At 52.9% G+C, this 57,671-nt stretch carries 47 protein-coding genes and 1 tRNA gene (1 of these 48 cut by a window edge); 30 read left to right on the top strand and 18 right to left on the bottom strand.

Annotation, left to right across the window (positions count from 1 at the left end; translation table 11 throughout):
• Positions 1 to 193, bottom strand: partial view of a serine/threonine-protein kinase gene (locus CA13_RS29260; protein WP_146402698.1) — the 5' portion only. 1,967 nt of this gene lie to the left of the window's left edge; the window shows 193 of its 2,160 coding nt (coding positions 1–193); its start codon is at positions 191 to 193; its stop codon lies off the left edge, out of view.
• Between the two features lie 269 nt (positions 194 to 462).
• On the opposite strand from CA13_RS29260, the gene CA13_RS29255 reads away from it, so the two are divergent.
• The gene (locus CA13_RS29255) at positions 463 to 1,773 is read left to right on the top strand and encodes a BBP7 family outer membrane beta-barrel protein (protein ID WP_146402696.1); all 1,311 of its coding nucleotides are present in this window, start codon (positions 463 to 465) and stop codon (positions 1,771 to 1,773) included.
• A 10-nt stretch (positions 1,774 to 1,783) separates the two neighbouring features.
• Here CA13_RS29255 and dcd read toward each other — a convergent pair whose 3' ends face one another.
• On the bottom strand, positions 1,784 to 2,365 hold the full coding sequence (gene dcd, locus CA13_RS29250; RefSeq protein ID WP_146403964.1) for a dCTP deaminase: 582 nt from the start codon (positions 2,363 to 2,365) through the stop codon (positions 1,784 to 1,786).
• Between the two features lie 272 nt (positions 2,366 to 2,637).
• Here dcd and CA13_RS29245 point away from each other — a divergent pair, with 272 nt between their 5' ends.
• From CA13_RS29245 to moaD, 5 genes are all read left to right on the top strand, one after another.
• Entirely contained in the window at positions 2,638 to 3,366 is a 729-nt protein-coding gene (locus tag CA13_RS29245) for a Bax inhibitor-1/YccA family protein (RefSeq protein ID WP_146402694.1), read from the top strand.
• Positions 3,367 to 3,415: 49 nt separating this feature from the next.
• A complete protein-coding gene (locus tag CA13_RS29240) occupies positions 3,416 to 4,156 on the top strand; it encodes an LON peptidase substrate-binding domain-containing protein (protein WP_146402692.1) in 741 nt (246 codons plus the stop codon).
• 160 nt (positions 4,157 to 4,316) lie between these two features.
• Positions 4,317 to 4,958, top strand: coding sequence for a GTP cyclohydrolase I FolE (gene folE, locus CA13_RS29235; protein ID WP_473087517.1), 642 nt, complete (start codon positions 4,317 to 4,319; stop codon positions 4,956 to 4,958).
• Positions 4,959 to 5,075: 117 nt separating this feature from the next.
• Complete coding sequence (locus tag CA13_RS29230; protein WP_146402690.1) at positions 5,076 to 8,039, top strand: anaerobic glycerol-3-phosphate dehydrogenase subunit C; 2,964 nt, start codon at positions 5,076 to 5,078, stop codon at positions 8,037 to 8,039.
• Complete coding sequence (gene moaD / locus CA13_RS29225; protein ID WP_419194977.1) at positions 8,039 to 8,284, top strand: molybdopterin converting factor subunit 1; 246 nt, start codon at positions 8,039 to 8,041, stop codon at positions 8,282 to 8,284. The genes CA13_RS29230 and moaD overlap by 1 nt, the downstream gene beginning before the upstream one ends.
• Before the next feature lie 88 nt (positions 8,285 to 8,372).
• Here the strand turns inward: moaD and CA13_RS29220 are convergent, their stop codons facing one another.
• Entirely contained in the window at positions 8,373 to 8,963 is a 591-nt protein-coding gene (locus CA13_RS29220; protein ID WP_146402686.1) for a hypothetical protein, read from the bottom strand.
• 608 nt (positions 8,964 to 9,571) lie between these two features.
• Between CA13_RS29220 and CA13_RS29215 the strand changes: the two genes are divergently transcribed.
• The 3 genes from CA13_RS29215 (at position 9,572) to carA (ending at position 13,472) form a co-directional block, all read left to right on the top strand.
• The gene (locus CA13_RS29215) at positions 9,572 to 10,039 is read left to right on the top strand and encodes a hypothetical protein (protein ID WP_146402684.1); all 468 of its coding nucleotides are present in this window, start codon (positions 9,572 to 9,574) and stop codon (positions 10,037 to 10,039) included.
• 211 nt (positions 10,040 to 10,250) lie between these two features.
• Positions 10,251 to 12,032 carry a tetratricopeptide repeat protein gene (locus CA13_RS29210; protein WP_419194976.1) on the top strand — a complete coding sequence of 594 codons (1,782 nt, stop codon included), beginning with the start codon at positions 10,251 to 10,253 and terminating at the stop codon, positions 12,030 to 12,032.
• A gap of 318 nt (positions 12,033 to 12,350) precedes the next feature.
• Entirely contained in the window at positions 12,351 to 13,472 is a 1,122-nt protein-coding gene (carA, locus tag CA13_RS29205; RefSeq protein WP_146402681.1) for a glutamine-hydrolyzing carbamoyl-phosphate synthase small subunit, read from the top strand.
• Positions 13,473 to 13,515: 43 nt separating this feature from the next.
• On the opposite strand, the gene CA13_RS29200 is transcribed toward carA, so the two are convergent.
• Positions 13,516 to 15,222 (bottom strand): alpha-keto acid decarboxylase family protein, encoded by a 1,707-nt coding sequence (locus CA13_RS29200; RefSeq protein WP_146402679.1) that lies wholly within the window; start codon positions 15,220 to 15,222, stop codon positions 13,516 to 13,518.
• A gap of 231 nt (positions 15,223 to 15,453) precedes the next feature.
• On the opposite strand from CA13_RS29200, the gene CA13_RS29195 reads away from it, so the two are divergent.
• The 6 genes from CA13_RS29195 (at position 15,454) to CA13_RS29170 (ending at position 23,318) form a co-directional block, all read left to right on the top strand.
• Positions 15,454 to 17,283: a proteasome accessory factor PafA2 family protein gene (locus CA13_RS29195; protein ID WP_146402678.1), complete on the top strand. Its 1,830-nt coding sequence runs from the start codon at positions 15,454 to 15,456 to the stop codon at positions 17,281 to 17,283.
• Positions 17,284 to 17,424: 141 nt separating this feature from the next.
• Positions 17,425 to 17,509 (top strand) — tRNA-Leu (locus tag CA13_RS29190).
• A 138-nt stretch (positions 17,510 to 17,647) separates the two neighbouring features.
• The gene (locus CA13_RS29185) at positions 17,648 to 18,874 is read left to right on the top strand and encodes a tyrosine-type recombinase/integrase (protein WP_419194975.1); all 1,227 of its coding nucleotides are present in this window, start codon (positions 17,648 to 17,650) and stop codon (positions 18,872 to 18,874) included.
• Positions 18,875 to 19,301: 427 nt separating this feature from the next.
• Positions 19,302 to 20,018: a leucine-rich repeat domain-containing protein gene (locus tag CA13_RS29180; RefSeq protein WP_419194974.1), complete on the top strand. Its 717-nt coding sequence runs from the start codon at positions 19,302 to 19,304 to the stop codon at positions 20,016 to 20,018.
• A 514-nt stretch (positions 20,019 to 20,532) separates the two neighbouring features.
• A complete protein-coding gene (locus CA13_RS29175) occupies positions 20,533 to 21,648 on the top strand; it encodes a hypothetical protein (RefSeq protein WP_146402673.1) in 1,116 nt (371 codons plus the stop codon).
• A complete protein-coding gene (locus tag CA13_RS29170; RefSeq protein ID WP_419194973.1) occupies positions 21,645 to 23,318 on the top strand; it encodes a WD40 repeat domain-containing protein in 1,674 nt (557 codons plus the stop codon). The genes CA13_RS29175 and CA13_RS29170 overlap by 4 nt, the downstream gene beginning before the upstream one ends.
• A gap of 2 nt (positions 23,319 to 23,320) precedes the next feature.
• Here CA13_RS29170 and CA13_RS29165 read toward each other — a convergent pair whose 3' ends face one another.
• The 3 genes from CA13_RS29165 to CA13_RS29155 form a co-directional block, all read right to left on the bottom strand.
• Positions 23,321 to 24,301 carry a hypothetical protein gene (locus CA13_RS29165; RefSeq protein ID WP_146402671.1) on the bottom strand — a complete coding sequence of 327 codons (981 nt, stop codon included), beginning with the start codon at positions 24,299 to 24,301 and terminating at the stop codon, positions 23,321 to 23,323.
• Positions 24,302 to 24,568: 267 nt separating this feature from the next.
• Positions 24,569 to 25,624, bottom strand: a complete 1,056-nt coding sequence (locus CA13_RS29160; RefSeq protein WP_146402669.1) for a hypothetical protein — start codon at positions 25,622 to 25,624, stop codon at positions 24,569 to 24,571.
• Positions 25,625 to 26,020: 396 nt separating this feature from the next.
• The gene (locus CA13_RS29155; RefSeq protein WP_146402667.1) at positions 26,021 to 26,263 is read right to left on the bottom strand and encodes a hypothetical protein; all 243 of its coding nucleotides are present in this window, start codon (positions 26,261 to 26,263) and stop codon (positions 26,021 to 26,023) included.
• 258 nt (positions 26,264 to 26,521) lie between these two features.
• Here CA13_RS29155 and CA13_RS29150 point away from each other — a divergent pair, with 258 nt between their 5' ends.
• From CA13_RS29150 to CA13_RS29140, 3 genes are all read left to right on the top strand, one after another.
• Positions 26,522 to 27,091, top strand: a complete 570-nt coding sequence (locus CA13_RS29150) for a hypothetical protein (RefSeq protein ID WP_146402665.1) — start codon at positions 26,522 to 26,524, stop codon at positions 27,089 to 27,091.
• Positions 27,092 to 27,723: 632 nt separating this feature from the next.
• Positions 27,724 to 27,993 (top strand): PIN domain-containing protein, encoded by a 270-nt coding sequence (locus CA13_RS29145; RefSeq protein ID WP_146402664.1) that lies wholly within the window; start codon positions 27,724 to 27,726, stop codon positions 27,991 to 27,993.
• A 251-nt stretch (positions 27,994 to 28,244) separates the two neighbouring features.
• Positions 28,245 to 28,424: a hypothetical protein gene (locus tag CA13_RS29140; RefSeq protein WP_146402662.1), complete on the top strand. Its 180-nt coding sequence runs from the start codon at positions 28,245 to 28,247 to the stop codon at positions 28,422 to 28,424.
• 337 nt (positions 28,425 to 28,761) lie between these two features.
• On the opposite strand, the gene CA13_RS29135 is transcribed toward CA13_RS29140, so the two are convergent.
• Entirely contained in the window at positions 28,762 to 30,024 is a 1,263-nt protein-coding gene (locus tag CA13_RS29135) for an IS110 family RNA-guided transposase (RefSeq protein ID WP_146402660.1), read from the bottom strand.
• 140 nt (positions 30,025 to 30,164) lie between these two features.
• On the opposite strand from CA13_RS29135, the gene CA13_RS29130 reads away from it, so the two are divergent.
• On the top strand, positions 30,165 to 30,365 hold the full coding sequence (locus CA13_RS29130) for a hypothetical protein (RefSeq protein ID WP_146402658.1): 201 nt from the start codon (positions 30,165 to 30,167) through the stop codon (positions 30,363 to 30,365).
• Positions 30,366 to 30,478: 113 nt separating this feature from the next.
• A complete protein-coding gene (locus CA13_RS29125) occupies positions 30,479 to 32,512 on the top strand; it encodes a type IV secretory system conjugative DNA transfer family protein (RefSeq protein WP_146402656.1) in 2,034 nt (677 codons plus the stop codon).
• On the opposite strand, the gene CA13_RS29120 is transcribed toward CA13_RS29125, so the two are convergent.
• Positions 32,456 to 32,881 carry a hypothetical protein gene (locus CA13_RS29120; RefSeq protein WP_146402654.1) on the bottom strand — a complete coding sequence of 142 codons (426 nt, stop codon included), beginning with the start codon at positions 32,879 to 32,881 and terminating at the stop codon, positions 32,456 to 32,458. The genes CA13_RS29125 and CA13_RS29120 overlap by 57 nt on opposite strands.
• Positions 32,882 to 33,159: 278 nt before the next feature.
• Between CA13_RS29120 and CA13_RS35835 the strand changes: the two genes are divergently transcribed.
• Both CA13_RS35835 and CA13_RS29115 read left to right on the top strand, forming a co-directional pair.
• Positions 33,160 to 33,438 (top strand): hypothetical protein, encoded by a 279-nt coding sequence (locus tag CA13_RS35835; RefSeq protein WP_419194972.1) that lies wholly within the window; start codon positions 33,160 to 33,162, stop codon positions 33,436 to 33,438.
• On the top strand, positions 33,419 to 34,246 hold the full coding sequence (locus CA13_RS29115; RefSeq protein ID WP_419194971.1) for a hypothetical protein: 828 nt from the start codon (positions 33,419 to 33,421) through the stop codon (positions 34,244 to 34,246). The genes CA13_RS35835 and CA13_RS29115 overlap by 20 nt, the downstream gene beginning before the upstream one ends.
• 230 nt (positions 34,247 to 34,476) lie before the next feature.
• Here the strand turns inward: CA13_RS29115 and CA13_RS29110 are convergent, their stop codons facing one another.
• Positions 34,477 to 34,677: a hypothetical protein gene (locus tag CA13_RS29110; protein WP_146402651.1), complete on the bottom strand. Its 201-nt coding sequence runs from the start codon at positions 34,675 to 34,677 to the stop codon at positions 34,477 to 34,479.
• Positions 34,678 to 34,789: 112 nt separating this feature from the next.
• On the opposite strand from CA13_RS29110, the gene CA13_RS29105 reads away from it, so the two are divergent.
• On the top strand, positions 34,790 to 35,776 hold the full coding sequence (locus CA13_RS29105) for an SGNH/GDSL hydrolase family protein (RefSeq protein WP_146402649.1): 987 nt from the start codon (positions 34,790 to 34,792) through the stop codon (positions 35,774 to 35,776).
• A 55-nt stretch (positions 35,777 to 35,831) separates the two neighbouring features.
• Here CA13_RS29105 and CA13_RS29100 read toward each other — a convergent pair whose 3' ends face one another.
• Entirely contained in the window at positions 35,832 to 36,797 is a 966-nt protein-coding gene (locus tag CA13_RS29100; RefSeq protein ID WP_419194970.1) for a M90 family metallopeptidase, read from the bottom strand.
• Positions 36,798 to 37,081: 284 nt separating this feature from the next.
• Here CA13_RS29100 and CA13_RS29095 point away from each other — a divergent pair, with 284 nt between their 5' ends.
• Positions 37,082 to 37,849, top strand: a complete 768-nt coding sequence (locus CA13_RS29095; RefSeq protein ID WP_146402645.1) for a platelet-activating factor acetylhydrolase IB subunit — start codon at positions 37,082 to 37,084, stop codon at positions 37,847 to 37,849.
• Between the two features lie 722 nt (positions 37,850 to 38,571).
• On the opposite strand, the gene CA13_RS29090 is transcribed toward CA13_RS29095, so the two are convergent.
• The 3 genes from CA13_RS29090 to CA13_RS29080 all read right to left on the bottom strand — a co-directional run bounded on the left by CA13_RS29090 (position 38,572) and on the right by CA13_RS29080 (position 44,846).
• On the bottom strand, positions 38,572 to 42,009 hold the full coding sequence (locus tag CA13_RS29090) for a caspase family protein (RefSeq protein ID WP_419194969.1): 3,438 nt from the start codon (positions 42,007 to 42,009) through the stop codon (positions 38,572 to 38,574).
• A 165-nt stretch (positions 42,010 to 42,174) separates the two neighbouring features.
• On the bottom strand, positions 42,175 to 44,268 hold the full coding sequence (locus CA13_RS29085) for a serine/threonine protein kinase (RefSeq protein WP_146402641.1): 2,094 nt from the start codon (positions 44,266 to 44,268) through the stop codon (positions 42,175 to 42,177).
• Positions 44,265 to 44,846 carry an RNA polymerase sigma factor gene (locus CA13_RS29080; RefSeq protein ID WP_146402639.1) on the bottom strand — a complete coding sequence of 194 codons (582 nt, stop codon included), beginning with the start codon at positions 44,844 to 44,846 and terminating at the stop codon, positions 44,265 to 44,267. The genes CA13_RS29085 and CA13_RS29080 overlap by 4 nt, the downstream gene beginning before the upstream one ends.
• Positions 44,847 to 45,424: 578 nt before the next feature.
• On the opposite strand from CA13_RS29080, the gene CA13_RS29075 reads away from it, so the two are divergent.
• The 6 genes from CA13_RS29075 to CA13_RS29045 all read left to right on the top strand — a co-directional run bounded on the left by CA13_RS29075 (position 45,425) and on the right by CA13_RS29045 (position 55,542).
• Positions 45,425 to 46,534, top strand: coding sequence for a hypothetical protein (locus CA13_RS29075; protein WP_146402638.1), 1,110 nt, complete (start codon positions 45,425 to 45,427; stop codon positions 46,532 to 46,534).
• 113 nt (positions 46,535 to 46,647) lie between these two features.
• A complete protein-coding gene (locus tag CA13_RS35830; RefSeq protein ID WP_419194968.1) occupies positions 46,648 to 47,808 on the top strand; it encodes a hypothetical protein in 1,161 nt (386 codons plus the stop codon).
• A 420-nt stretch (positions 47,809 to 48,228) separates the two neighbouring features.
• Complete coding sequence (locus CA13_RS29060) at positions 48,229 to 48,618, top strand: hypothetical protein (protein WP_146402634.1); 390 nt, start codon at positions 48,229 to 48,231, stop codon at positions 48,616 to 48,618.
• A gap of 257 nt (positions 48,619 to 48,875) precedes the next feature.
• Complete coding sequence (locus CA13_RS29055) at positions 48,876 to 49,742, top strand: hypothetical protein (RefSeq protein WP_146402632.1); 867 nt, start codon at positions 48,876 to 48,878, stop codon at positions 49,740 to 49,742.
• A 321-nt stretch (positions 49,743 to 50,063) separates the two neighbouring features.
• Entirely contained in the window at positions 50,064 to 53,270 is a 3,207-nt protein-coding gene (locus CA13_RS29050; protein WP_146402630.1) for a CHAT domain-containing protein, read from the top strand.
• Positions 53,271 to 53,307: 37 nt separating this feature from the next.
• The gene (locus CA13_RS29045; RefSeq protein ID WP_146402628.1) at positions 53,308 to 55,542 is read left to right on the top strand and encodes a caspase family protein; all 2,235 of its coding nucleotides are present in this window, start codon (positions 53,308 to 53,310) and stop codon (positions 55,540 to 55,542) included.
• Between the two features lie 480 nt (positions 55,543 to 56,022).
• Here the strand turns inward: CA13_RS29045 and CA13_RS29040 are convergent, their stop codons facing one another.
• The 4 genes from CA13_RS29040 to CA13_RS35825 form a co-directional block, all read right to left on the bottom strand.
• On the bottom strand, positions 56,023 to 56,415 hold the full coding sequence (locus CA13_RS29040; RefSeq protein WP_146402626.1) for a hypothetical protein: 393 nt from the start codon (positions 56,413 to 56,415) through the stop codon (positions 56,023 to 56,025).
• A gap of 93 nt (positions 56,416 to 56,508) precedes the next feature.
• Positions 56,509 to 56,868, bottom strand: coding sequence for a winged helix-turn-helix domain-containing protein (locus CA13_RS29035; protein WP_146402624.1), 360 nt, complete (start codon positions 56,866 to 56,868; stop codon positions 56,509 to 56,511).
• A 309-nt stretch (positions 56,869 to 57,177) separates the two neighbouring features.
• A complete protein-coding gene (locus tag CA13_RS29030; protein ID WP_146402622.1) occupies positions 57,178 to 57,504 on the bottom strand; it encodes a hypothetical protein in 327 nt (108 codons plus the stop codon).
• A 34-nt stretch (positions 57,505 to 57,538) separates the two neighbouring features.
• Positions 57,539 to 57,671, bottom strand: a 133-nt coding sequence (locus tag CA13_RS35825; protein WP_419195173.1) for a DUF4357 domain-containing protein, incomplete at its 5' end; no start/stop codon positions are given.

Genomic DNA, 57,671 nt, shown 5'->3' with positions numbered 1-57,671 from the left:
TTGAATTCAAAATCGACCGCACCGATTGCCGCGTTAGATGGTGCATCGACGAACGAAACGAAGACAGCAGCCCCAACAATGCCACCGCAATCAAGATGCTCACAAGTACCGTTCCGATCAGTACGCGGCGAGCGGATCGACCACGCAACCAGTCAAGTATCGTTTGCAAGCGAGATCGAGTCGAGTTGGGCAAGGGAGCGAAAGTCCTAATCAAATTCGGGCACTATTTGTCTTTGCCCCTAATCTAGTTTCTCATCGAGGGTAAGACGAGACTGGCGGTATCGTTTCCTGCTCGTCTTTTGCGTTGAAAATGCCTTGCACAACAGTCCTTTCGCAGCATGAAAGCAAAGAATTGAATGAATCTGACTTGACACATGGTGAAAAAAAACGCGAATGTCGTCACAACCGCCAGTGAAACTTTAGGAAAACGTGGCGGATTTTTACATCTAGGAGTCTACGTCCGTGTTTCTTCGGCTTTCCATCATCGCGGTGAATGTCATTGTGGCGATTGCCATTTCGTCGCTTGATCACGTTGCGGCCCAGACCGCGTATCCGCCGGGGAATCCGACGATCGTCTACAACGGTGCCGGTGGGCCGCCCATAGGTGACCCGTATGCGATGAACAACTACAACGCACAAGCGAATTGGTTGTCTGCGTTCCCCAATATGGGGATTTCGATCCCTAGCGTTTCCGATCGATTGTACGTACGAGCGGAATATTTGGCGTGGTGGGCCGCCGGAATGGACACACCACCACTGCTCACGACTAGCCCCGCTGGAACGCCACAAAATCAAGCCGGTATTCTCGGAATGCCTGGAACCAGCGTCCTATTTGGCGGTGGGGAATTGAACACGGATATTGCCAATGGGTTCCGCGCTCGAGCGGGATTTCTTCTCAATCAACAAGGGACTTGGGGGATCGAGGGCGAGTACTTCCTGCTCTCGGGTGACAGCGACAACTATACGGGCTCTGGAAATGGTGCCCCGATCATTGCACGTCCTTTTTTCGACACGACCAATGACCGCGAAACCGCTCAATTAGTTTCGTACCCTGGATTGGTCAATGGAACCACTGCGATCACTTCCGAATCGGATCTGAAGTCCGCGTTGGTTAACGCACGTGTTTCGTTACTTCCAACCTATCCTACGATTTGTCCGCAGGACTGCGAGCGTGACCGTGTCGATTGGCTCGTTGGTTACCGCTACCTCAAGTTATCCGACCGGTTGGGCTTTGTTGAAGATTTAGAGTCGCAAGTCCCTAGCGCCCCGGGCACCATCCACTTATCAGATGCGTTTGAAACCGAGAACCAGTTCAACGGACTGCAATTAGGAGTGGTTTACCACGCAAACTTGAACCGGGTATGGCTTGAGTCAATGTTGCGAGTCGCAATAGGCGAAAACAAACAGCGGGTTCGCATAACCGGTTCGACTGAGATCACGGAACTAGGCGTGACCGACAACTACGCGGGTGGATTGTTAGCCCAAACGAGTAACATTGGATCGTATGACAATAAAGACTTCGCAATGATTCCCGAGATTGGTTTGACGCTAGGTTTCCGAATCACCAGCAATCTACATGCAACGGTCGGCTATTCGTTGATGTACTTTCCAAATGTTGTCCGCGCGGGAGACCAAATCAGTACGGATATAAACCCCAACTTGATCCCCGCTCCAAATCTACCAATCACGGGATCACAACGCCCAGCATTTTCGTTTGTTGAAACAGACTACTGGGCTCAAGGCTTAAGTGTCGGTGGTGAGTTGAGGTTCTAGCGTTGGTGAGTCAGCGAGTGTTTCCGTGCAGGAGCTCGCCGAAGTTAAGTTCGAGTTGATCGTCTCGTTCGTCACCCCCGAGTTCTCGGTAGATCAAGCTCGGTTGAATGTCGCGGCTATTTTGGTACTTGTCGCTACAATAATCTTGAACTTGGCCCTGGAGTGTCATGTAATAGATTTGGCAGATTTTCATCTTCGGATAAATCCGCACGGGTTGGACACAATGCATCCCCAGCGTCCACGTTCCACAGTAGCCAACGTCGCCGAGACTTCCGCCGGGGTTGATGTAGAGTCCAAGGCGATCGAACGAGCTACGGCCTTGGATCATCGGAACAAAGCCACGCGTCTCGGTATATTCGGCCGTTCGGCCTAAATAGAGTTGGCCGGGTTGTAGCGTGAAGCCCTCCGAAGGTATCTCTAACCTTCGGTAGCGATTCGGCGTCGCTGCGTCGATGACGACTTCTTCGTAAACCAACAACTCATCGTGCAACGATAAATCGTAGCTGTTTGGGTTTATCTGCTCTGGATCGAAAGGGTCGATGACTAGTTTGTCACCAAGTTGGCGTATTATTTCGTCACCCGAAAGAAGCATTGGCGATCTTAGTGGTTTGAATGAAAGCGGGCGTTTGACCGAACCAACATCGAGAAAGTCAAACGCGTTCTCGCCACGGTGGTTAGAATGAATTGTCTGCCAATCAACAGCCGGAGTCAATGATTCGATTCTGCACAACTCGGGTTCGTTAGGATATATTTGTTGGAAGTGCCGGATTGAGACACTTTGACACATAGCTAATCTTTACGGCCGACTTCCGACCAATCAGGCCGGAAACTTTCATCCAAATCGCTTTCACAGGTTGCTCGAAAATGAGCCAATACAGTCCCTACGCCCCCGCCAGCGACATTTCGATCGCTCAATATGCGAATGAATCGGCGCGAGCGACATTCATTCGCCGCACTTATGCCCATGTTGGCGGCGCGGTGATGGCGATGATCGCCATTGAAGTCGCCTTGTTTTCGATTGTTCCTGCCGCCACGATGCAAAATGTCGTAGGCATGATGCTCGGCGGCTATGGATGGCTAATCGTGCTTGGAGCGTTTATGGGGGTGAGCTGGATGGCAAGGAGTTGGGCCAGCAGTGGTTCATCGGTCGGCCTGCAATACGCTGGACTGGGGCTGTACACCTTCGCCGAAGCGATCCTGTTTTTGCCGCTTCTCTATATTGCGATGCGGTTGGATCCAAAATTGCCGATGATGGCTGGATTGGTGACCGGAATCGTGTTCGCCGGTCTGACTGCGTTTGTGTTTACCACACGAGTCGACTTAGCGCCGTGGGGTAAATATTTGGCAATTGCGGGATTGGTAGCACTTGGAGCGATCGTCGCTGGGATCGTTTTCGGTTTCTCACTTGGGATTTTTTTCAGTGCTGCGATGGTCGCATTAGCATCAGGGTATATTCTCTATGACACGTCGAATATTTTACATCATTATCGTACCGATCAATATGTTGCTGCGTCGTTAGCGTTATTCGCTTCGGTGGCACTACTGTTTTGGTACATCCTTCGGATCATGATGATGTTTTCGAGTCGCGATTGAATTCGATGTTGGATTGACAATGATTTTAGGTTAGTTGAGAGAACAATCGATGGGTGATTTGGACGATGCGATGCAATTGCCGGAGGACTTTGATGGTCGTGTGCGTCTGTTTCCCTTGCCTGAGTTGGTGTTGTTCCCTCATGCGATGCAGCCGCTGCACATCTTCGAATCTCGCTACTGTGAGATGCTTATGGAATCGTTAGCTTCGGATCGGTTAATCGCGATGGCAACGTTAACCGGTGGTATCGCAACAACCTCCGCCGTTTCGTCGCCGATTGCATCTACGGTTTGCATTGGGCGAATCATTTCGCATACTGAGCTAGAAAACGATCGGCATAACATCTTGTTAGTGGGTACCAAGCGAGCGACGATTATTCGCGAACTTGACACCAGCCGACCGTTTCGAATTGCCGAGGTGGACGTCCATCCCGATATTTACCCGCCTACGGGTGCCGAGTCACGTCGACAGTTGAAAAAGGAATTACTCGATGCGTTTGCAACCGTGATCCCCCCAAGCGAACAAGCCACCCAAAGTTTGACCGAATTGATGGCCGGACAAATGGGGCTCGGTCCGATTACCGATATCATTGGTTACACGTTACCATTCGATCCCCAAGCAAAATTGAAGTTGTTGGATATCGCCGACGTCGATGCTCGAGCGGTCGAGTTGATAAATCTGCTTCATAGCGGTGTCATCCAACTCAATTCAGTATCGAAAGAAGAGGAACAATCGGGCGGTTGCGGTTCCTCGGATTTGGGCAATTTCCCGCCTCCGTTCAGTGCGAATTGATTTGCCCCCTAGCCTGCCTGCTATCATAATCCCGAGGAAATAACCTAACATTGGCATTCCAAGCCTTGAATGCACGCCTCTCAAACAACCTGACTCTCGAATAAAGCAGTAGTAAGTGGAAATTAGTTCGACAAACGAAGCATACACCAACACCGATGAAGTGGATTGCGTATCAGGCCGCAATGGCTCAAGCCCGGAACCGCCACTATTTATTGATCGAAACGAACCGCGTGCTGAGGGAATTGACTTCAAGCGAATCGAAGCCGCAGTTCGAGTCATCCTCGACGCCGTGGGCGAAGACCCCGATCGAGAGGGACTGCTAGAAACCCCGGCACGGGTTGCCCGAATGTACGCCGAGATGTTCGCCGGGCTGCATAGCGACCCAGGCCGCCATTTGGCAAAGGTCTTTACCGAAGACTATGACGAAATCGTGTTGGTGCGGGATATTAGTTTCTGCAGCATGTGCGAACACCATTTATTGCCCTTCAGTGGGCGTGCTCACATTGCTTACCTACCAAGCGGCAAAGTGGTCGGATTGAGCAAATTGGCACGCGTGGTTGAGGAAGTTGCACGTCGACCGCAGGTTCAAGAGCGAATGACTCAAACGATCGCTGACTTAGTGGAAGATCGCTTGTTGGCGCAAGGGGTCGCGGTCGTGGTCGAAGCGACGCATAGCTGCATGACGATGCGAGGTGTCCGCAAGCCTGGTAGTCTTTGTTTGACCAGTGCGATGCGAGGCGCATTCCGTGACGATCCGAAATCAAGGGCTGAAATTCTTGGGCTGATCAACCGCGAAGCATGATTGCCAGCCGGATTAGTTTGCCTGGGATGGCGAATCCACATCATTTGCAGGGAAGTTACCGTTTTTTTTGCTGCACTAGCTTGACGACGTGGGGTCCCTTGAGTCGAAATAGCGTTCATGGATAGTGAACGTCAACGCGTGCAAGACGATTTGCGCGGTGTCGTCAGAGGCGAAGTCTTCTGCGACCCGTTGTTTTGCCAATTGTATGCCTCGGACGCAAGCATCTATCAACGGGTGCCGATCGGAGTGGTCCGACCGCGAACGGCGGCCGACGTCATCGCGACCGTCCAATACGCGGCCGAATTCAATTTGGCCATCCAACCACGGGGGGCCGGAAGCGGCGTGGCGGGCGAATCGCTCGGTGATGGACTCTGCCTTGACTTCTCTCGCTTTATGCGTCGTATCCGAGCCGAACGTAACGGCACTTTCGTCAACGTTCAAAGTGGCGCTGTTTTGGCCGAAGTCAACCGATCACTCGCGTCCTATGGCCGGTGGTTTGGTCCCGACCCAGCGACCCGAAGCATTACGTCGATGGGCAGCGTTTTGGCAATCAATGCCTCGGGCAGCCATTACCTGCGCAGCGGAACCGTTCGCGATAACATCGAATCGGTGCGCATTGTTACCGCAAATGGCGAGCTGCTGAATCTTTCCAAACATAGTCCCACCCCACCAACGACTGTAGGCCGATTAGCACGCGGCATCGTGGAGATCGAAAAGCAATTTCACGATCAAATTCAAACCAGTTTCTCGGCGCCCGATTCCCGAGGTGGCTATCGTTTTGATGGTGTCATTGATACCGATGGCAATGTTGATTTAGCGAAATTCATGGTTGGCACCCAAGGCACCCTTGGAATCGTCATCGACGCCACCTTGCAAACCGAAGCGATTCCGACTCATCGCGGAGTGGCTTTGTTGTTTTTCCACCGACTTGACTCGGCTGCGCGATGTGCCGTGCGAGCAACCAAACATGGACTCGTCGCATGCGACTTGATGGACCGTCGGTTATTGCAAATCGCCCGCGAAACCGATGATCGCTTTGCCGAGATTTTGCCCCGTGAAGCCGAAGCAATGCTGCTGATTGAAATCCAGGGGGAATCTCTCGGCGAATTGTATGACCGCTTGGCGATTATCCAGCAAGATTTAAGGCAGGGCGTCGATTGTGCATTCGCCTCGATCGACACCGTCCATCAAAGCGAACGGGATCTGTTTTGGGCGCTTTCGCGACGCGTGATTCCCAGATTACATCGTGTCAAAGGGAGTGATGCGCCGTTGCCGTTTGTCGAAGACATTGCCGTCTCACCCGATCAATTGCCGGCAACGTTAGTTGATATTCAAGCAAAGATGCAGAAGCATCAGACCACCGCGACCGTCTTTGCGCACGCCGGTCATGGTCAGTTGCACATTCGGCCGTTCGTTGATTTGGGCAGCCAATCCGATCGCAAAAAACTGCTAGACCTTTCCAACGAGATTGCCGAAGTGGTCTGGAAGCACGGGGGACAAGTCGGCGTCGAGCACGCCTCGGGACTGAGTCGTTCCTACTTGTTGCCAAAGCAATTTGGTGCTCTATGGCAGGCAATGGGACAAGTCAAGCGTTTGTTTGATGCTACCCACCGGCTTAATCCGGGGAAATACTTCGGTGCGGAGCTGCAAAAGCCTAACGAGAATTTGCGACCGGCCGACCAAACGATCGAGGTGAGTCGGAATCATCGCGTTCTAATCCCTGCAGACGAAGCGTTTACCAACGAAGCAATACGAATCGGAAAATCGTTGCCACAATTGGAAGTCCTACAAAACTGGGCTCCCGATGCGAATGTTTCTCAGGTGGCAAGAAGCTGCAACGGCTGTGGGCGTTGTAGAACCACATCGCCAACCGAGCGGCAATGCCCGATGTTTCGTACGCTGCATAGCGAAGAGGCATCACCGCGAGCAAAAGCCAATTTGCTCCGGGGCGTATTGAGTGGTCAATTGAAGGTGGAAGAATTGGCCAGCGACCGGGCAAAAGAGATCGCCGACCTCTGTTTCAATTGTCATCAATGTCGAATCGAATGTCCTGCATCGGTCGACATTCCGAAGATCGTCGGCGAATTAAAAGCTCAATACGTGGCGACAAACGGTTTGCCTTTGTCCGATTTATTGTTGGGCCGAATCGATACGATTGCGGCAATTGGTTCGCGAATGCCGTCGGTTGCCAATCTTATGATTCGAGGCCGATTTACGCGATGGCTTTGTGAACGGTTGTTTGGCCTGTCAGCCGCGCGAGAATTGCCGTCGGTACATAGCGAGACGTTTCTGCGCTATTCCGCAAAGCGTCGGTGGACAAAATCGAGTTCGCATGGTGGATTAAAAATCGCCTATTTTGTTGACCACTATGCCAACTACCATGATCCCGATATCGGACGTGCTTTGGCCGAAATCTTGCAACAAAATGGAATCGGCCTGTACGTTCCAAGCGGGCAAAAGGCGAGCGGTTTGGCGAGGATTTCGGCCGGCGATGTCAAAGGAGCTCGCCGTGTTGCCCGACGGAATCTGAGAATTCTAGCGGAGGCGGTTCGACAAGGTTTCACTGTTTTAGTGACCGAACCAGCCGCGGCGCTATGTCTAAAACACGAATACGTTAACTTGCTTGACGACCAAGACGCACATCTGGTTGCCGAGAATGCATTCGAAGCTTGCGACTACTTATGGAAACTGCATCAGGACAATCGGTTGTCGCTCGACTTCAATAAGGTGGAACTCGATGTGTCCTACCATCAACCATGTCATTTGCGAGTGCTGTCGACGGACCAGGCCGGACCACGATTAATGGATTTGATTCCCGGCGTGAATGTCAACTCAATCGAAGCCGGGTGTACCGGGATGGCAGGTACGTGGGGGCTACAGAAAAAGAACTACCGAAACAGCCTTCGAGTCGGTTGGCCGTTGATTTCCGCGATGCGGTCGGCGGGGCAAACGACTGCCGCGACCGAGTGCAGCGCGTGTAAGATGCAAATTGAGCATGGTGCGGGTCGTACCACAATCCATCCGCTCAAATTGTTGGCCTACGCTTATGGCCGCATGCCTAAATTTGAAAAGGAATGGTGATGCAGGTTAACGTGCTTCTTTTCGCGGCACTGCGCGAGGCGGCTGATTGCGACACAATCACGATCGAGGTGGCCCCGACAGCGACTGCCGGCGACGTGCTCCGATCTGTTGCCGAGGCAATTCCGACCGTCGCAGGGCTGATTCCGTCCTGCCGCGTCGCTCTCGATTCGCGCTACGTGACTTCCACAGAGCCGATCCAAAATGCAAATGAGATCGCAATTATTCCGCCCGTCAGTGGAGGATAAGCGTCCGTTGTTGGCAACCTTAGGCCATTGATACGCTCCAAGCATCGAGAACTTGCTCGATCGCATTCGGTTGTGGCGCAGTCAACAATCAGTTGACCGACGGCAAACGCCGCGGCTTCTCCCTTGACGCATGGCGAACCGGGACCGTCACATCGCCTCCCTGTGGTTTGGGCGTAGGCGGCAATGCCATCGGCAGTCTCGTGGGACGCTTCACTGGTACTGGCGATTGCAGTTTGACAACGACGGGGGACCGCGGAATTTCGGAAAGATGAATCTGCGGTCGAGGAATCGTAATGCTCAGTTCGCCGTTAAGGGGAGCGGACAAACGCGTCTCAAGTACGCTTGGCATTTCCTCCGCCTCTTCCGGTTCATCGTCTGTCGACGGTTCTGTGTTAGCTGCTTCGATGTCAGCCTCTTCAGCGGATTCATCGGTGTCCGTATCGGCAGCCGCTTGTTTATCTTCGTCCGACGATTCGTCTACTTCCTTCGATTCCTCTTCCTTCGATTCCCCTTCCTTCGATTCCTCATTTTCCGCCAAGCTTGGCTCTAACGCTGGCGATGGTTGCAGTCGCTGTGGTGCGATGGGGCTCATCAATGGCGGTGGCATCGGCGGCATCATCCAATTCGATAGCGGAACCATGCCCCGGTCCATTGCCGAGTAAAAGTTGTTTGGTCGCATGTACGCCTGATCGCAACCACCCTCCGCACAACCGACATGATCGCATCCATTACCGCTACAAGACTCACAACCGCCATTTCGTTCGGCAAACGACCGTGGTGGCAAATCGGCAAGGTACCGAATCCCCGAGTTCTGGCAGCTATGGTATCCATCCCCCCAACACCACCCGGACCAACGCCCGAATTGCTGCCATTTGCTATTAATGTCAGCATGCGCGACATTTCCACCAACAGAACACGTTGTCAGAGCGGACGCCATCAAGATGAGAAGCGGAACCCGAAAGAATGGTAGACGGAGCGTTTTGCTGTGCATTAGGGGCGGCCGTTGTGAGTGGTTTCGCATTTCTGGGGTCACTCGTTTTGACACGAGATTGGTGTTTCAATCGGTTTTTTCCCTACGAGCCCACGCAAAACGCTTTACCCGGCAGGGACTTTTATAGGACCTTGGCGTCGGTATTAACGATCAAGCCGACCTTGTGCCCTAATAATGCAAAAGGTGTCGGAAAACCACTCGGCGAAGGTGCATGAATGTTCGTCCACATCACAGTCCCGACCTAGAGTTTGCTAATTGAGTATTTCAACGAATTCCGTAGCCCCCAAATACCAGTCATGTCAAAACGTACCCGTATCCTAGTCGATCCCGCAGTGCAATGGTCCATCGCAGGACGTGTCCTGATTCACTGGACCCTGTTCTTGCTTTGTTTAGTCGCGATCAACGTTGCCGTTCGCGTCTTTGCATCGGTTGTCAGTCAGCCGATGTCCGAAGCATTTGCGTCTGCACTGCTCGCTCAAGCTCCTATCGTGATCGTGATGCTTGTCATGTTACCGATCTTCTTGCGTGATACGCTTGCCTTGAGCAATCGATTTGCTGGCCCGATGTACCGACTTCGCACTGCTTTTTCTGCAGTTGCGCGTGGGGAACAGATAAAGCACATCAAATTCCGCACAGGCGACTTTTGGCTTGAAGCCGCAGACGATTTTAATGTCGTGCTAGACGAACTCAATTCGCTAAAAGAAGAAAACAAAGCGTTGAAGGCAGAAAACGAACGAATTCAAGAAGAAACAGTCGCTGTCTAGGCAGTTCAGCGAAACCGGTGCGGCTCGATCCGGTGCGGCTCGATCCGAGCTAGGTTAAGGAGAAACCGCACGCAGCAGCGTAAATTGCGACTTTCCGAATCTTTTCGGACTCTTTTCTTCGGTTGCCCGCCTAGGACGACTTCGCGGATCGGTTGATTGCCGTCATAATGTGACAAAGGATTCTTTGCCTCACCTGTGACGAGCTATGACCATGAAAACCCGCTTGATAAATCTGCCCCGCGTTGGACGCACTGCAGTCTTCCTTGGATCAACCACGATTTGCTTCTTTGTGATTTGCCTATCGGGATCCGCACAAGAAGTCCCGGTTGTTGGACACCCTGCAAACCAACCCACCGAAGCGACCGAGACCCCTCCGCCGGTCGATACCAACGAACCGGCAAAAGTCTTCACGCCCGATCCAGGCCAAGCCGATTTTGACGAAGCCGTTTTGGCTCGGATCGATGCCGAAACTAACGAGGAACTCGAATCCGTTGCCGTCCTACTTGAATCGGCACTGGCGAAGGGACTGAGCGACGAGAATACCTCGTTCGCCAAAAAGATTCTTGGCAGTGTTCAACTTCAGCGTAGCCAGCAAATGGCTGCCATGATGGCTCGCGTCCGCGGGCGACGCCAACTCCAACTTCGGGACGAAGCGTTGGATACCCTGAAAAAGGCGGTCGGGAATGATCCGACCTTGGTCGAAGCCCATCTGTTAATTGCACGTTTGAACCTGATCCTCGACGGCGATCGTGACCAAGTTTCCGAGTCAACCACGAAAGCGATCGAACTGCTTGATGACGATCCGAAACAACAAAGTCAAGCCTACTTGCTTCGCGCGGTCACCCAAGAATCCGACGACGACAAGTTGGAGGATTTATCATCGGCTATCGAAGTCGACCCGACCAATGTCGAAGCTCTCCAAGCCCGCGCGGCGCTGAGGATGACAAAAGACGATGTGGACGGCGCCATCGCTGACCTCGAGCAAATTCTGATTGAACAACCCGGCAACCAACAACTCGCTTCGGCGGCCGTGCAAGCATTGGTGGACCGCGAACGACTCGACGATGCATTGGCGCTAGTCACGAAATCACTTGAAGCCAAGCCAAGTGAAGGCATGTACCGGATCCGCGCGATTCTATATCGAATGAAGGGCAGAGAAGACGAAGCATTGTCGGACTTAAACAAAGCACTCGCGATGCAACCGAAAGATCCAATATCGCTGTTGCAACGCGCCGAGATCGCGTTAGCACGCAATGACATCAAGGGCGCCAAGCAGGATTTGCGTGCCGCAATTCGGTTGGCACCTCAAGTCGAAAATGCCGATCAAACGATCTTCGTTCGCTGCTTAATCGCCGTCGAAGAAGGCCGGATGGCGGATGCGATCAACGACATGAAGATCTTGGCCGCACGTGATCCGTCAAACACGGACCGACAGTTGCAATTGGCAACCCTTTATTTACGTGATGAGCGGCCTCGCAAAGCAGTCGAGGTTTTGTCTTCTATCCTGGACCGCGATCCGAAGAACGCGTTGGTGTATCGGTCGCGTGGGGACGCGTTGCTGAATGTCGGTGACCATGCCGATGCAATCGCAGACTACGAAAATGCAATCAAGTATGCCGACGATAATAGCGCAGAGTTGTCAAGCATTCTAAACAATTTGGCTTGGGTGTTGGCGACTTCGCCAATCGACGAAATCCGAAACGGCACGCGAGCGATTGAGTTGGGGGAACGGGCCGCGAAATTGTCCGAGTTCAAGGAGGCGCACATCCTCAGCACCCTAGCAGCCGCATACGCCGAAGCAGGTAACTTTGAAAAAGCGATCGAGTGGAGTACGAAAGCCGTTGAATTAGGCGAAGCCGAAGACAACCTTCAATTGGATCAATTGAAGCTTGAGCTCGAAAGCTACCGCAAGAGCGAACCTTGGCGAGAAAAACAAGAGGTCGAAGAAAACGCGGTTCCTATTTTGGCCCCCGAAGATCTAATCGACACCTAGGCGATCATCGCGCTGGTTCGTCATGCGGACCCGGTGTAAAAGTCAATCTCCAAGCTTTAGCCGCCAAAGGCGTCGGGCGTTAGTATTCAAGCACCAGCCGCCCAAAGGCGTCGGGCGTTGGTGTCCAGGCTGTAGCCGCCCAAAGCCGTCGGTCCATCCGGCAACAATCAAAAAATTCCCTTGCTCCAACAGCCGTTTTGGAATCGTCGCACACAAAACGGCAACCCCCGATGGTGCCTCGTCAAATCGACGATCAATGCTATAATTCGGACCACGGAAAAAACGAAAGCGATTTTTTTACCCCCGCATGATCCTATAATGCCCAATCCCGCAAAACTTGCTCTTGAAGATGGCACCGTTTACGAAGGCTACTCGATCGGTTCCGATGGCGAAGTCACTGGCGAAGTGGTTTTCAACACCGCGATGACGGGCTACCAAGAGATCTTAACGGACCCGAGTTATCGGGGGCAAATCGTCACGATGACGTACCCTGAAATTGGCAACTACGGCGTCAATTCCATCGATATCGAACACGAATCCCCGTCCCTTGCTGGCTTCATTGTCCGAGAAGATTCTCGGATTTATAGTAACTACCGGGCCGACGGCGATCTACACGATTATCTTACAGAACACAACCTCGTCGGTATCGCTGGGATCGACACTCGAGCGCTCGTACGCCGCATTCGCACCGAAGGTGCCATGCGAGGAGTACTGTCGACGACGGACCTTAGTGATGAAAACCTGGTTCGGAAAGCAAAAGATTCACCCGGTTTGGTCGGTCGCGACTTGGTTCGCGAGGTGATGCCAAGTCAATCAAGTACTTGGGACGGAAAGCTCGACGAATGGACTGCAAAAGAAATTGGCGGTACGAATCGTTCAGCCGACGGAACGCATATCGTTTGCATGGACTTTGGGATGAAGTGGAATATTCCTCGACATTTCGCCTCGCGTGGTAACCGCGTGACCATCGTTCCCGGCGACACATCCGCAGCCGACATCATGAAGCTCAATCCCAGTGGAGTCTTTTTGTCTAACGGACCGGGCGATCCCGAACCGCTTGACTACGCACATCGTTCGATCCGTGAACTGCTAGGCGATGTTCCGATCTTTGGAATTTGTCTTGGTCACCAACTTTTGGCGTTAGCGTGTGGCGCCAAAACATTCAAGCTGAAATTTGGTCACCGCGGTGTGAATCAACCTGTCTTTGACTTAACCACTGGCAAAGTCGAGATCACGACGCAAAATCACGGCTTCGCTGTCGAAGAAGAATCGCTGCCTGATTGCTTGGAAATCACCCACCGAAACCTGAACGACGACACGGTCGCGGGAGTGCGGCATCGCGAGCAAAATGCGTTCGGAGTTCAATATCACCCCGAAGCCGCCTCGGGGCCACACGACAGCCATTACTTGTTTGCACGCTTCCAAGAGCAGCTTCAGTAACCCGATTATCGCCGCCTGCTCAGCGAATAGCGACGATCATCATTCACACCATCTCGCCCATCCGCTCTGCTAGCTTCCGGAGCGTATCACTAGCGTCGTTTTCCTCAAGAGTGACGTGAATCAAATGCGTTTGATCGCGTTGACTCCATGCGGTGTCGATGGCCGTAATAAATTCGGACTTCGTGCCAACTCGGTGAGGCACACCGCTGCGATAAACGCGAAGCAATTGGCCATAGTCCCACGTCGCCACATCGTTGTACTTCCAATTTCCCTTGTGCAAATAACGCTCGGTTCCGTATCCGTGATTATCTAGCAAGATCACGACGGGGTGATGTCCTTCGCGGATCAATGTACTGAGTTCCTGTCCGGTCATTTGAAACGCTCCATCCCCTACCAAAACAACGATCCGATGGTCCGGCCGCGCCGTCGCCGCTCCGAGCGCCGCTGGGATACTGAATCCCATCGACGTATAATAGGCCGGGCTCAAAAACTCAGTCCTTTCGTGAATCGTTAATTCGGTCGCAGCGAACAAGGAATCGCCCACATCAGCGATCACGATGGTGTCGGCATCAAGCCGCTCGTTCAACTTCGCAATCAACCAACTCGTCCTTAGCGACTCCGTTTCCGGCTCATCGTCGCTATCCTTCTTTTCGTGCGGTTCCTCTACAGATCGATTGGGAATCTCGCGCCAAGGCAACCGGCTGGTTTCCCCGTTAAGCCCAACCAAAAATTGCTTCAAATCAACTTGATGATAATGATGATGCGAAATTCTCAGCGATTCGCTCGTCACGTAAACGCACCGGTTCGGTTCTAATTTGGCCGTGTAGATTCCAAGATTGATGTCACTTAGAAATGCCCCCAACAGCAGCACACAATCGCTTTGCTCGACGACTCGAGTGACTTCGCTATCACCGATTGCACCTTCATACAGTCCAATGAATAACGGATGGCGTTCACTGACCACGCTCTTTCCTAACATGGTGGTCGCAATCGGAATGTTTGCCGATTCCGCCAGCTGTAACATTTCATCCTGCAAGCGGAAACGATGAATTTCAACACCGGCCAAGATGACGGGCTTTTTCGCTGCAGCTAATCGTTCAATGGTTTCTCGGATCGCCTCGTTGGTCGCCTCCGAATTAGCCTCGCGCAACACGCCACGGTAACCGTGAGGCGAAGGTGGAATCACATGCACCATGTCGCGCGGCAATTCAATGTAGACCGGGCGTTTAAAATGATCGCAAGCGTCAAGGACACGGTCAATTTCAGACATCGCTGTGAGCGGATCGGTCAATTCGGCAGAGGCAATCGTAAACTTCTCAAATACATCTGCTTGCGTGCGGAAGTCGCGAACCATGTGGTGAAGCAACGCACCGGTACTGCGTTCTTTCAAGCCAGGAGCACCGGAGATTACCACGACAGGCGATTTTTCAGCGTAGGCACCCGCAATGGAATTACAGACGCTTAGCCCCCCCACGCAATAGGTCACACACAAAGCGCCCATACCACGAATCCGTGCGTACGCGTCCGCGGCAAACCCAGCACAATCTTCGCGTGTACACCCAATAACATTGAGTGGACTTTTTTCCAGTTCGCTATAGAACGACAAAACATAGTCGCCTGGAATCCCAAACAAGTCTTCCACCCCGTAATCGCCAAGCCGCCGAATCAAGTAGTCCCCGATGGATATTGGCTCGAATAGGCTTGGAGAGGCCAAACTATCGCGATTACGATCTGAAGTCGGAGTGCTCATCGAAGAATCCTTCGTAAGGAAAAGAGCCGATAAGATTCGAAAAAGGTGCGGAAATCACGAGTCGATGTCAATTATCTCGTCTAGAATACGCCAACCCGCAACTTGCCTCGCTAAACTTCATTATACGACCATAGCTAGGCTTTCGGTGACTTTGCCCCATAAATACAATACGCTGAAGCTGTTCCCAAGTCGCCCACGGCGGCCTCTCTTGACCCTTTGCGACTCTTTTCCTTGAAACGTGATTCTTCTGCCGACGATTTCTTTGGTGATCCCAGCCTGCCTCCCCGGCGGCTGCCTCTGCGCCGTCGCCGAAGCAGCCCTCTTGTTTCCCGGTTGATGGGACTCGAGACCGAGTATGCGACCATCGTGATTGACCCACAAAGTCTTGAGCATCAAGACCTGCCAGCGTCCATTTTTGTGTACGAACAAATTTGCGAAGCGATACGTCGTGACCAACCCACGGTCAAAGGACTCTTTGACACCGAACAGATGTTCTTAGCCAGTGGCGGTGCCGTCTCGTTCGAGTCACATCCGCTTATGCACGACGAACCGGGTGGGTTAATTGAACTTGCGACGCCCGAAGTCCGCAGCCCCGAGGAACTTTTGGCATGTCAACGGTCGATCGATCAATTGGTCGCGGATGCCACGACCGACAGCGAAACCAGTTTTGACCTACGAGTGCTGAAGAACAGCTCCGACGCACTTGGACACGTCTACGGATGCCAAGAAAACTACGAGGCCGAGGTTGCTCGCGGCTTTTGGCTTTTTCTGTATCGCATCATGATGGCGCTGCTGTGGTGCATGCAAGTGATTAGTTTGGCGACCTCGTTGCCGTTGCTGTGGTGCATGCTGACGATCGGTTTTGTCATGAAATGGCGAAAGGAAAAGAGAACTTCGTCAACTCCATTGCCAACTGAAATCGAAGTGGAAGGCTCATGGGATGATGACGAACCGCATGATGTGCCGATCGGACGTCATGACATTGAAGCCACGTTTGCTTCCGTACCATCATGGCTTACCAACGGTTTTGTTGGTTCGCTTCGGTTGATTCATTTTCCAACGGTATTGGTGTTACGATTTGTCGCCCGTCATGTCGCATTTCGGTCTCAGCGGAAATACCTAACCGCGATGTTGGCGTCACGCGTCGCAATCTGTGGCGCGGGGAACCTAGACTATGAAGGACGGTTTCGGCTAAGTGCCAAAGCGATGGCAATCGACGCAGTTGCCGACATGGGCGGGTTTCGCGGTGAAAAACCCGTCTTTGTTTTCGGTCATTGGTTGAGCCAATTTTGCGCAAAATCGTTTCTGTCGCTTTCCTCGACACGTCAAATGTTTTCACGACGACAACGATTGCAAATCGGATTGTCGGATTCAAACATGTCCGACCAAGCCGAATACGTTAAGTTTGCATCGGTGTCGTTGTTGTTGGATATGATCGAAGCAGGCGATGTGGCTGATTTGCCTGTGCTTCGGCAAACGGTCAGCTCAATCCATCGAATTGCGTCAGATTGGAATTTGATCTACCGTGTGCCCACAAGTCGTGGTGAGTTATCGGCTTTGGAGATCCAGCGGATTTATCTCACCGCCGCCAAACGCTTTGTCAGTGAGACGCCGGCGACCTGGGCTGGCGAATCGCCAACGGTCATCCAACGCTGGGAATCGCTAATTGAAGCCGCCACCGTGTTTCGCCACAGTAACCAAAAGCAAAGAAACCCAGAGTCCGATGAAGCGATTGGGCGAATTGATTGGGTCACCAAGCACTGGATGATTAGCGAGTTAGGTCCTGACGCGCAGTGGAGTGATAAAAAGAAAGTTGATTTGCGGTATCATGAATTGTCGCCCGATGGATATTACAGCCAACTGCTTCACGTTCGGCCAGAAGTGATTTTGGTAGATCAAGAGCAAGTAAATCTGCGCCGACGTTGCCCTCCCGCAGCATCCCCCGCTGCGATGCGAGGATGGATGATCCGTGAATTCGCCGGCTCGGAAGAGATCATTCATGCCGAATGGACTCATGCGTTGATTGGGCGAGGCCGCAACCGAAAACGGGTTACGTTTTAACGGAACACGATAACCGGATTCGCCTGAGCGTGGTTCCGGAACGAGTATCTACAAAAAACGTTTTGGGGGCGTTGACGAAACGCTTCTTTGCGGCAAAACTTTGCCCTCACAGCAAAATTGCCAAAAACAGAACCACAGCAAGCGGCCGTGGCGGAACTGGCAGACGCGCTAGGTTGAGGGCCTAGTGGGAGTTAATCCCGTGGAGGTTCGAGTCCTCTCGGCCGCACTTAAAATGACCTGCAAATTATTGCCTTTTAAAGGGCTCGCCGTATTATTCGGTGAGCCCTTTTTTCGTGGGCTTGCTGGAAACGCGACCAAAACGCCACCAGCATTTCAACTGAATGGCAATTGCAGGGGAACGCTCATGGCTGGAATCGAGCTTCGCAATGGACGCTACAACATCATCCTCCGCTTCGGCGGAAAACGCTTCATCCGGTCGCTCAAAACGAGCGATCACGATGACGCTCTTGGTCGCAAGCTGCGGGTTGAGGAGAACATTCGACTGATTGAGTCAGGCCGACTTCAAGTTCCGGCGGGAGCCGATCTGGTCACGTTCCTCCTGTCCGATGGCAAATTGACCAAAAAGCCGATCGCGAAAGCCTCGGTCACTCTCTCAAAGCTGTTTGACGACTTCTTTGACGAGCTTCCCGAGGGCAGTCTGGAAGAAACTAGCATCGGCACGATGAAGACCCACCGAGGGCATTTTGAGCGGATCCTGGGCAAACGCTTTATCGTGCAAGACTTAGCTCACGACGACCTGCAGAAATACGTCACCACGCGTTCAAAGAAGAAGACTCGAAAAGGCACGGTCACAGCCACGACGATCAAGAAAGAACTCGTGACGTTCGGCACCGTCTGGAAGTGGGGCGTTAGTGCAGGTCATCTGAAAGGAGTTTTTCCTCGCAATGGCTTACGAATGCCCAAGGTGAAAGAGTCTCCAGTCTTTCAGACCAGAGAGGAAATCCAGCGTCAAATCGCTAGTGGTGCATCCGAGGAGCTGTGGGATGCACTGTATCTCAGCATGGCCGAAATCGAGAAGTTACTCGAGCATGTCCACAACACCGCGGGTCTTCCCTTCATTCACCCTATGTTTGCGACAGCGGCGTACACGGGAGCAAGACGATCGGAGCTTCTTCGTTCACAGCTGTCGGATATCGACCTGGAGAGAAACGTACTCACCATCCGGGAGAAGAAGCGAGTTCGCGGAACCCACAGCACCCGTCGCGTTCCGATTTCTGCTCCGCTCGAGAAAGTGCTACGAACTTGGATAGACCATCATCCTGGTTCCAACTTTACGTTCTGCCATCACGAGCCAATTCTGCACTCCCGTAAGGCGAAGGCAGTCACCGACGGTTTGACCAAGGACCAAGCGGCCCATTACTTTCGTCAGCCGATCGAAAAGAGCGAATGGGATGTGATCAAAGGTTGGCACTGCTTGCGGCACAGCTTCATCTCGGGGTGTGCCAGCAAGGACATTGATCAGCGAATGATTGACGAGTGGGTTGGACACACAACCGAAGCAATCCGACGGCGGTACCGTCATTTCTTTCCGTCCAGTCAACAAAATGCAATGGAATCTCTATTTGCCTGAATTGAAATCGCACGATGATGTCCACTATGCTTAATGTGGGCGTGCCATTCGTGGCCGACTTCGGTGTGTCCAGACGCTGGCGACCGCTGCACGGAGGCAAGCGAGTTCAGGCTCCTCGGTTGATGCAACCGACGCGAGTTGCGAGATTTCGTTAGCCGCATCGGTGTGTGCGGTTCAACGAGGATGGCCAAGACCGCCGTTTCCGAGATTCCGCATCATAATGTGTTGTACAGGACCATTGCCCCGAAGAATTCGGACTGGCTGGATCATGTGTGGTCGCCTGCTTTGGGAAGGATCCTTTGAACTGATTCAACACTCGAGCAGTTTCGCCGTTGTAGAATTCTTCTTCGCCAGTTGCCACGCGCACTTTCCATTGTGGATTTGTGCCGCGATGTCGCGGGAATTTGATAGGAAAGGACTAGGACTAATGCCCAATCAACTCTGCATTTTGATGCTTGTCGTCTCGATTCTGTATCCTGAACAATTGACGGCTTTGCTCAAGTCTCTTCAAGCAACAACTGAGCGGGGCAAGGACGGCGCGATCGTTCGAATTGCTCTATCCCAAAGCGATGTAACGGACGACGATCTTTCCATTATCGCCTCGGCTGAGCAACTACGCAAACTCGATCTGTACGGGACCAACATTTCGGATGCTGGTTTGATTCATGTTTCAAAACTCCGAAACCTAGAGTCCCTCAATCTCGGTTTTTGCAATAGATTGACCAACCGAAGTATGGACAGCATCGTCAAATTAAGGCGGCTCAAGTATCTCAATCTTGGCTTCTGCCGTCGCATTTCTGACGATGCTTTTCAACAACTTGCCGCGTTAACTGAACTGGAAACGCTAAACCTCTCCTTGACCAGCGCGAGCGATAACTCGCTTAAGCATATTGCCATGCTGAAAAAGCTCGATGCACTTGATCTGGATGGCACCACCACCACAAACGAAGGATTAAAACCATTGATCGCGTTTCCTAAACTTCGCTCGTTGCGATTGGTGGGGACGCCCATTTCAGACGACGCCATTGAACACTTGGCGAAGTTGAGCACGTTGCGTCATCTTTACGTCAAGGACACAAGGCTAACGCAACGAGGACTGATGAAACTAGAGCAAGAGATGCCGGACTGCCGAATCATTCGATGAACTGGGTATAGTTTGCCCCTCAATTGTTGTCATTGGGCGAGAGATGCAGGATGGATTGGCGACAGTGTCAAGACCGCAGCGTTCTCGTGTTTGATCTGCGTCGGTGACTTGACCGACGACCATCTGAGATTCAACTTCGAGCTGGCGATCGATGCAACCTCTCGCACGAAAACCATCTGTATGTGGCGAGGTTAACGTCCAGATAGCGTCCCTTGGGCGAAATTTGCAACAGCCGTGCCTGTTAACGATCGTCGTCCGACCTCGCAACGGTCGGCGTCATGTCAAGCTCCGATCGGCGGCACGATTCTGCTCGTCGCGTTTTTTGCCGCCAATTCTGCGTGCGTAGCTTCACCCTTTTGCCAACCGTTGGATGGCCGTTGCTGTAGATCTCTTTCGAGGCTTGGTTGCCTGTCAAATCGTTGCGAAATTTCAAATCAATGCGCACTATACTGTTACTGCCTGGCTCTGCACTAGAAACACATTGTGTCGCATATCCGTGAACGCTGATAATTCCATGACCGCCGTTTCTCGAACCGAAGAAAAAGAACCGTTGAGCGTGCTGCTGGTCCGACGTGCTTATCTAGTCGCCGTTTGGTTGTGGCTGTTGGTGTGCTTGCTGTTTCCGACTTGGACTGGCAAGAGCCATCGCTATGACAAGGGCAGCGAGCAGTGGCAAGTTAAAGGAGCGTTCGGCATTACTGGATCCGGAAACCCATTCACAAGTCATGCACCGATCTGGAATCCACCTCGCTCGTCCGGCGGTCTTCCTACGGCCGTTCGCTGGCCGCTGGCGCCGATCGAAGCAGAGCACAGCATTGAAATTCAAATTGCAGCGACGCTATGGCGATTTACCAACGGACTGTTCTTTGCCGGGCTCGTCGTCTTGGTTCTTCGCTGGACGAAGTGCGTTCAGGAATCGGATCGGGTCCTGTTGGTCGCCAGCGCGATCTCGGTCGCCCTGCTAACGGCCAACATTGTGTTGGCTGGGATCGGTGCGGCATCGATGGGGTACGCACTCATAAGTGAGGTTGTTCTCGGCGTTCTTGTCGTCGCGATGGCTTTGGGGCTCATCTTTGGTGGGTTTGTACTGCGGGTAGGTGAACGTAACGCATTGCCTCAGAAGGTGACTCCCGCGACCGAGGCGACATCGCCAGACTCTGTCGCCGTGACCGATCCCCCAAAGCCCTCCAAGACGTCTACGTTGTCCTCGATGCGAAGCTTGAATTGGTGGTGGCGAGTTCCTGCCTACCTGGTGTTTCAGTTTTTCGTCTGGGGTTTGGTCGCCAGCCCGTCGTGGCCAGTCGGTCGTGATGTCTTTGGCCCCTACCAGTTGGAACCGGATTCGGTGGTGATCGCGTATTGGATCCAGTTTATCTTGCTTCCTTTTCTCGCACGTCGTTTTCAGGTTTTCGGGCTGAGCCAGCTTTTTGTCATCGTGCTGATCTACGTCCTGCCCGATTGGCCGCGTGGCGGCAACGTCTTTGCGCCCTTCATTCGCGTGCCAGCGGGTGTCTGGCCACTGTTTTGGATACAGTTCGCCGCCACATTGGTGTTGTTCTGGCGCGCACCGTATCTGGTCAAACAGTTGACTAGCATGCGACGTCCAACAGCAAACGGAGCTTCGTCATGAGTCGGACGAATCGAGCCTTGCGTGATGTTGCTGTCTTTCTTTTTGCGACCACTTGCTTGATCGCATTGGCGGGCGGCGGGCTCGTTTGGAACGCGGGTCGAGTGCGCCAAAAACAAGCATTGAAAACACGAGTGCCGAATATCGATGATTCGGATATTCAGTCGACCGGCAAGCTTGCGGTTCAGCTTCCCGGCCACAGCAATCAGAATGTCGTCAATGCCAGGATGATGCCCGGTGAGAGCAAGTTGCGTTGGTGGTGGCCGACCAACAGTGAGTTTCTATATCTACTGAATCTAAACGGGGACAAAGTCGCCGTTGATCGCGTATCGGTGTTGACCGGTGAAGGCACTCGCATTGCCGAGCTAGAACAACGCTGGTACGACGACGGTTTTGGAACCGAAGATCGAATCTACCTGTTGCGAACGGACACTCGTGGGCGATACCAATTGATTGCCGACATCTATTCGATTTCAGAGAGTCGAGTGGTGGCAACCCGACCCCTGCTTAATTTGCCGCTTCATTTCGGAACGCGACCGCCGACAGCACTTTGGAACCCCAACGGATCGTCGGTGTCGTTGACAATGGTTCAATTCAGTCGGAATAACGAGCAATCGTTTCGCACCTATGTGATTGACTTGCAAACAGGTTTGCCAATCACGATGCCAGACTCGGAACCGTTTCTCGACAATCGGAGGGCTTTCGCTTTCAACAACGACGGAAGTCGGTTGTTTTTGATTCAAAACAATCGCGCCGCGTCGGCGGAAGCGGAGAATGAGGGGCGGTCCATTGTTGTGCTCGACATGCAGTCCGGTGAATCCGAATCAATCGCGATTCCCACACTTCCCCAGATGCTTCCCTTGGCCATCAGCGACGATGCAGAGAGTGTGGCGTTTGCGTTCCATTCAAGCGTTGAAATCTGGAATACGCGGACCGGCAAGAAAACGGCCGCCCTTCCTGCTCGTACCGATGACGGATCGATTGGGCAGGCCTTGAAGGTCGAGTTTTTTGCGGTGGGCGACTTTGTTGCGGTGGCTGACGAAAGAACGTTAAGCGTTTACACGACGGAAACAGGAACTCGGGTGAGTCGTTTCCCCGATGTACCCCCGAATGACCAGTCTCAGATCCTGCCGATCTTTCTTGGCCGCAACAATGGGGAGATTGTCGTGATCGGAACTTCATTCGAGGGCCTGGAATATCTATCTGATCCGGGGCTGTGGATGCATCGGACGGCGTTCAATGAAAAGGGCACGAGCGAGAAGAGTTCACCAACGACGGTTCCCGAATTGCCGGACGCCGTCGTTTGGGGCCAGGTGGAGTGGACCCCTTGGATGTCCAGCGACAACTATGACGCTGAATTCAAGAGACAAGTGGCGAACGGGAAATACCCGATCACGCTTGTCGGCAAGAACGATGGTGGCGAAAACCGGTTTCGCGGCCAGTTCATTGACTTGCCTGAGAATCTAGAGTTTTTCGCCCAGCACAATACGACCGAAAAGTTTCCACGTTTGCCCCAATTCCGCAATCGCAAAGGTCAACTGCGTAGCAGTGACAACCGCGTTTTCGGGCGTCAGAGACACGCCTATCGCGAAATCTGGCGCCAATGGTTCGTCGACCAGCAAGGAGCGACTCGCTACAACATCGTTTGGACCAAAGCGGCCGTCCCTAAGTAGCTCTATTGGTCAGTGGAAATCCGAATCAAATGCAGGTCGTTTTTTGTCGAGGGATCGGTATGCGGAATTCCATCGACGGTGGCAAGCACGAAACCACCGCTATCGGCGGCAAAGATCAGTGGGCGCAGCTTCAAGGGAGTGCCGGGGAGCGATAATACGTGTTGCTGGACCCGTTGGCGAGTTTCGGTGTCGAACACATTGACTCCGTTTCGCGTCGCGACGGCCATACGCTGACCACTCAAATCAAAGGCGACGGCGGGCTCCCAAGGGTGGTCCATATACGCCAATTCATCCCCCGAGACAAATTCTCGAATAGACTTTGTACTCGGATCGAACAGCTCAATTTTGGAACCTTTCGTGTTGGATTGGTGGCTGACAACAATCCAATCGTGATCACCACGATGACGCGACAGCGTGGTCACACTTTTGGTGTCGGGTGACAACAGGCTAACGACGCGAGTGGTGAGGTTCATCGAAGCGATTCCGCGTGCCTTTTCCTTGAAGCACCATCCCTCCAGTATCAGCGAGTCCTGCGACGAGCTGAAACCAATCGGAACCAACAGGTACTCGTCGAGCCGGTCATCCGGATAAGGGCTTGGTTGATCCAGTGATTTGACCTGCAGTGAACGACTCACCGTGTAACCACCATCACGCGGCGTGCGGACAGCCTGCACAAACGCCACTTTAGTGCGGTCGTCGCTCCACACAATGTGAGTGACCAGGCCCTTTTGCTTCGGCTTGACTGGTCGCAGAAACGCGAGCGTGGTGATCTTGATTCGCATCAAACGAGTCGTCGACCACGTGTCCGCGAACAACGTCTTTCCCTCCTTTGTTTCTGCTTGTCGCAACACGATGAATTGGTCGCCGTTGCCCACCACAGACCGGATGCCCGCCACATCCAAATCGATCAAGTGTTTACATTCGGTCGTTTTGAGATTCACCTGGTAGAGTGAAGGATTTTCACCGTCGGTACGCAGGATCATCAAACTTTCTCGATCAGCTGATAGCCAATTGAACATCTTGTTCGCGTGGAGTGGATAAAACTGCTCTCGGTCTTCGATAGTAGAAAACTGAAGTGATTGTCCAAAACGAGAAGGTCGCGCTGGGGAAATCTTGTTCAAGGCTTCCGTGGCTGCTTTGCGTACATTCCCGTATCTCGCCGTAGTCGCTAGCTCGAGAGCATCGATTGCTTCGCTCGCCTCCGGCCCTATCGCGCCTAGGGCACTTGCCGCCGCTGGTGCGAAATCCCATTAGTTTGGATACTCTTTCAACACAGTGATCAAGGCCGGAGCCGCTTCGATTGCGTCCAGTCCCCAATGCTGTAGCAGTTCGGCCGCGCCAATGGGTGCGTCCCAAGTGCCGCCGTTACTCCAGTGACGCTGGGAGCGATCAATCATAAACTCAGCGATCGGCTCGACGGCAAAGAGCCCTTCGTCCCCAGATCGGCCCAGCAGTTCATACAGGTCAGCACGTTGGGCTTCGTATCCCGGCAGAATCGCGAGGACGATCTTGCGACGAACGGTGACAGGCTGACCTTGATCCGCCACTGCGATCAGCAGTTCCTTCATCATGGAATCGGAGAAATGAACTCGCCCGCCCCCGCGCGGCGTTGAAATGAGCTCCACCGCCTTGAGTCGTACCGCCTCGTCAGGATGGGCAATCGCAATACGCACGAATGCTTCCGTCGAATTGCCTTCCCGCTGCGCATCGTACCACTGTCGAACCGTGGTCAACTGCGGTTGGTCGTCGGCGACCACGCCCTGAACGAAGGTTTCAAAAATGTCAGCGAGACCGTCGGTGGTTTCAACCGTGTCGTGGAAGACGGAAGTGTTAGTGCTGTAGCGGGGATGCGTCACCGTGACGACAAGTCGTGGCTGACCAGATTGGTCTTCCTTTCGCGAGTCGACCGATTCACGTGGCAGCAACTCAACATCAAACTTCAGAGTCCCCCGAGCTGAAACCTTGATGACGCAAGGAACGGTGGCATCTTGGAACTTGATCTGTCGATTCAATGTGATCGGTCTGTTTTCCAACGGATCACCCGACCGAGAATACCCCGTACCTTCGATGGCCACAAACGGACCGACGCGATCGACGATCGAGTCATTGGCAGGCAAGGCCGATAGGTGAGCTTTCAGTCGCTGCTGAACGTCTGCGACCGTGGTCGAATCCGATTCCTCAAATTCTCTTTCGAGATTCGCCTGTTGAAGCTGCGATTTTTCAACCAACCGAAACACAGCAGCGATTGCGACAGCAGCAATCACCAACGCGGTGGCAGCGACGAAGAATTCTAAGTAACGTTTCATGTCAGTTCTGAGCCATCAGCTACGGTTTTCGCCATTTAATTTTCAACTATCGAGCAAGCCAAGCGTAACGTCATAGCTTGAACGTCAGCCTTTCATGTATGCGCCTCTTGCGGCGAAAGCGACTCGCAATTTCCGGCAGAACATTCCGATTAGTCACCGCCTTTCCGTCCGAGAGATACTTCGGCCGCGAATTTGCACCCATTTCATTCTATCGAGACACGCTGCGAATTGCTAAAAACACTTGAGTGGGTCACCCGCAGTATCGGTTAGAGATTCGCAGGACCGCGTTGTCACAACACCAAGAATTGAAATTCTAGTTGGCGAACTCGTTATTCACCCGCAGGTGAGGGTGAGAATAAGTGGTCGAGGGCTGAACGGGACTTGGCTGATGCTCTTTCAGTTGATACCAGGGAATCCAATCGAAGAAATCCAAATAATCACGATTAACAAAACAACCGCAAGAACGATTCGCCGAATCGAGCCGCGTTTTGATGAGAACTTCGCGCCGCCATACAGCAACGTGACGATCATCATTGTCACACTCGCAGCCACGCCAAATCCCCAGTGCGAAGATTGTGGTCGAACACCTTGGATCAGTAGCACGACACAGATTGCCAACAACGTGGTGAAAGCAAGCAAGTGTTTAATTGGGAAGCGAGATCTCTGGATTGGCTGTTTTTCTTGAGGCACTCGCTCGTCTGACGGCATGGGCGCCACAAGGGAAGATGGTTCTTTATGAAAGAACCACTTTTCTAACCGCTGTTCCGGTCTCGTTCCACAAATCTGAGAATAGCTTGCGAGTTCCTTGACGATTTGAATCTCACTGCGGCACCTCAGGCCTTCCACGAGAATCTCCGTAAGCCCACGCAAAGCGGAGTGCGGCTGGATGCTAAAACGGTGCTGATTCGTTCGGCGATCGATGGTGACAAGGGCAATTCCGCGGCCATTGCTGATTTGTATAAGCCCGCCACTAACCTGCTTCGGTTGGACAAACCGAGAGCAATCGGTCAAGTCTTATTCGATAAACCCGAGCTCTTCAGAGTTTTTGAATCAACCATCAATTTATTGATCACTGATTGGTCACCTTCTGTCCGCATGGGTGCAATCAATATTTGCTTTCCGATTCTCAATCTCGATCGCAACAAGGCCGTTCAACTGTTCCTAGCGGGCTGTGATCTTGAAAGTACCCAACAACGCGATGGGATCCTAAGTTCGCACATCGCTAGCGATTTTCTGCGTTACGCTCTGCATTCGCATTCGAAAGAGCTTGCTCCAATCATTCTTTCCATGAAGAATTCTAGTCAACCTGAATTACAAATGACTGGGGCGCAGTGGATCATTTCGGAACGGCTTCAGCATGGTGCGTTTGAGGAGGAAATTGGGAGTTGCATAAAGGGTAGTGTGGAGCACCGAAAGTGGCTCCCACTCTCGTCAATGATCGCCCCGACGAATGTTTGGAACGCCTGAGGAGCCTCCAACGCAATACGTCGTAGAGCATCCGTTATCGGTTCGATAACGCCGTTACACGGATCAACCAGCGATCCGCCGCTCTTCAATGAGTACATGCTGATCGGGGCAGCATGTTGAAGGCGTTCCCGATCTCGGTAGTCGCTCGTTATCAAAGGAACTCGCACGTTGGCAACTCGTCGAACCAGGTGCAGCACGGATTCGTGTCCTAGTTCATCTTTAAGATTCGCCCATCGAAGGACATGGGACAGGATCAGAAATGGGGTGATGTCGCCATAAGTGTAGCTCCCGCCCTCTTCGATAGAGTCTTGAACCAGCTCCGAGGAAATCTCGATCGGCTCGCGTCCCTCCACCAAAATAGCAAACCGAGCATCTGCGGGAATTTCGTGTATGGTTGGGGTTTGGTATCGCCCAGCTCCTCACCCTTTACCACCCGCGCCGCGGGAACTCTCCGCTTCGTAGCGATGTGGTATCGCGTTCGGACTCGCGGACTTCGGCTGTCGCCGACTGCGGAAAAGGCTTGAATCCGGCTGAGGGAAAAGGGCTTCGACAGGTCTCCCGCCCTGAGCTGTTCGCACACGAGGGGCGGGTTTACTTGTGACTTTCGCGGGGCAGCGTGCTATACTTTGAGCATGAATCCTAAACCACTTACATCGGACCTCGCTGAGGCGCTGCACGCCTCAGGCGACAAATTGCCTGTTGTGGATACCAGCGACCCGAACCGTGTGTTTGTTGTTGTTGACTTGGACGTTCACGAACGGGCCATGCAAGCGCTTCGCGAGCGCGAAGACTTGGCGGCGATCGACGAGGGGATTGCTCAAATGGAAGCCGGGCAGGGCATCCCGCTCGATGAAGCGTTCCAGAAGATCGACGATGAACTTGTTGCTAAGTTCGGTACATGAAATTCACCGTCCAATTGCTTCCTCGTTCACTTGAGGACATTTTGGCGTTTGCTTCTTGCTGGGCGACCGAACACCAGTCTCTTGAGCAGGCTCGAGCCTGGTCCGCTGCCGTTAAGAAGCAACACGAAAGCCTACAGGTGATGCCAGAGCGACTATGAAGTCCGTGGTTTGACCAGTGGCGACTGGCCGCTTTTTTGGAAGTTTTTCTACATCAGAGATTCTGTTGTTTTCTTCATGCGATAGAGGTGTGGATGTGGCGAGCCTCCGACTTTGGCGTTCGTGAGATTTGGCGAGATCCGATTCGGTACTATACGACTATTCGAGGTGTCGACGCTTTGACTTGGCCAGCCAAGTCTGTCAGTGACAGCGTCGTCTCATCATTCCTTGCAGTACTAACGAGTCGGCTTGATTCATTGGCTACTGCTGTATGATCCGATCGCGTGTGCTTATCGCGTTCGGGTCATCGCCAGTCACAGTCTTTGTCACGACCTAGCCAGAACGAACAGCATCCTGGGGCCACGCGGGTGAGTGATCTTGGCGAAGGCAGAGTCCTGATCGGGCTCAAGCTTTCTTCTCTTGGACGTCTTGGTCGGTCAGTCGCGATCCGGGAGCGACGCGGGGTTGGGTGGTGAAAGGTGGATTGAAAAGGCTTCCCTCGATTGTCACATTCGTTATCTCGAGGTTGATCTGGTTGGCAGATTGCCTCGGTCAGACATTCGTGGTCCCTCGAGGGAAGCGTGGCCTCGGAACAGAGGCCAGTGGCTTGGGTTAGGTTTTCATGGGTGAGCGACGGCTTTTGCGCCGTGGCGATTTCTTCGGTTGGCTCGCTGCTCGTTTGGGCTCTTCGCTGTGAATCGGCCCGGGCGGCTTCGGCTTGGCACGCTGCAGCGGACGGGCGGTTGCTCCGTTGCGAGGTGCCTCTTCCTTGCTGCCTGTCTTGGCTTTTTCCGTGGCGTCTTCATCGTTCGGTTCGGGGGCACCAACTTGCTCCACATCGGCAATCAGCTTCGACGCATTCCAGTTCGTTTCGTCCCTCATCATGGCCCAAGCAACCACCGCGATCTTGCGAGCCAGTGCGATGCCCGCTTTTTTACGGCGTGTGGTCGAGCCTCCGTGGATACGCTTGAACGTCAACTTGCTCCACTCGTTGTAACGCAGGCTCGCCCAGGCACATTCCAACAACATACTTCGCAGCATCCGTGGGCCGCGTTTGCTGATTCTTCCGGAGCGGTCCATCTCACCGGATTGATACTGCCGGGGTGTCATCCCGAGATAGCTAGAGATGTGGCGGGCGCTCTTGAAGCGGTGCGGATCATCGATTGTCGCCACGAGCATCTCAGCGGTTTTGCGTCCCACGCCGGGGATCGTCATCACTCGCTGGATGTGAGCGTTGTCGACTGCGAACAGCTCCAGACGCTGTTCAATCGATTCCATTTCGGTGATGAGTTCATCGAGTTGCTTCAGTTCGCTGTCGAGTTGTCCCTTCCAGAGGTCATCGGGGCCGCACTGGTCGATTGGTTTGCGGTGGGAGTCGATGTGGGCGCGGCCGGTGTTCCAGGCTCGTGCTCCAGTGTCGATCTCGATGCCGCGGTTGGCGAAGGTCGAGCGGATGCCATTTTTGATTCGGGTGATCCGGTAGTCGAGGTTTTTTCGATACTTGATGATCGCTCGCTGTTCGCGGATCTCGGGACTAGGGACGTGCACGGACGTAAGATCTTTCATCATGGCCATTTTGGCCAACCTCAGTGCGTCGTCTCGATCGGTCTTTCGCTTGGTATTCTTCCAGGACCATGCTTCGTCGTTGGTGCTGCAGACGATGGTTTTGAGTTTTCTCTGGTGACAAACATCGCTGATCCACCCGGACGGGCCGCAGGCTTCCATGACGACGAGGTCGATATCGTTGGACTCGAACAGGTGATTGACGTGAGAGACCTTGGTGAGGATGGTTTCGAATCGGTAGGTCTGATTTTCGGTATCGAAGAAGCAGGCCACCGACTTGAACTTGCCGAGGTCGAGCGAACAGATTATCATGGGACAGTTCCGTGGTTTGAGGTGTCAACGTGTTAAGAGCGATTGATTGTGACCGATCGAGAGATCGAGATCACGGCCTGGTCAGCAGGTGTATCCAGCCGACTCGCCTCAAACCACGGACTTCATGGATTCTTTTTGAATTGGTACTGGAGAACTCCAAGCGATCCTTGGAACTCCGGCAACAGCCCGTTGGCGTGGGAACACGTAAGACGTATCGGGCGATCTACACCATCCAGGACAACACCGTTTATGTCCTGACGGTTCGCCGCAGCTCCCAGGATACGTTGAGTGCAGCCGAGCTGGACGATGTTTTGGCAGAACTCAAGCAGTTTCGAGAGTAACGCTTCCGTTTCGGTGGATGCCGTACGGTGGCGGCACGGTGCCCGTCTCAAAGTATGGGCATTGCTTTGCTCTTGGTGACGGCGAGTGCTAGTCTTTTTTGGCTTTGCTACTCGTGTTGACTTCCACGGCCGGAAACGAAAGGGGGATTCGCTATAGCGAGCAGGTCTTTGCCAACCTTGGGCGTTACCCGTTCACGCTTCTTGTCTTGCCTGTGGATGGTTCCGCTACGCTGGCCGTGCAGTGCAAGGCCAAGCATCACCACGCGATCGGCAGAGAGCTGCAGGCAGCTTACCCGGACTTGAGGATTTCCAAGACAGACGACGCTATTCTCAAGCCGATCAACCGTCGGCGATCGAAGTCCCTGACACTTTGGCCGTGTTACTTCTCTTTGCGGCCGTACGGTGCGTTTTGGAATGAAGCGGATCGCTCGGTAACCGATCCGATCGCTTCACTCTTGGCTGCGATCGCTCCCGACGGCAATCCGGTTCGGGCAATGATCGCATTGCAGTGCAAGCCTCTCTCGTTTTTGAGACGTAAACTTTTCGCTCGCAGGTGCGAGAAGAAGGGGGATCCGGAGAAGCCGAACCATCAGGTTTATCGCTGCCGGTTACGCGTCAGTGTCGACGCACCACGTCGCGAGTCACGTCTTGCCAAAGAGCGGCTTAGTGAAGTGCGTGCGGTGTTTGGTCAGTACGAATCTGGGACGCCGGCGTCGTTCTACGCGATCCCGTTCTATCCGTTTATGTTCGCTTTAAATGATGTCGAGCTTGCCACCATATGGCACCCTTCGACCGTGAATGTTAAAGCCACGAAGATGAAAACCAACGACTCGAGGGAGCTGGAAGCTCCCTTGCACATCGGCTCAGAAAAGGAAGCGGGGACGGCTGTACTGGGGACGCTGGCGTTTCGTGGCGATCGGCAGCCGTTTGGGATCAAACGTGACGATCGACGTCGCCACTTGGCAATCATCGGGAAAACCGGCATGGGGAAGTCGACTTTGCTGCAGCAATTGATTGTGTCTGACATGGCGGCGGGTCGTGGCGTGGGTTTGATCGACCCTCACGGAGACCTGGCCGATGAGGTTCTGAAGTTTGTTCCGAAGCACCGAACGGGAGACGTTTTACTTCTCGACGCTGGCGAGCGCGCGTTCCCGCCGGCTTGCAATCCGCTGCATTGCGGGCAGGGAACCGACACCAGCTTGACCGCGTCAGGTGTCGTTTCTGCATTCAAGAAGCTGTATGGAGATAGTTGGGGGCCGAGGCTAGAACACATCCTTCGCAATTCCGTTTTGGCTTTGGTGGAGGTGAAGGGGACGTCGCTGATTTCGTTGATGCGAATGCTCAGCGATGAGAAGTTTCGCGAGTCGATCGTCAACCAGGTTGACGACCCTTTGGTGAGAGCATTTTGGCTTGATGAATTCGCCAACAAACCGGCTAAGTGGAAAGAGGAAGCCGTTGCCCCCATCCAGAATAAAGTTGGCCAGTTTCTGGCTAGTCCATTGCTCAGATCCATCGTCGGCCAGGTGCCAGGCCGAATTGATCTACGTCAGGCGATGGATCGAGAACGGATCGTCATAGTGAATCTCAGCAAAGGCCGTATCGGCGAGGATGCTTGCACCCTGCTGGGCGCGTTACTTGTCACGGGACTGCAGCAGGCTGCCATGAGTCGCAGTGACGTGCCTGAAGCACAACGGAAAGATTTTTACATGTACGTCGATGAATTTCAGAATTTCGCGACCGATTCTTTTGGCACGATACTAAGCGAGGCTCGGAAGTATCGCTTGAATCTAATCTTGGCGAATCAGTTCCTCGATCAGATGGAGGAGGGGACTCGGCAAGCGGTTTTTGGCAACGTGGGCTCGATGCTTTGTTTCCAGGTCGGCACGACCGACGCGGAGGTCCTTGCTCCGCAACTGGCGGGCGACGTGACACCACCTGACTTAGTCGCGTTACCGAAGTACCAAGCCTATGCTCGCCTGTTGGTCGATGGGATGCCGAGCAAGCCATTCTCTATGCAAACGATGCCACCGGCAAAGCTTCGCGGAGCTGATCGCAGCGAGATCATTCGTCGCACGTCACGGCGACAGTACTCACGTCCCATTGATTCCGTCCTCCGCGTCGCCGCCGGGGAGCTGCGGATCAGGTAGTGGGTGGGTGAAGTTGGTTTTGTTGGGGTCAATGAGGTCGCGAACTCGATCCCAATTCGCTCGTTGCTCGTGAACGTTCAAAATCAGGTTCACTAATTCCTCCCGGTCATCCTTATCTGGCGTCTTCTTCATTTCAGTGATCATTTGAGAGATGATCCAATCGGTGTTTTGATGCCAGGCTCGGCGTTCTCTTTCTATTTGTAAATCCAGCGAATCCTTGTGCATCTGGAGGATTTTTCTTTCGACAGCTTCATTCTCCGCTTGAATCTCTTCGATGCTAAGCCCTCGATCAGTGGACTCGTCTTCGTCCCCAATCATGTCGGCTAAGAAAGACAGAAATTCACGGTGTTCTTCTTCGTCATCGTCCACGACCGCACTCCCTTTTGATTGCTAGCGAAAACTGATTATACCCGACAGTAGATTTGCTGGCGTATTGAAAACCTGCCTGATTTGCTTGCATTTGCACAGGAACCTTGGCAGTGTTCTTCACCATGCCCGAACAGATGGAACTTGGCTTTCAAAGCGATCCTGATCGCCCACTGGCAAAGCATCCTGAGCTATCCAAGCAGAGCAAGCCACCACAATGACAAGGATCTTGAAAGAGTCTGCCACGGATTTGCTGACCGAGCTCGAAGAGAGAGCAGGAATTGACATCCGCTCCCCTCTTCGAAGCGGCAGCTTCTTTCATTTGCTGGCTGAAAATGTCGGGGATCGGATTTAGCGTGGCGTCAAACCCTAAATTTGCACCGTTTGAAAACGGTCGTCGCACGCCGAAGCGTCGGAGCGTGAGTCAGCAGTCCATTCTTGATGTGGTCAAGAAGTACGCGGCTCAAGTTGGCATTCAAGTTGATCGAGCAGGACGCTGCCTCGTCCAAACTCACTCCGATACCCTTCGGAGTGCGAATCATGGCTTGGCTGCAAACTGACCCGTCTGGAAATTTCCATCTTAGCTTCCGTTTCGGCGGCAAGAAGTTCAAACGATCCCTCAAAACAAAAGTCCAGTCCCAAGCCGATGGACGGCTGCACCGGCTGATTGAAAACATGCGTCTGGTTGAGAGTGGACGGCTGGAGATCCCACAGAACTCCGATGTGGCAACCTTTCTGCTATCCAATGAGCGGCTCGATGGCAAGCCAAAGGTCGTGCGGAGCGTCAATCTGTCCGAACTCTTCAAGACGTTCTACGACCAATTGCCCGCCGACGCCCTCGAAGACACGACCCTGAAAGGGATGAAGATCCACCAGCGTCATTTAGAGCGGCACCTCGGTCGCCGATACCGAATCCAGCATCTCGTCCGTGAAGACCTGCAAAAGTACGTCACAAAGCGATCTAAGGAGCCGGGGAATCGTGTTCGCACCGTTAGCCCAACGACCATCCGAAAGGAACTGGCAACCCTGCGAAGCATCCGGAACTGGGCCTTGGGCGAGAAATTGGTCATGACTCCGTTTCCCAACAAAGGTCTTCGCTACCCGAAGTCGTCCGAGAAACCACGTTTTCAAACGTGGGACGAAATCATCGCTCAATTGGAACGAGGCGGAATGTCTGATGCCGAAGTCGAGGATCTCTGGGATTGCTTATTCCCCCAAAGTCACGAAATCGATGAGCTACTTGAATTTGTTCGAACCAGTGCTTCACATCCCTTTATTTCCCAATGCTGTTCACTGCGGCTCACATTGGGGCAAGACGCAGCGAACTGCTTGAGTCGAAACTATGCGACTTCGATGCCACCCACATGACGATTCGCGAAAAAAACGTGTCAAAGGGAAACGTTCCACCCGCCGTGTTCCCGTTTCTGCCAAATTACGGCGAGTCTTTGATGATTGGCGAGCAATCCATCCAGGCGGCAACGACACATTCTGTATGAACGCGATTCCGCGAAGCAATGCCGGCCGACAAGGTGTTGAAACATTTTCAAGAACCGCATGGCTGAGGAACAAACGTGGGGATTCATGGATTATAAAACTCATCAGACCACGCCATCTTCACCGATCTGCCGTTTAATCTCGCGAAGAGCTTCGATGACATCATGGCCATTGATTTCAGGTTTTCGGAACGTGAATGCAACGGTCGCATGACGAGTTCGAAACGTCCGACGCTGCCAATTGGTTAGGCGTCCTGATTCCGTTGGCTTCTGGGATTCGTTCTTCCCGAGTAGCTCAACTAACACAGCAACTCTTTCTCAACGGAGGCGTGAGTGACGCCCACAGCGGTTGTGTTTCCAAGTAGTTTATAGCAATCGTGTCCCCGATCGACGAAACAACACAAAAGAGGATTCTTCGATGTATTTACGATTTGCCCTGCTTTTTACGATATGTCTGCCTGCTTATAGGCAGGTTTCGGCAGAGAATGACGCTCAACCGTTGCGAGTCTATTTTATCGGCAACAGTGTTACGGATACGATCCGGTACGGAGCCTTTGCTGAGTTGGCGGAATCACGTGACCAGTCCATCATTTGGGGCAGGCACATGATTCCCGGTGCGCCTTTAGAGTGGATCTATGATCATCCGGATAGTGGTTTCGCAGAGCAACCGTTTGGACATTATCCAAAGGCTCTTGGGGAATTCACTTGGGATGCCATTTCGGTACAACCTTTTGATCGGCACTTGCACGGCAAGAATGAGAAGGGCGAAGAACGGGGCGACGTCGAAATGATTCGTGACTTGGCCGAACGCGCCGCAAAGAAGAACCCCGAAGTTCAGATCTACATTTACGCGCGATGGCCACGCATTACCAGCAGCGGCAAAAGCCTCGAATTCGACAAGAACGACTACGATCCCGCAAATCCTGGCAGCGGAGCGGATCTATCCAAAGCAGACTCGTATGCAGATCGTTTCAACGCCAAATACACGGGTGGCTGGGATGCGACGAACGAGACTCGCGACTATTTCGATCAATTGTTGGATGAAGTCCGCGCGGTGACACCGTTCTTAGAGAAGCCTCCGAAACTTGTCCCCGTTGGCGACGTGATGCTGGCACTTCACAAAATGATGCAAGCTGGCCAAGTCGAAGGCTACACGAGCATCTACCAACTGTATCGTGACGGCATTCATCTGAACGAGATGGGGTCGTATTTGGTTGGATGTACGTTTTACGCGGTAATGCTCAATCAGTCGCCGGTTGGTTTGCCAACGGAACCCTATGGGACGCTCGATCCGGTGATAGCTGAAATCGTGCAGAAGACGGTTTGGAAAGTCGTGAGGCCTCGCCCCTCTGTTTACGATGGTCTTCCAAACATCCCAATGAAGGGTCAAACCCGGAGACGTTGAGGACAACCGTGACGCCAAATCCGATCCGCGATCTGCGTGGTTGTTTTCAAACAATTCACCCTACTCGCGGCAATCCCTTTTGGCGACGCAGTCGGCAACATCGCTTGTATTTTTTTCCGCTTCCACATGGACATGGTGCATTGCGTCCCACACGTTTGGGACGCGAGAAAATAGACCGCGATAGTAGGGATCGAGTATTCTGACGATACATCGACTCCATCATCTTGTACGTCTTGGGATCGCGTTGGGCCAAGATGGCGGGGGCTTCAAAGAAATACTCCGTCAGTACGGCAAAGTATTCCGCTTCGTTTGTAAAGGCGTAGTCATCGATGTGTTCGCTGCCATCAACCGGTCGTCTTAACTCCCCACCGACCCATTCAATCCACGGTCGTACAACTTCCTTAGGAATCCCTGCTGGAAGTCCATCGACCGATCCGTCCGCCTTGTCGACAAGATGAGCAAACTCATGAATGCCGACGTTTCGCTTGTCGCCTGAATTCGAAAAACCCGCTATCAGGGCAGGTTTAGAAAGGATCATTACGCCGCTGAGATGATTCACTCCGACCATACCTAACGTATTTTGGCCCGGGCCACCGCTCGTTTGATAATCCGAATCGAATGACCCTGGATAAATCAGAATCTCTCCTAGACTTGAGTATTCCCAATCGTCAAATCCAAAGATCGGAATCACCGCACTGGCGGCAACCAAAACGCGACATACCTCGTCGACATCCGTGCGAACACCTGTGATTGGTTTTTCATCAAGGAATACCTTCACAAGGTTTCGAAAGCGATCTTTCTTAGCCTCGTCGAGTGCTCGAAAGAAATCGACCCGTGATTGTAGTTCCTGTTCCCAAACCTCAGGGAACGGAGATTGCATGACCTTCAGACGTTGCTGAGTCCTTCGCCGTACAATCCAGTAGACCGCAACAACAAGCGGAAAAGCGAGAAATGCGTATGGATTGAAATAGCCAACGATCGCGACAAGCATGGTAGTGATCCCCGCAAGGATCAGCGCCATGGTACGATTTCGACGATTTGAATGGGGAGTGACTAGCATCTGTTTGGCTAAATAATATGTGACCACACGTGACCGAAGACAATTCGATTGTCCTTACAAAGATGTTTCCACGGTCCAGGCCCGTAACGAAACCTCTCGTGCTACAATTGGAGCGATACTACCATAACGGATCCCTCCAAAATTTCCCTCCCACTATCCCGATGTCTTGCATTTTCATGCGTCTCACGTCTTGAATTTGTCGAGTCGCGGATCCTCAATCAAGTAAAGTTTCGAAGGAATTTCAAATGAACCTGAATCGCCACTTAGCTGTTCTCATCATGCCGTTTCTCTTGTGGGGGTCCCACTCGATTCTACTTACACAGGGCGTTGCTCAAGACACGGCGGTGCTGATTGAAGCATTGGATCCTGAGGTTCAAACGGCCGAATGGGCGATCCAATGGTGGATGCCGCGACACGAAGAGAAGCTGAAGGAACTTAAGGGGTTGGATTCGGTTGATTTGTTAATGATCGGCGACTCAATCACACACGGATGGGAAGGCGGTGGAAAGACGGTTTGGAAAAAATACTACTCGAAGCGAAACGCTTTCAATATTGGATTCTCGGGCGATCGCACAGAACAAGTTTTGTGGCGACTCGATCATGGCGAGATCGATGGGATTGCCCCCAAGGCTGCGGTTGTCATGATCGGCACGAACAACACGGGCCATCGCAAAGATCCTCCTGAAGAGACGGCTGCTGGTATCAAAGCGATTGTGGATCAACTTGGCGAAAAGCTGCCGGATATGAAAGTACTACTGCTGGCGATTTTCCCTCGCGGCGAGTCGGCCGACGACGAACTTCGATTAATTAATGACGCGATCAATCAACGAATTTCTAACCTGGCTGACGACAAACGTGTTTTCTATTTGGACATCAGCGACAAGTTTCTCGAAGATGACGGCAAGCTTCCAAAGTCAATCATGCCAGACCGGTTGCACCCAAATCCCGATGGATACGAAATTTGGGCGGAGGCAATGGAACCGACGCTCGCAAAGTTGCTAGGTGAAAAATAGCGACAAATGTTTGCCGCTCCGTTACGTATTGTGAAGCAAAACGTATTGTGAAGCAAAACGTATTGTGAAGCACAACGCGTTGTTGGTATTTCCGCCTGCACCCCATAGTGGAACGCTGTGTTGGGGAAACCGAAGTGAATCACCGATACGTGCGATAAGGAAAGAAACATCAATGGTTTTGAGTTTGTTCGCCGGGCAACGATAACAATCGCGATGTTTCGGCTGATCACCGTGCCAGCCGTGACAGAGCAACCGCTGAGTCCACCGAACGGCTGAGCCGACGGATCGGTTTTGGACAATGGAATTCGCATTCAACACTCGCGACCCGGTGGTGATAGGTCCATGCTCTTAATGGCTCGCGGATACTCTGACGAAGGTCTTTGCTGGGTCGATTTGGCCAGCGTCCTCAAAGCGAACAACGACATCACGCTGGCTGACGCACGCTAGCACAGACTCACTGACCCACGAGTCCTCGGCTGTTTACTCGGTTAATCCGATTCGGTGTTGGAGCAATACGGGCCCCCTGGTCTGCGAGTGCGTTTGATCGAAATCGACAAACTGCCTTCGAATTCAGAGTCGTTCTCGAAAGACGTTAAACGAAATGATGCCAGCAGAGAGGGAATAGAATAGTCGAAAAACAGTCAAAGCTTGGAACATCAATTCCATGCTCAGTTCAAGACAAAGTTTCGACGTTTCATAGCGATACATTTACCGCAATAATCTTATTCTGTCCCGTCAGCCTTGCTGTCCGCGGCGGCAGTAAAGCCTCGAGGCAACATAAAGGGGCATTGGCCCTGTATCGCGACTGGTTTGGCAACCGTGACACTATCCGAGACCGTATCCGCCAAAAAGATGCCTGAACTCAAGTTGCGTACCGGATCTTTCCAGCGGAGATCGATTTCTAAATGTTCAGTTCCATTGCCGTTTCGCACTCGCTCGCGATTATCCACAAGCCATCGATTTAACTGACCAAGGATCTCGCCCGGCAGCGTCAACTGGTCCGTCCCGTAACACGCCGCCTGGATGCTCGCGAAATCGTAGATACCTTCCAACGGGAACGCTTTGCTTGTTCCACGAGGTAAATCCAAAAGCAAATAGCATTCACCATCAAGCACGTATGTCGCCAGGATCGGTTGACTATCATCGGGCTTCATGTAACGTGCACCGGTTGTCGCTTCGGCTTGAATCTCCAGCAAATCCAGTACATGTTTTCGCCCTGGAATCCCCAACTTGGCTCGCATGACCGAATCGTAATAGGGACGCAAGTAAGCCTTGGACTCACTTTGTGCTAAAACATCATCGAAACGGTACGAGGCGAGTGCCAAGCGGCAGAACGACAATAACAGATCGGAATCCTCCGCAATCGTAAAACGATTGGAATTCGGCGAGTGTTCCAACAAAATCTTGGATGCGAATAACAAAATCTCAAGTTGATCGCGATGTGGATGTTGGCCAAGTACATCACGGCTATCCAAAATTGCTGTGCGCAAATCAATAGCGGGTTGGTCACAGGCAACCGTTTCGTCGTTGAAGCAAGCTTTTTGATTCAGCACCGCAACCATGGGCGTTGCCAATTTCCCCAAAGCCCAGTACAGCCCCGTTGCAATTCGTGCTTGATCATCCACTTCAAACAGAGTATCGGCTCGTTTGCACATTTCGACAGCCATCTCGGTATCTTGAACTTCCGAAGGCAACGCAAGTGCGAGCGCAGTTTTGTAAAGTAAAACGGCTTCAAGCTGACGACGTTCGACACCGGCAATCTGATAAACCAGACTACGCGATCGCCGATAGTCATCAATCGCTTCCTTTAAATCGATGTATTCAGGATCGCCGAACAAATTGCAGTCACCTAGTCGCTCTTGCGTATTGATCGACCGTACAACGTACATTCGAGTCAGCGTGTCGGTGGCGATTCCTTGCATCAGATCCGAAAAAGTCGCTTCGACGTGGCGGGCAAGCGAACGATAATTTTGAGAAGCATTGTAGGTGTCACCCCGAAAACGTTGTGCCATCGCGATGCCGTGCAGGTTATGTAGGTACGCGAGTTTTGACGCAAAGTCATCCGAATGGTGAAATGCGGTAAAGGTTTTCAGGCTACGGAACGCCTTCTGAGCCGCAGGATGTTGATTGTTGCCTAACGTAGGTTTGTCGACCAGTGACGTATCGGTTGCGTCGTCCTCATCATCTTCTCTTTCGCTGCGGAACAAGTTTGCCAAAATCTCATTGGATCTCTCAAACGACTGCTTTGCCTCGAGCATTTTCCATTGAATGATTTGCGCCCAGGCTCGATTGCGATGGACTTGTGCGGCAAAGTAACTGTCAGACGCGAACGGTTGTGTTAAATCAAGAGCGTCGTCAAGAAGTTGATTTGCTCCTTTCCAACGATTGATCCGCAAATAAGCGCTTGCTTCGCGGCACATAATCGACATGCGAAAAACAGCACCGGCGTCACGTTCTTCAGTCAATGTACGAATGCCAGACTCCGCTTCACGGAATTTGTCAGCGGCCTCATGAGCTTTGCCCATTCCACCAAGCAACAGTTCGCCGTGGTCGGCACAGCACAGCGCCGACGAAATTCGGAAGCGAGTGTTTCCGGATTTCCTCAGTTTGTTGTATGCCGTTTCGGCCTTACGATAATTGTCGTGTGCATCGTCGCTTCGTTTTAAAGCGTGTTGAACGATTGCTAACAAATGAAGGTCTTCTGGCAACATTGGTTCGGCGTTGCTTGGGGTGAACGCGTCCTGCGACTCACCCAACATTTGAGCCTCTAGTTCATCGCAAATCGTTTGCAGTGAATCTCGGAATTTGTTAGTTCCTTGAGTCGTCAGCAACAGTTTATAGTAACGTTTCGTTGATTCACGATAGGAGTCTTTTACATCGAACGCTTTCTCGGCAGCGAGCCGCAGCGCAAGTTCGTCAATGTGTTGGTCGTTGACGGTGCCACGAGCCGTATTTGATTCCGCAATCTGTTGCAGAATCAAAGTCCGCACGGCGGGTATGAACCAGGGTCGTTCGTTGAACCACCAGTCGCCGTGGCGGCTAGTCATTGCATTCAACAAATTCCGATCGCCAGTTTTGACTCGAAATTGATCGAACGAAACATCCGCGGGCCAGAATGAAAACTCGCCGTCGGTGGCAATCAGATTTCGGCATTCTGGTTTCTGTGTCGCGACGTCAAAGGTAGTGGAAACATATGACGCCAATTTCGTTGTTCCAATCGCATCCGAACGCCGACCGTTAGCAGGTAGACGTGTCAAACCGTCGATAAAGGCTGCAGTGAACGGCGAGTGTCCTTGGTTCAATCGGCCTGCGTCGAGTGCAACCTGTGTCGCTCGGCAGGATGCCATTGCTTGAAACGCCGGGACTCTCTGTAAACCTTTGTCGCTGCGGTCTTGATGACTCGGCGGCTGGAAATTGTTGTTAAAGACATCACCCGAGTAACAGTGGTCGAGGACCACCAGTTTATGTTTGGCGGGACAGTCCTCCAAGCGTCGAACGAGATCTTCTTGCAATCGCAAGTGGCCTGACACCGGTGCTCCCCCAGCAAGGTGAACGTCGTGTGCAAGAAACGAAGTGCCGCGACTTGACCGCACACCGTGGCCTGAGAAAAAGACGAATACGCAATCATCGGGCGATACTTTTCCCACGTCACACAATGATCCCAGCGCCGTATCGATCGCAGCTTTTGACGCATCCGCTTCGATCAACTCGATTACATTTTCTTGGTCGTAGGCGTAATACTGTTTCAATGTTGCCGAGATTCCTTGAGCATCTTTGACAGCGTTGCTGAGCGTTGGCAATGCGGCGGCGTTCTTGGCTGAACTAGCGCGTTCGTCTTCGCGATCAGCATAGTCAATTCCGACGATCAAAGCCCACTTCTTGCGATACACCGGTGACAAAGCAGTCGGTGCCATCCGCCGATCGCCTCGCGCAACACCTTCGGTGACGGTCGTTTCAGATTCTTTTTCAGCATGGTTGTCCGTGGCGGTTTGCTCGTCACCGATTGAATCAGCTCTCGGGGCATTGAGCGCGAGACTGGTCGGTGCGGGTTTTGCCGAAAATGATTGCGATGGTGGCGCATCATCGGCCACAGCAAACGAGGTGGAAACAAACAGCATGCAGACCAATGACGCGAGGATCATCGTGGCGATTGTCTTCATTTGCGGTTTTCGATCTAACTCCGATTGAGAATTATCCCAATTGCGAACTTCCCAATTGTGGATTTTCCCAGCCATTGTTTCGAGGAAAATCGGGGTGATTATGAGGCCATCCCGGTGGCAGCTGTTGCTAAAGCTAAATATTGAATTGCACATTGCGGGTGCCTTCTAGATTTCGGATAAGCTTGAGTCGTCCGTGCGTTTGCGTGCTTCCGTGCGTTCCATTGTGTTGTGGTCTTGATGAGGAAATGCGATTGCTTCGAGGGCAATCTCATGTTGCTGAAGCTCGGTTGCCAAGGAATGGACAAAATCGCGAACGGTTTCATCGCCAGGATCCATTTCAACTGCTCCGCCTAGATCACGCGAGTTTGCGGCCAATTGCGATTCGAGCGGATGCTCGGACACGTTAGCCCGCGTCGCCTGCTGGGCGAATTGATCATTCCAAATGGAGCGATCGTCGATGGCTCCATCATAGCTGCCACGGAAAACACGTGAGACAAAAGGAAACAAATCCTCCGATTTCTGCCCCTGAAAACCTCGCAGCACCGCGTCAATCACACCGCAATCGTCCCCAATTGCCAGCCCAATGACCTCGGTACCGACGTTTCCCACCAGCGGAAGCGCTTGGGAACCGCTTTCCGGGAAACTAAATTCCGCGTGCTCGCGGTTCTTTCTTAGTTTGCGCAGCACCTGAACTTGGCCGGCTGGGCTGATTGAAAACAAGACTCCGGCGCGCGAGGAATCCAGTTCGCCCCTGATTCGGATCTTGTCGCCAGTACGAACGACTTGGTTCGTTTCGGTAACCGGTTCAAAATTGCCGTCGGCGTGTTGTACGAAAACCGAAAGCAACTCCTCGCTTTCACTTGGCCCAATGACAGAGTCGATGGTGTTTGGCAATAGTAACGATGCCAACAACAGTACCATCGCCGCTAGGCCAACGAGCGCCGCAAGCGGATAGAACCGTCGCGTCGATTTTAACGAGTTGGGGGTTGCGATACGCTGCAGATCATCTGCAAGCTCGTTCATCGTGCGGTATCTAGCCGCCGGGTTGGTCGACAAAGCCTTGTTCATCATTACCTTCATCGCATCGCTAGCCGACGACTGATTCACTAAGGCACGGTCCCATGAACACGATTTGATATTCGAGATCTCTCTGACGGCGACGCCTTGATAGGGCGGTCGACCAACGATGCCCATCATCAAAGTTGCTCCGAGACCAAAGACGTCGGTGGCGTTACTGAGGGTCTCTGAATCGCCGCTGGCCTGCTCGGGCGACATGTAGGCGAGTGTGCCGCGAATCATCCCCTTGTTGTCGCCAAACGAGCTCGACGCGCTCTTGGCGACCGCCAAACCAAAATCGACAACGGTTGGCTTTTGTTGCCGGTCGATGATAATATTCTGAGGTTTCAGATCCAGATGCAGTGTACCGGCATCGTGAGCGTAACCAATTGCCTTGGCGACTTCGGCAATCACAACAGCAACTTGCATCTCGTCTGGCCGACGCGATTGAATCCATTGATCAAACGTCACACCCTCAATATAACGGCTGACGATATAGCGTCGTCCATTTAAGTCACCGGTGTCGATGACGGGTGCCAAATTTGGATGATCCAAGTTGGCACTGATCACCGCTTCAGCTTGACAATACAGCGTACCGGGCAATGCGCCTCGCGCGGGTTCCAACTTGATCACAACGTCTCGTTTCAGCGCCGGATCGTGCGCCCGATAGACGCTCGCTTGTGCTCCCTTGCCAACGCGATTGATCACCGTATAGCGACCGATTCGCGCTGGGATGTTCGTTTGAAAATTCGACGTGGCCAATGCAGCCTCCGTTGCCGATCCCCCATATTCAAAGATCGTGGATTCGGCGTGAACATCGTCATCGCAGTCATCGCACTCCATATCCGACATTGCTTCATCGAGTAGCAATTGTTGGCGCAGCGAATCTGCATACTTAGCGTGTTTGCTGATGATCGTATCCACATGAAGCTTCTGACCGCTTTGTTTGCGGATCACGTATTCGCCGTAGACCAAATCAACCACCAAATCTTCGTTCGAATCATGCAGCAAAGCTAGATAATCGTCCGCGCTGAACGATTCGCCTAATAATGCTCGATGCTCCATGTCTCTCCAACACGCTTCCACCCATGGTTCGGAGCCTGTCTCGAAAGCACTTGGGTGGTTAGCAGCGGCGTCTTGTTGATCGGCAAACTGGCTGCTACGGCTGTTTCCGTTTTCCAACGGTTGATGTGACTCGTTCATGCTAGCGATCCGATCTTTTTCGCAGCCGCCTCGATTGAACGCATCACACGTTTTCGCATTGCTTCGCCTGTTGTTCCACAGCGAGTAGCAATCTCCGCCCAATCAGTGCCCTCCATGCGCGCGTCGATCAACTCCCGTTCTTCCTCGGTTAAATGTCCTCGGAATTTTTCCAACAATTCTTTGTCCGCCAGGACACTGCTGGGTGATCGACTGGCATCGGACGTTTGTTCGAGCAGCATCCCACCATCGGCTTCGACTGCTCCGATGTCACGTTTATCGGCCTGGTTATAGCGCGCTTTATCGATCAATTTGTTCTTCGCCATCGTCATCAGAAGGGCTCGAAGTTGGTCCGGAGACTGTGGGCACACAGTTTCTCTCTTGAGATCAACGAAGAACTTGGCAAAAACGGACTGACAAATATCCACCGATTCGATCAAACGCCGCATTCGCGAGGTTCGCAGCCGAACACGAACATACCGCCGAATCTCTGTTTCGTATTCAGCAACAAGCTGGCTAGCGGCAAGCCCATCGCCTTTCTTTAACTTACGGATCAGGTCGTCAAATTCTGTGTCGATCATCACTTCTACTTAACTGGGCGACGCTTCGAATTTCGTCATTTCGGAGTAGGTAGATCTGAGTGGGTAGAGAGCTGCAACTAAGCAGATAGACATCAACCATTTGCCACAACTCGTTTACCGGCGAGTGGCAGACGACCGTCTGTTGCCGCATTCACTAGCAGCAATGATTCGTAGCGAAACCAAGTCAAGATCGTTTGGCAGCGCAAGCATAAACTGGGCAGATGACTCGCACGCTCTCGATTCCGAAACGGGAGACGATTTGAGGGTAAAGCTCGAAAACCGACTACTCCAAGCCACGGAAGTGGAAAAAAATCCCATTGTTGCGTGACAACTTGTCGCACCCCCTCCTGTGGCCTGTTATCCTATCATCACGCTGGCTCGATTGCAACTCGCTCGAGTTGTGCGGCGAATTCCGGTGAATTGAGTGGCCTTCACGACATGATTCACAATTTTATTTTGCATCAATCGACCGAAACAGGAACAAAAATCACGGAAAAGCTGTCCGTAAATCCATTTCATTTCGTTCGAAACGATGTTGGCCAATTCCGGCCCTTTCACTCCATGCGAGGAACCCAAGTATGAAACGAACACTCTATTGCAAGTTCATCGGCAGGATGTCCCTGTCCGCTGCCTTTGCTGTTACTGGCGCTATGGTTCAGTTGGGGCATGCCGATCAGGCAGTTGCCGATACGACCTCAACGGCTACGGCCACAGACGCCCAAAATGAGAACGGGGTATCAAAGTTTTACGACGCCGACTTCGACGAACATGTCGATGTACGAGTTTTTGGCGTAGCATTTAGCAATCTGGACGCCAGATTGATGACCGACGTTGCGTTGCAACTCCGCGAAGCAGAGAAAGTGCTCGGTCGCAAACACAAGATGATGACATCCGACCAAATGCTGCAATTCGCGGCAAAAATGGCTTCGGAAAGTAAAGACGCTGAGACGCTCGAGCGACTGACGCGGGTGGCAAAAGCATCAAGCAATTCCGAGCGAGCGGATGAGTTGTCGCAAATGGCAAGCTTGGCCGCCAATTCACGAGACATGCGAAACGATGCGATGTTTTCGGCGATGGATGTGGAACGAGGGGCTTTGGCGGCGTTTGCCAACTTGCTGCTACAAATTCGCGATGCCGAGCTTTCAGGGGACAAATCAACTCTAGATAGTCTTCGCAAAGCCACCGAGAATCTCGAATCGCTTCGTGACACGCAGCGAAATCGATTGTATGGCCTGATCGACGACGCCGAAGATTTGGTTGGGGGCGGCAATAAAGACCAAACCTCTGATTTGCTGCGTTCACTTTCCGGCAACTCGCGAGACTTTTCCGCTGGCACGCAGATGCCGCAGACCGAAGCGATGGTCCAAGTTGCGACGCCGCAGGAAGACACAGCGGCCATGGTCATTGACGGCGGCCAAGGTTACGTGCCACCGCCCAGCAGAAATGTCTCTTATGCCGCTGGCGGCATGAATTACCTGATGACTCCATCGGGCGCCGTTGTCCAAACGCATGGGCGACTGGGGACAATCTTGTTCCAACCAGGCGACGTCATCATCTCATTGGGCGGCGTACCGATGGGGCGTGGCCGCAGCGTTGATAGCGGCGTCAACTCGGGATACATCACCGGCAATCGCTCCGTGGTTGTTCGCGATCGCAATTCGGGTCGTGTCCTGACGGTGTTCTTTTAACGGAGTTCTTTTAAACGTGTCATTGCCTGGGACCATTGTCCTGAGCAGCAGGTCGTTGAGCGGCCAGCAAGCAATTTACCCAATACAACATTTCAATGAGAACGATAGTAACGATGAAAACAAAATTATTCGCAACTTGTTTGCTACTGATTGCGGTAGCAGGCCCCGTACGTGGCGACGACGCTGCGGCAAATCAGGGCATCGACAAAGCGGCCGTTGATGCGGCTGTCGAAACGATCGGTGTCACTGATGACCCGATCTTTGCACAGTATGTTGACCTCAGTGGTCTGGCGGCCGCATGGACTTATTTGGACGCCGATGCGATGGCCGATATGGGCATCGGTCTAGCCCACGCCGAGCGGATTTTGTTCCGTAAACATCCGGCGATCGAATCCAAGGATTTGCTGAAAATCGCGGTACGGACGGCTAGCGTGACCAACAAACCCGAAGTGCTGAAAAAGCTGGGTGAGTTCGCGGAGAGCCAGGACAACGAAGCCCTGTCGGAGCAGGTCGAACTAGCCTCGCAATTGGCCGGGGCTTCACGGGCAGTAGCCCCCATGCTGTCGCTTGACAATGTTACGCTCGGAGCGTTCATCGCCTACAAGCAGGCTCAGCATGATCTTGATGCTGCACTGGTTTTTGGCAGCGTAGACATGATGAAAGAGCTTGGGGAGCAAGTGGCCGTGTGGCAAAAGAAAGATCCGGCGATCTGGAATGACTTGTATCAGCACATTACCGAAGAAGTTGAAACGATGGAGGCTCTCGGAGCTCCCAGTCGCGGTGGACCAGATGACGTAGCGGATGCTACCGAGTCACTGAACCAGTTGACGGCGGTATCACGGTGGGGTGGCCAAGGCTTCGGTGGTGGTGGTGGTGGGCAACCTAACTACGGCGGTGGTGGGCAACCTAACTACGGCGGTGGTGGGCAACCTAACTACGGCGGCGGTAGGCAACCAAACTATGGCCGTGGAGGCTGGCAGCCAGGCTACGGTGGTGGCAGCATGACTAACCAACAAACCAATATCCAAAGTTGGCAACAGCAACAGATCCAACCGACACGGCCGGGAGCGGTCGTTGTTGGTGGTTTGTTGAGTGGTCTAGGCCACGGGCTTGGTCAAAAGAACCCGCAAAAGAACGCCGTTGCTTCTGGTTTGTTACAAGGCCTGGGAGCCGGATTCATTGGTTCGGCGGGAACCTCCATCACAACGCAAGGCGGGGTCAACATCAACCAGCGAGGCCAGACCCAAAACTGGGGCGGTGGCGGAATGTTCTGATTCTCAGGACGCACACACGCTGTCCGTTAATTCGCTCCGGCTGTCGACATTTCGTCGATAGCCAATTCTTTCCGCTATTTAGATTGTCGTCGCGATTGTCCCAGTCGGGTTCATGCTTAGGCAACCCAGCTGGGGCCAACCGCAGCTACGGTGGGCCCAAAAGCGGTGGGCCCAAAAGCGGTGGGCCCAAAAGCGGTGGGCCCAAAAGCGGTGGGCCCAAAAGTCATGGTGAATTCCGCTGCCGCCATGCGAACAATTTTTTTTGTCCAACCGATGCGGTTTTTTCGTTAACTCTTTTGTAGCCGGCACAAACAGTCAGTCCGGCCAATCCGGCAAAGTCAAACCGTCACCTCCTGAAACGTCTTGTTATCACTTTGCCAAACACAAAATCTCACATTTTCTCCTTAAAGGACCCCAACAATGAAACGTCTCCTACTTGTCATCGCTGTTGCATTGACCACCACCTGTCTGATCAGCGAAACCACCCAAGCACAATGGAGTAACTCGAGCACAACGTCATCGAGCAGTAGCTACTCGAAATCTTGGGGCAGCAGCCAAGGCATTGGCCCCAACGGCTACTACAACAACAACTTCTCGACCGAGGAATCCAAGGGCTCGGTCACTCAAAACAACAGTTACACCAACCCTTGGGGCGGTGGAAACACGGGATCCACCCAAAACTGGGGGTCGAAGAAGACATCGTTCAACAACTCCGGCGCAACACCCTGGGGCGGCGCATACAACAACAGTGGCGGCTCGTTCAACTCGTTCAATAACGGACAGACCTGGAATAATAATTTTAGGTGGTAAACAAGCGAAGCCACCCATGCGAGTCTCTTCGGAGACTCGCGATCGGGCCGCGTCTCACAAAGGCCGCGTCTCACAAAGGCCGCGTCCCACAAAGGCCGCGTCCCACAAAGGCACTACGAAATCGAACGACCTTGCGCAAGCTTTAACCGCTTGCCTATTGGACCGCGAATAGCTGAGGCAGGCGGCCCAGTGGGCCGGCGGTTCATCAATAACACACGACAGTTATCCCGCTGACACGAAAACGAAGGAACAATCAGATGAAACAAATACTCTCGATCGTCATGTTAGCCGGACTGACCGGTATCGTCTTTGCCACCGACCCACCAACCGAAGAAAAGGACGACGATGGCAACCGCAGTTGGTCACAAAGCTATTCCCACAGTTGGGGCGACGCGCCACCGACGAGCAATTGGGGACAGATGGCTCCGAATTTACAGCCACCTACAAACATGGGCCCAGTCGTACCCCCGAACCTGAATCAAGGCTTTTACCCCGGTTGGAATATGCCCATGCAAGGATTCCCGAATCAGAGCTTTTCAAGTTCGTCCCACACAAACTCAATGTCGATCAGTGGCACCAGCGTGCTGTCGTCACTTGCCAACTTGCAGCTTTCGACTGGAACAAAAATCCGCATCACCGAAGAAGCCTCCGCGTTGCTGAGCAGCAGCACTCGCAAGGTGACGCTTTCCGAGGTGAACAAGACGCCGATCGAATTGGCCGCGATAATCCTTGAGGGGACCGATTGCACGGCCAGCAAAATTGACAATCAGCTCATCATTACTGCGGAAGGCGAAAGGTTAAGGAAGAACCAACTGGATTCAGCAACCAAGTCATTAAGTAAGTTAATCGTCGCTATGGCGATGGAACGGCCAATCACTCTGACAATGCAACAAACTCCGTTGCCATTTGTCGTGCAGATGTTGCAGGGTATGTCGGGTGTGCGTATCGAGTTGCCAACCGAAAATCGCAGTTTCTTTTACACGCCCCAACCAATGGTCAGTGTCGACGCCAACCGTACGCCGTTAGGTGATGTGCTCGTCTCGATCGCCGAACAGATTAACGCCACTATCGAAGTGGAAGGTGGCGTGATTGAATTGCGTTCGAAGAAATTGCAGGAGCGTTAAGTGCTACCTTCACGCTCACAGAGCTCCGCCTAGGCGACAATCGGCCGGCGACGGAGACATCGGGGAAGGGGCGCAACACGCCGCCCTTCCTGGCAAGGTATTTTTCCCATCGCACCTCTCCAAGTTCCTTTTCGGGGTTCCTTTTCGGGGTTCCTTTTCGGGGTTCCTTTTCGGGGTTCCTTTGAGGGGTTCCTTTGAGGGGTTCCTTTGAGGGGTTCCTTTGAGGGGTTCCTTTGAGGGGTTCCTTTGAGGGACGGTGAACCCCACATTTCAACGTCCGCTAAGAAGCTACACAAACAACAATAAGCTACCACACTTGATATGAAAAAGCACTTCACCACAACCGTCTGCATCGGTCTCTTCTTCGCTGTTGGGGTATTCGCCACGGTTGCTGCAGTTGCACAGCAGAACGCATCCGAGCTGCAACAATTACAAGGTCCATCGCGAACGATCACTGACGAACAGCTCACCCGCAAAACGCGTGCTTTTCATGGTCAACAGGGCACCGTCGCTGCTACGGAGTTGCCAAAACAGATATCGATCGTTTTGAGCGACGACGATATTACCGTTACTCATGCGGCGGACTCCGCTGCGGCAATCACGTTCGAACGTTCCTATAAAGGGGAAACGCTTAAACTGTCCGGCGGCGACCCGGCACTGATCGCAGCCACGCGAGGGAGCGGGGGCAACGTGCCGGCCAATGAGACGCTGGCCGTCGCTCAATCTCCTGTTAGCTTGGACCAATTGCTTGGCCAGTCAATGTTCCGCGGCACATCCATGTTGACTCCGGCCCCAGGATCAAGATTACTTTCAGGTAAAGCAACCTTTCGCAGAGTCAGCGACGATGGACAACCACTGCAAAGCGTTTCCGTCGACGTTCGTAACGGTAGACGATCTGTGTTGCAATTCACAATCGACGACGACACCGAAACGATTCGCTGGGACGACATCAAAGCGTTGCCCAAATCGCTTTCGGACGGCTTGCCTGCTGGACAATACAACCTGCAAATTGATGGCAAACCGTCGGGGACATTTGTTGTCGAAGATATTGAGATGGTTGATTGGATCAACGAACCGATCGATGCGATGGCGGATCTTACCAAACCACAACCGGGAACCGCGACGATCTTTCATATCGAATCACTGATCTCGTGGCTTGACGAGATGGGCCAACCTGCACCCTATCTTTGCGACGCACTCGATTTAATTGAATCGATCGACCCGCCTACGCCCTATTCCCAATCAATTCGCCGACGTGTGTTGGCAAAACTGGGCCAACAGACTCCCGGCGATCAAGCGAAAGCGGAAGTCGGAATTGAATCGATTGACAATATCCGAGCACTGATCGCGGCTGGCCGATGGACCGATGCGATTGAGTCGGCCAATGCGATTGTCAACGACGCAGAGTCAAACGACACTCGCACGCTCGGTCTCGCGCAATTGTACTCTTCAGTTGCTCAAGGCCAATCCTCAGTCGATTCGATCTACAGCAGCGATATCACGCGGCAATCTTTTCTGGACTCCATGAAGACGATCGGCGACGAAAACCCAGCGGACGCCTTTCGTGCCCACAACAACTTTGCAAACTACTTGTCGGGTAAAGCTCAGTCACGAATCTACAATTACGCGCTGCAATCGGCAGCCGATCTGGACAGCCCGCTACTCACAGCACTGTGGTATTGGGGACAAGCCAAGACGGAATATGCCACAGCGGCCAAGTTAGCCGATGGCATGTCGCCACAAGACCGAGCCGCTTTGTCGCTCAATCAAGCACGCCTGTATTCAACCATGGGCGACTTTATTCGCAACCTGCGATCAAGGGATCCTGGGTTGAAAAAGATTCTGGAACATGCCGATTCAATCGTCCAGCAGTTGGCAACCGAGGCTTCCAAACCAAGCGACGGTGAACCGACGGTGCGTGCATCTGCTTTTGAAACATTGGCGAACTTGGCTTATCGGGTAGAGGATTCCGAGAAGTCGAAGCAACTGCTCACCAAAGCAATCGAAGCTTATCAAGCCGCCGGTTCTTTATCGGGACTAGCCAGTACAAATCGAACGTTGGGTCTGATTGCTGCAAACTCCGATGCCAGCGACGATGCAATTGCCCACATGATGATTGCAAAGAACATCAGTGAACTACTGCGTCAACAAGTCGCGTTAAACGAATCCGGCAATGATCGCGCGGGTTACTTTGCAAAGTATGCCTATACCAACGAACGACTAATCGAACTGTTGATTGATTCAGACGATGCCTATGCGGCGTTGGAGGTAGCCGAGATGTCAAAGGCACGGACCTTCGAAGATCTGTTGAAACGCCGTGATGATGCGTCAAAGGAAGACATTTCGGTTTGGGATGAAGTGATGCCGACGCTTGACGAAGCCCTTGATATCGTCGATGACGACACTTTAGTTGTCGAGTTTTACGTTGGCGGTCGATATGTGTTTGCGTTTGTGGTGCAAAGGGGGGAAGTAACGGCGCATCGACTCGAAAACGAAGATGGAAAGCCCTTGGTCGCGAGCGAGTTCATCGGACGTGTCGCAGAATTTCTCTCTGGCATGCAAGGACGCGCACGACGGATGATCGTGGAGGCTAGAACGGCGAACGGATTTGACAAGAGTTGGCAACACAAGTTGCATCAGTTCTATCTTGAGTTGATCCCAAAGTCTGCACGTGAATCGCTCGCCGAAACAACGCATCTAGTCGTGATACCTCATCACATTTTGCACTATTTCCCATTCGCCGCGTTGGTTACCGAAGTGGACGATCAAGAGTTGTCGCGTTTTCAATTGCCGCAACCTAAATTCCTAGTCGAATATGATTTGGATATTACCGCCGCACCATCGCTACGAACGTTCGCCTACATGATCGAGGGCCGTTCGAACGTGACCGGTGCGAATGCGATTGGAATTTCAGAATTTGATGGTGCGCCACGGTTGCCGGGTGTCGAAACAGATCTTGCCAACTACCAAGAGGTGTTCGGCAAGCGAATTGGCAAGATGGTGAGGACCAAACCAATTACCGAATCACAAATCGTTTCGGTAATGAACGAGCCATCCTTATTGTTCATCGGCACGCATGGACAAAACGAAGCGGACCGTCCGCTGGTCAGTTTCCTGCTATGCGATTCAGACCAAAATTCCGACGGAATGTTGACGGCATATGAACTCTTTGGTGCAGAAATACAAGCTGACGCGATCGTGATGAGTGCGTGTTTTTCGGGGTTGGCCGACCGATCACCGTTGCCCGGCGACGACTTGTTTGGACTTCAACGTGCAATGCTGCAGGCTGGTAGTCGCTCGATCGTCTCTGGACTTTGGGATGTCTACGACGACACCGCACCGATGCTGATGAAATCAACGATGGCGCATTTTGCCAGCGGCAATCCGATGCGCAGTTCATTAGCCAATGCCCAGCGTGATTTCTTGGCGGATCGAAAGACCAAAGGCCCCAAAGATCTTTGGATTCACCCGTATTTTTGGGCCGTCTATAACTGCAGCGGATCGGGACACACGACGATGACAGAGTAGTTCGCCATTGAGACACATTGAAAGCCACGGAAACAACATGCGTTACATCATTTGCCGATTGGTGTCACTGATCGTCAGTTGTGTTCTGACGACAACCGCCAATGCCGACCCATCACTGCGTATGGCGTTGCTGGTTGGGGTGAGCGAATACCCGAACTTGCCTCCGAGTAGTCAACTGAAAGGCACGGAGAACGATGTTCGCTTGGTTCAGCAAATTTTGAAAGAGCGGTTCGCGTTTCGTGACCAGGACATTCGGGTATTAAAGGGAGTCGAGGCCACCGGTAGTGCCATTCGTGAGGCAATGGCGGATCTTGCCACAGCGGTCGAAGCATTGCCGCCCGATAGCCAACCCGCTCAGGTCTTCTTTCACTTTAGCGGACACGGTGGACAGCTGCCGGATCAAAACGGCGACAATCGAGATGAGAGCGACGGACTGGATGAAACACTGGTCCCGTCGGATGCAACCATGATCGGTGGTGACGAGGATATTCGCGATGACGAATTGAATCGGTTTGCTCATCAGATATGCCGACAAGGCAAAGCGAAACTTTGGATCGTGATGGATTGTTGTCACAGCGGCACCGGCACGCGCAGTGTTAAAAAAGCAGGCGTTGCTGGCTTAGTCGGCTATCGAGCTTTAAACCGAAAGCTGGAGCCGACCGAAGGACCACTCTCACCAGTCGCCAAAACACTCCCCCGCGGTGCAATCGCATTGTACGCTTGCCGTGATCAAGAACTTGAGCCCGAGTACACCGATGGTGAAAACACTTACGGTCTATTAACTCGGTTTATGACTCAGGTTTTAGCCGACAGCCAAACTGGATCCGGATTCAGTTACGCGGTTCTGCGTGACGCAATCGCCGCCCGATATCGCCAAGATCGCCAAGTCGGTATCTCGGCACCGGTGCCACAGCTTGAGGGATCGGCTGAACTTTTGGACGCAGGAATACTTGGCGATGCCGGATCGGATTCGCCGCGTTGTTGGAAAATCATAGCCAATTCCTCAGCCGGAACTTTGCTCGCAGGTGCCTTCCACGGCATGACCAAGGACACAATCCTGGAATTGTATGAGTCGCCCGAAGCGATCCAGTGGACGAGGAGCGATACCAATGAAACCGGTGACACGAGCGGACAATCGCTCGGGTTCGTTCGGGTCACGGATGTCGAGGCCGCTTCCTGTTCGGTTGAATTGGTGACTTGGAGCCGTGATCAATGGAAATCCGCTCGCTGGCCGCGAACCATGAAATCGGCATTCGCCGTGTCGAGGTTCACTGGTCAAGGCGATTTCGACCTGCGTGTCCAAGTGATCGATGTTTCGACACCGGACCAGCCCGTTGTGCTTCAAGGTCATCAATGTCCTGAATCGATTCGGCGATTATTCGTTGGTAGCGATTCGGAGTCTGGGGATTCGGAGTCTGGGGATTCGGAATTCAAGGTTCCCCATTGGCTGAAACTCGTTGAAACGACTGCGGATGCTGACGTTGTGTTGAAAATTGCCGGTAATCAGCTTGCCGCGTTTCAGGCATCCGGCCATCTGTATTTTTCGGCTGAGGATTCCGAAAAGCAGTCTCCGCTGGTTGGTGGATGGGGGCCAATCTCGCTCACGGATTCCGACGCAGCACAACAAACCCAAGAACTAATGCGCCGCATCGTCAAAGCTCGCAATTTGCTTCGCATCGCCGGTCGTGACAACGCCGGTGGCAAGAACCCGATCCATGTTGAACTAGAGTTGCTGCGCTACGCACCGGAGAGCAACGGTCCTGAATCGCAACCTTGGCCCAACTCGACACCAGAGAAAAGCCCCCCCGCTTACGTGATGAACAGTGGCGACTACTACTACTATCGAATCACGAACCAATCGAATTCAGATCAGACCGTTCACGTAACGATTCTGCATGTCACATCCGACATGGGTATTGAGCAGGTGCTGCCGTATCAAGAGGGGACGACGATGCACGGGTTGGATGAGTGTCAGTTGCGTCCAGGTGAGAGTCGGGTGGAGGGACCATTCATGTGCAATGGAGAGCCGCCGGCAAGTTTCGGACCGCGTCATGCGATTGTGCTCGCGACGACTCAGCCGAACTTTTTCTACATGCTCAATCAGCCAAATCTGCCCAAATTCCGAAATGTCGGCAACAGCTCGCTGGCGGATCTATTAATGGAAGGAGCCTATTTCAAAACTCGTTCGCGCCGACGTCCCGTTTCGCTTTACGACGACTCTTGGGGTTCCGCCGTTCTGCAGTGGGTTGTTGCACCGACGCCTCAACCGTAGGGCGGCAGACGCACGTACTAGCCGACGCAATCACAGACGAAGTAAGACACATCTGGATGCAATTCGGAGCGGAGGCTGACGAAACCAGCCCGTCCGCTAGCGGAGCCAGCAGCAGCGTCATCAACAAAGGCAGTCGCATTTCCGTTTTCCTAACAACGCTCAACTAGCCAGCGAGTTTGCGGACAGAACTTTTTGCTTCGCGAACATTGACAACACGTCCTGTGTTTGGAAGGCACTGCTACCTGGATTACTCAACTCAATGCGTGTTCCTATTCCACGCGTCAGATCAGAAAACGTTGCAACTCCAACTCGCATGCTCGTCGTGCACCAACCTGTCGCGTCTTCCACTGGGGCTGAGATTTGAACTGATCTTCTGGTCTGCAATCGCCGCGTCCCACATGCAGGGGGGGCGACTTTCCCGGTTGATTCACACGACGCAAAGGACCGCTGATAAACAAGTTCCGCCACTGAAGGCACGACTTACGTGCAGGCAGGGTCTTTAGCGAGACGCTCACGACCAACATCAGTCAGCCAGAATCCGTTGCGTGCACGCCCTTTACTCTCAACCTTACGTGTTGCAACAATATTCAATCCCAGCAGAGAATGCCCTTCGTCGTCCGCCCAATAGCCGTCGGGATAACCATCATCGCCTTTTCCTTTTCCCTCATGCTTTTCTCGCGCGCATGGATCGGCAGAACCAATCCACGACGTCAATTCTTGCTGGTAACCAATAGGAATGTCGCGGCCGTGCTTGGCCCGCAGGTCGGCGTACAACGCGTGCAGGGCTTCTTGGCCCAACGACGCGGCTTCGGTTTCGTCGGCCGCGTCGACTAGGACGTAGCGGGCCAGGGTAGCGACGTAGAACGTCTTCATGGTTCGGTCCTCTTGGTAGGTGCGAAATCGAGAAACCGCGAAGGGTTTTGAAAAGACCTTCGCGGTGGGGGTCAGCGCCAGCGGGCGGTTCGCTTACGCGTTGGTGAACCGGCCGGGCGCTGCCTTCTTGAAGCGGGCGTCTTTGCCCTTTCGCATGTCGCGGAGGATCGCGGCGTACAGGGTCGCGTCAGGCGTCTTGCCGCCTGGGGAAGCCCAGAGCTTCGCCTTCGCCATCGCTTCGACCATTTCTTTGCAAGACATCGGTTTGCGGCTTCTCTTCAAAACCGTCAGGGCCGCGTCGATCTGGCTGATCTTTTTCTTGGCGGCTGGTTTCGCTGCTGCCTTCTTCGTGGCGGGCTTCTTCGCGGTCGTCTTCTTGGTAGCCGGTCTCTTTGCCGAAGTCTTCTTGGCGGCAGCGGTCTTGGTCGCGGTGGTGGTTTTCTTCGTAGCCATGTTTGTGTTCCCGTTGTTGGGGTTTCGATTTTTCCGCGTTGGCCACCGTGGCCAACGGGACCACACAGTTACCTCTGTCTCGAAAACACATCCAGCGCCGTCAGGCGGTTATTCGCAGAATTGTTTCGCGTGCCGAAAAACGCGGGGAAACGTTGGCCACGGATAAAAGAAATGCCCGCGACGAGGCCCCACAAAGGCGACGTCGCGGGCATGTTGGCTGGTTCGGTAGATAGATAGATGGGTTGGTTAGCGTTGCGACATGCCGTCGTAGTGAATAGCCGCGAAGTTGGCAAATGCCTTTGACAACTTTCATTTGCCCGAATCGCTCGCCCCAGATTCGTCGTTCAAGTATTCGTTCACTAGATGTCCGCCGAATAACGAAACCGCTTCTAGACTGGCGAGCCCTTCCGCAAGGAAGCGATATGCCTCTCTAACCTGATACACACCATTGTGTCCGCAGTAGGCTACTTTAAACTTCTTGCCAACGACCTTCAGGCTTTCTTTATCCATTCCCTCATCCTCGCGAGCCTTCGCCGGTTCGATCCACGGCAATGCCTTGATCACGTCGTACATCTTTTGCGAGACGAAAAAAGTATTGAACCGGTCAACCTTGTCGTAGTCCAAACGCAAACTCATTTCTTCATGTCCTGTGTTGGCTGGTAGATTATCGTTACGTGTCTTCGTCCGTCTCTTCCGTTGTTATCGAATCGCGATGCACTTCGCTGAGCGTTGCTCCGTTTTTGTCTTTCCATTCAACCCAACCGTTCGCGTTTCGGCCTAGGACGACCGCTGCTGCGGTACTT

The organism is Novipirellula herctigrandis, assembly GCA_007859835.1.
In the GTDB taxonomy this organism is placed as follows: domain Bacteria; phylum Planctomycetota; class Planctomycetia; order Pirellulales; family Pirellulaceae; genus Novipirellula_A; species Novipirellula_A herctigrandis.
Note: the sequence above shows the minus strand (reverse complement) of the source record. Positions and strands in the feature narration are given on the sequence as shown.

Coding starts and splice junctions, on each gene's coding strand:
- dcd (WP_146403964.1), bottom strand. CDS start 2,365: ATGCTTCTTTCGGGTGACGAAATAATACGCCAACTTGGTGACAAACTA.
- CA13_RS29245 (WP_146402694.1), top strand. CDS start 2,638: ATGAGCCAATACAGTCCCTACGCCCCCGCCAGCGACATTTCGATCGCT.
- CA13_RS29240 (WP_146402692.1), top strand. CDS start 3,416: ATGGGTGATTTGGACGATGCGATGCAATTGCCGGAGGACTTTGATGGT.
- CA13_RS29230 (WP_146402690.1), top strand. CDS start 5,076: ATGGATAGTGAACGTCAACGCGTGCAAGACGATTTGCGCGGTGTCGTC.
- moaD (WP_419194977.1), top strand. CDS start 8,039: ATGCAGGTTAACGTGCTTCTTTTCGCGGCACTGCGCGAGGCGGCTGAT.
- CA13_RS29220 (WP_146402686.1), bottom strand. CDS start 8,963: ATGCGACCAAACAACTTTTACTCGGCAATGGACCGGGGCATGGTTCCG.
- CA13_RS29215 (WP_146402684.1), top strand. CDS start 9,572: ATGTCAAAACGTACCCGTATCCTAGTCGATCCCGCAGTGCAATGGTCC.
- CA13_RS29210 (WP_419194976.1), top strand. CDS start 10,251: ATGAAAACCCGCTTGATAAATCTGCCCCGCGTTGGACGCACTGCAGTC.
- carA (WP_146402681.1), top strand. CDS start 12,351: ATGCCCAATCCCGCAAAACTTGCTCTTGAAGATGGCACCGTTTACGAA.
- CA13_RS29200 (WP_146402679.1), bottom strand. CDS start 15,222: ATGAGCACTCCGACTTCAGATCGTAATCGCGATAGTTTGGCCTCTCCA.
- CA13_RS29185 (WP_419194975.1), top strand. CDS start 17,648: ATGGCTGGAATCGAGCTTCGCAATGGACGCTACAACATCATCCTCCGC.
- CA13_RS29180 (WP_419194974.1), top strand. CDS start 19,302: ATGCCCAATCAACTCTGCATTTTGATGCTTGTCGTCTCGATTCTGTAT.
- CA13_RS29175 (WP_146402673.1), top strand. CDS start 20,533: ATGACCGCCGTTTCTCGAACCGAAGAAAAAGAACCGTTGAGCGTGCTG.
- CA13_RS29170 (WP_419194973.1), top strand. CDS start 21,645: ATGAGTCGGACGAATCGAGCCTTGCGTGATGTTGCTGTCTTTCTTTTT.
- CA13_RS29165 (WP_146402671.1), bottom strand. CDS start 24,301: ATGATCCTGCGTACCGACGGTGAAAATCCTTCACTCTACCAGGTGAAT.
- CA13_RS29160 (WP_146402669.1), bottom strand. CDS start 25,624: ATGAAACGTTACTTAGAATTCTTCGTCGCTGCCACCGCGTTGGTGATT.
- CA13_RS29145 (WP_146402664.1), top strand. CDS start 27,724: ATGAATCCTAAACCACTTACATCGGACCTCGCTGAGGCGCTGCACGCC.
- CA13_RS29140 (WP_146402662.1), top strand. CDS start 28,245: ATGTGGCGAGCCTCCGACTTTGGCGTTCGTGAGATTTGGCGAGATCCG.
- CA13_RS29135 (WP_146402660.1), bottom strand. CDS start 30,024: ATGATAATCTGTTCGCTCGACCTCGGCAAGTTCAAGTCGGTGGCCTGC.
- CA13_RS29115 (WP_419194971.1), top strand. CDS start 33,419: ATGGCTTGGCTGCAAACTGACCCGTCTGGAAATTTCCATCTTAGCTTC.
- CA13_RS29105 (WP_146402649.1), top strand. CDS start 34,790: ATGTATTTACGATTTGCCCTGCTTTTTACGATATGTCTGCCTGCTTAT.
- CA13_RS29100 (WP_419194970.1), bottom strand. CDS start 36,797: ATGGCGCTGATCCTTGCGGGGATCACTACCATGCTTGTCGCGATCGTT.
- CA13_RS29095 (WP_146402645.1), top strand. CDS start 37,082: ATGAACCTGAATCGCCACTTAGCTGTTCTCATCATGCCGTTTCTCTTG.
- CA13_RS29090 (WP_419194969.1), bottom strand. CDS start 42,009: ATGAAGACAATCGCCACGATGATCCTCGCGTCATTGGTCTGCATGCTG.
- CA13_RS29085 (WP_146402641.1), bottom strand. CDS start 44,268: ATGAACGAGTCACATCAACCGTTGGAAAACGGAAACAGCCGTAGCAGC.
- CA13_RS29080 (WP_146402639.1), bottom strand. CDS start 44,846: ATGATCGACACAGAATTTGACGACCTGATCCGTAAGTTAAAGAAAGGC.
- CA13_RS29075 (WP_146402638.1), top strand. CDS start 45,425: ATGAAACGAACACTCTATTGCAAGTTCATCGGCAGGATGTCCCTGTCC.
- CA13_RS35830 (WP_419194968.1), top strand. CDS start 46,648: ATGAAAACAAAATTATTCGCAACTTGTTTGCTACTGATTGCGGTAGCA.
- CA13_RS29060 (WP_146402634.1), top strand. CDS start 48,229: ATGAAACGTCTCCTACTTGTCATCGCTGTTGCATTGACCACCACCTGT.
- CA13_RS29055 (WP_146402632.1), top strand. CDS start 48,876: ATGAAACAAATACTCTCGATCGTCATGTTAGCCGGACTGACCGGTATC.
- CA13_RS29050 (WP_146402630.1), top strand. CDS start 50,064: ATGAAAAAGCACTTCACCACAACCGTCTGCATCGGTCTCTTCTTCGCT.
- CA13_RS29045 (WP_146402628.1), top strand. CDS start 53,308: ATGCGTTACATCATTTGCCGATTGGTGTCACTGATCGTCAGTTGTGTT.
- CA13_RS29040 (WP_146402626.1), bottom strand. CDS start 56,415: ATGAAGACGTTCTACGTCGCTACCCTGGCCCGCTACGTCCTAGTCGAC.
- CA13_RS29035 (WP_146402624.1), bottom strand. CDS start 56,868: ATGGCTACGAAGAAAACCACCACCGCGACCAAGACCGCTGCCGCCAAG.
- CA13_RS29030 (WP_146402622.1), bottom strand. CDS start 57,504: ATGAGTTTGCGTTTGGACTACGACAAGGTTGACCGGTTCAATACTTTT.